55 protein-coding genes (2 of these 55 running past the window's edge) are annotated in these 56,795 nt (G+C 65.3%); 23 read left to right on the top strand and 32 right to left on the bottom strand.

What is annotated here, in order from left to right:
- The 5 genes from BN60_RS02525 to BN60_RS02505 form a co-directional block, all read right to left on the bottom strand.
- Nucleotides 1-1,466, bottom strand: the 5' portion of a protein-coding gene (locus BN60_RS02525) for an acyl-CoA synthetase (RefSeq protein ID WP_020694407.1). The gene continues 388 nt to the left of window position 1, outside the view; the window shows 1,466 of its 1,854 coding nt (coding positions 1-1,466); its start codon is at nt 1,464-1,466; its stop codon lies beyond the left edge, outside the window.
- Between the two features lie 132 nt (nt 1,467-1,598).
- On the bottom strand, nt 1,599-1,946 hold the full coding sequence (locus BN60_RS02520) for a RidA family protein (protein ID WP_020694406.1): 348 nt from the start codon (nt 1,944-1,946) through the stop codon (nt 1,599-1,601).
- A 39-nt stretch (nt 1,947-1,985) separates the two neighbouring features.
- Nucleotides 1,986-2,333 (bottom strand): RidA family protein, encoded by a 348-nt coding sequence (locus tag BN60_RS02515; protein ID WP_043284595.1) that lies wholly within the window; start codon nt 2,331-2,333, stop codon nt 1,986-1,988.
- Complete coding sequence (locus BN60_RS02510; RefSeq protein WP_020694404.1) at nt 2,333-3,952, bottom strand: peptide chain release factor 3; 1,620 nt, start codon at nt 3,950-3,952, stop codon at nt 2,333-2,335. Before BN60_RS02510 ends, BN60_RS02515 begins: the two co-directional genes overlap by 1 nt.
- 52 nt (nt 3,953-4,004) lie before the next feature.
- Nucleotides 4,005-5,819: an ABC-F family ATP-binding cassette domain-containing protein gene (locus BN60_RS02505; protein WP_020694403.1), complete on the bottom strand. Its 1,815-nt coding sequence runs from the start codon at nt 5,817-5,819 to the stop codon at nt 4,005-4,007.
- A 66-nt stretch (nt 5,820-5,885) separates the two neighbouring features.
- Here BN60_RS02505 and BN60_RS02500 point away from each other — a divergent pair, with 66 nt between their 5' ends.
- Complete coding sequence (locus tag BN60_RS02500; RefSeq protein ID WP_020694402.1) at nt 5,886-6,836, top strand: hypothetical protein; 951 nt, start codon at nt 5,886-5,888, stop codon at nt 6,834-6,836.
- On the top strand, nt 6,808-7,179 hold the full coding sequence (locus BN60_RS02495; protein WP_020694401.1) for a DUF1491 family protein: 372 nt from the start codon (nt 6,808-6,810) through the stop codon (nt 7,177-7,179). The genes BN60_RS02500 and BN60_RS02495 overlap by 29 nt, the downstream gene beginning before the upstream one ends.
- Nucleotides 7,180-7,188: 9 nt before the next feature.
- Here the strand turns inward: BN60_RS02495 and BN60_RS02490 are convergent, their stop codons facing one another.
- The 15 genes from BN60_RS02490 to BN60_RS02415 form a co-directional block, all read right to left on the bottom strand.
- Nucleotides 7,189-8,073, bottom strand: coding sequence for a M23 family metallopeptidase (locus BN60_RS02490; RefSeq protein WP_083855921.1), 885 nt, complete (start codon nt 8,071-8,073; stop codon nt 7,189-7,191).
- 62 nt (nt 8,074-8,135) lie between these two features.
- Entirely contained in the window at nt 8,136-8,783 is a 648-nt protein-coding gene (locus tag BN60_RS02485) for a protein-L-isoaspartate(D-aspartate) O-methyltransferase (protein WP_020694399.1), read from the bottom strand.
- Nucleotides 8,784-8,798: 15 nt separating this feature from the next.
- Nucleotides 8,799-9,590, bottom strand: a complete 792-nt coding sequence (gene surE / locus BN60_RS02480; protein ID WP_020694398.1) for a 5'/3'-nucleotidase SurE — start codon at nt 9,588-9,590, stop codon at nt 8,799-8,801.
- Nucleotides 9,587-10,873: a serine--tRNA ligase gene (gene serS, locus BN60_RS02475; protein ID WP_020694397.1), complete on the bottom strand. Its 1,287-nt coding sequence runs from the start codon at nt 10,871-10,873 to the stop codon at nt 9,587-9,589. Before serS ends, surE begins: the two co-directional genes overlap by 4 nt.
- A gap of 2 nt (nt 10,874-10,875) precedes the next feature.
- Nucleotides 10,876-11,673 carry a twin-arginine translocase subunit TatC gene (gene tatC / locus BN60_RS02470; protein WP_245539799.1) on the bottom strand — a complete coding sequence of 266 codons (798 nt, stop codon included), beginning with the start codon at nt 11,671-11,673 and terminating at the stop codon, nt 10,876-10,878.
- A 70-nt stretch (nt 11,674-11,743) separates the two neighbouring features.
- Nucleotides 11,744-12,184, bottom strand: coding sequence for a Sec-independent protein translocase protein TatB (gene tatB / locus BN60_RS02465; RefSeq protein ID WP_020694395.1), 441 nt, complete (start codon nt 12,182-12,184; stop codon nt 11,744-11,746).
- A gap of 52 nt (nt 12,185-12,236) precedes the next feature.
- On the bottom strand, nt 12,237-12,494 hold the full coding sequence (locus BN60_RS28500; protein WP_020694394.1) for a twin-arginine translocase TatA/TatE family subunit: 258 nt from the start codon (nt 12,492-12,494) through the stop codon (nt 12,237-12,239).
- 129 nt (nt 12,495-12,623) lie between these two features.
- Nucleotides 12,624-13,910, bottom strand: a complete 1,287-nt coding sequence (gene scpB, locus BN60_RS29410; protein ID WP_020694393.1) for an SMC-Scp complex subunit ScpB — start codon at nt 13,908-13,910, stop codon at nt 12,624-12,626.
- Nucleotides 13,907-14,866: a segregation and condensation protein A gene (locus tag BN60_RS02445; protein WP_245539798.1), complete on the bottom strand. Its 960-nt coding sequence runs from the start codon at nt 14,864-14,866 to the stop codon at nt 13,907-13,909. Before BN60_RS02445 ends, scpB begins: the two co-directional genes overlap by 4 nt.
- Nucleotides 14,823-15,854 (bottom strand): beta-N-acetylhexosaminidase, encoded by a 1,032-nt coding sequence (gene nagZ / locus BN60_RS02440; protein WP_043283562.1) that lies wholly within the window; start codon nt 15,852-15,854, stop codon nt 14,823-14,825. The genes BN60_RS02445 and nagZ overlap by 44 nt, the downstream gene beginning before the upstream one ends.
- A 10-nt stretch (nt 15,855-15,864) precedes the next feature.
- Nucleotides 15,865-16,635 (bottom strand): SPOR domain-containing protein, encoded by a 771-nt coding sequence (locus BN60_RS02435; RefSeq protein WP_177324744.1) that lies wholly within the window; start codon nt 16,633-16,635, stop codon nt 15,865-15,867.
- A 147-nt stretch (nt 16,636-16,782) separates the two neighbouring features.
- A complete protein-coding gene (gene argS, locus BN60_RS02430) occupies nt 16,783-18,525 on the bottom strand; it encodes an arginine--tRNA ligase (RefSeq protein WP_020694389.1) in 1,743 nt (580 codons plus the stop codon).
- A gap of 53 nt (nt 18,526-18,578) precedes the next feature.
- A complete protein-coding gene (locus tag BN60_RS02425) occupies nt 18,579-19,754 on the bottom strand; it encodes a deoxyguanosinetriphosphate triphosphohydrolase (protein ID WP_020694388.1) in 1,176 nt (391 codons plus the stop codon).
- 66 nt (nt 19,755-19,820) lie between these two features.
- Nucleotides 19,821-20,252, bottom strand: coding sequence for a universal stress protein (locus BN60_RS02420; RefSeq protein ID WP_020694387.1), 432 nt, complete (start codon nt 20,250-20,252; stop codon nt 19,821-19,823).
- Between the two features lie 5 nt (nt 20,253-20,257).
- Nucleotides 20,258-20,983 (bottom strand): TerC family protein, encoded by a 726-nt coding sequence (locus BN60_RS02415; RefSeq protein WP_020694386.1) that lies wholly within the window; start codon nt 20,981-20,983, stop codon nt 20,258-20,260.
- Nucleotides 20,984-21,105: 122 nt separating this feature from the next.
- Here BN60_RS02415 and gpt point away from each other — a divergent pair, with 122 nt between their 5' ends.
- From gpt to BN60_RS02390, 5 genes are read left to right on the top strand one after another with little or no spacing between them, the layout of a single operon-like run.
- Nucleotides 21,106-21,609, top strand: a complete 504-nt coding sequence (gene gpt / locus BN60_RS02410; protein ID WP_020694385.1) for a xanthine phosphoribosyltransferase — start codon at nt 21,106-21,108, stop codon at nt 21,607-21,609.
- A complete protein-coding gene (locus BN60_RS02405) occupies nt 21,606-22,619 on the top strand; it encodes a zinc-dependent alcohol dehydrogenase family protein (protein WP_020694384.1) in 1,014 nt (337 codons plus the stop codon). The genes gpt and BN60_RS02405 overlap by 4 nt, the downstream gene beginning before the upstream one ends.
- Before the next feature lie 15 nt (nt 22,620-22,634).
- Complete coding sequence (locus tag BN60_RS02400) at nt 22,635-23,609, top strand: Bug family tripartite tricarboxylate transporter substrate binding protein (protein ID WP_020694383.1); 975 nt, start codon at nt 22,635-22,637, stop codon at nt 23,607-23,609.
- 9 nt (nt 23,610-23,618) lie between these two features.
- Nucleotides 23,619-25,655, top strand: coding sequence for a bifunctional aldolase/short-chain dehydrogenase (locus BN60_RS02395; protein WP_020694382.1), 2,037 nt, complete (start codon nt 23,619-23,621; stop codon nt 25,653-25,655).
- A 38-nt stretch (nt 25,656-25,693) separates the two neighbouring features.
- The gene (locus BN60_RS02390; RefSeq protein ID WP_020694381.1) at nt 25,694-26,578 is read left to right on the top strand and encodes a TauD/TfdA dioxygenase family protein; all 885 of its coding nucleotides are present in this window, start codon (nt 25,694-25,696) and stop codon (nt 26,576-26,578) included.
- Between the two features lie 6 nt (nt 26,579-26,584).
- Here the strand turns inward: BN60_RS02390 and BN60_RS02385 are convergent, their stop codons facing one another.
- A complete protein-coding gene (locus tag BN60_RS02385) occupies nt 26,585-28,162 on the bottom strand; it encodes an FAD-dependent monooxygenase (protein ID WP_020694380.1) in 1,578 nt (525 codons plus the stop codon).
- A gap of 10 nt (nt 28,163-28,172) precedes the next feature.
- Nucleotides 28,173-28,814: a glutathione S-transferase family protein gene (locus BN60_RS02380; RefSeq protein WP_020694379.1), complete on the bottom strand. Its 642-nt coding sequence runs from the start codon at nt 28,812-28,814 to the stop codon at nt 28,173-28,175.
- A gap of 65 nt (nt 28,815-28,879) precedes the next feature.
- Here BN60_RS02380 and BN60_RS02375 point away from each other — a divergent pair, with 65 nt between their 5' ends.
- Both BN60_RS02375 and BN60_RS02370 read left to right on the top strand, forming a co-directional pair.
- A complete protein-coding gene (locus BN60_RS02375) occupies nt 28,880-29,908 on the top strand; it encodes an aldo/keto reductase (RefSeq protein WP_020694378.1) in 1,029 nt (342 codons plus the stop codon).
- Nucleotides 29,909-29,917: 9 nt separating this feature from the next.
- A complete protein-coding gene (locus tag BN60_RS02370) occupies nt 29,918-30,754 on the top strand; it encodes an amidohydrolase family protein (RefSeq protein ID WP_020694377.1) in 837 nt (278 codons plus the stop codon).
- On the opposite strand, the gene BN60_RS02365 is transcribed toward BN60_RS02370, so the two are convergent.
- The gene (locus tag BN60_RS02365; protein WP_020694376.1) at nt 30,744-31,208 is read right to left on the bottom strand and encodes a CHRD domain-containing protein; all 465 of its coding nucleotides are present in this window, start codon (nt 31,206-31,208) and stop codon (nt 30,744-30,746) included. The genes BN60_RS02370 and BN60_RS02365 overlap by 11 nt on opposite strands.
- Nucleotides 31,209-31,255: 47 nt before the next feature.
- A complete protein-coding gene (locus BN60_RS02360) occupies nt 31,256-33,001 on the bottom strand; it encodes a flavin-containing monooxygenase (protein ID WP_020694375.1) in 1,746 nt (581 codons plus the stop codon).
- A gap of 66 nt (nt 33,002-33,067) precedes the next feature.
- Here BN60_RS02360 and BN60_RS02355 point away from each other — a divergent pair, with 66 nt between their 5' ends.
- The 4 genes from BN60_RS02355 to BN60_RS02340 all read left to right on the top strand — a co-directional run bounded on the left by BN60_RS02355 (nt 33,068) and on the right by BN60_RS02340 (nt 36,653).
- Entirely contained in the window at nt 33,068-34,207 is a 1,140-nt protein-coding gene (locus BN60_RS02355; protein ID WP_020694374.1) for an amidohydrolase family protein, read from the top strand.
- Nucleotide 34,208: 1 nt separating this feature from the next.
- Nucleotides 34,209-35,057: a DMT family transporter gene (locus BN60_RS02350; RefSeq protein ID WP_020694373.1), complete on the top strand. Its 849-nt coding sequence runs from the start codon at nt 34,209-34,211 to the stop codon at nt 35,055-35,057.
- An 11-nt stretch (nt 35,058-35,068) separates the two neighbouring features.
- Nucleotides 35,069-36,271, top strand: coding sequence for a pyridoxal phosphate-dependent aminotransferase (locus tag BN60_RS02345; RefSeq protein ID WP_020694372.1), 1,203 nt, complete (start codon nt 35,069-35,071; stop codon nt 36,269-36,271).
- Between the two features lie 79 nt (nt 36,272-36,350).
- Nucleotides 36,351-36,653 (top strand): hypothetical protein, encoded by a 303-nt coding sequence (locus BN60_RS02340; RefSeq protein ID WP_020694371.1) that lies wholly within the window; start codon nt 36,351-36,353, stop codon nt 36,651-36,653.
- Between the two features lie 9 nt (nt 36,654-36,662).
- Here BN60_RS02340 and BN60_RS02335 read toward each other — a convergent pair whose 3' ends face one another.
- The 3 genes from BN60_RS02335 to puuE all read right to left on the bottom strand — a co-directional run bounded on the left by BN60_RS02335 (nt 36,663) and on the right by puuE (nt 39,808).
- Nucleotides 36,663-37,112, bottom strand: coding sequence for a hypothetical protein (locus BN60_RS02335; RefSeq protein ID WP_020694370.1), 450 nt, complete (start codon nt 37,110-37,112; stop codon nt 36,663-36,665).
- A gap of 150 nt (nt 37,113-37,262) precedes the next feature.
- Entirely contained in the window at nt 37,263-38,828 is a 1,566-nt protein-coding gene (locus BN60_RS02330; RefSeq protein WP_020694369.1) for an AMP-binding protein, read from the bottom strand.
- 65 nt (nt 38,829-38,893) lie between these two features.
- Nucleotides 38,894-39,808: an allantoinase PuuE gene (gene puuE, locus BN60_RS02325; protein WP_020694368.1), complete on the bottom strand. Its 915-nt coding sequence runs from the start codon at nt 39,806-39,808 to the stop codon at nt 38,894-38,896.
- A gap of 79 nt (nt 39,809-39,887) precedes the next feature.
- Here puuE and BN60_RS02320 point away from each other — a divergent pair, with 79 nt between their 5' ends.
- Nucleotides 39,888-41,129: a Zn-dependent hydrolase gene (locus BN60_RS02320; protein ID WP_020694367.1), complete on the top strand. Its 1,242-nt coding sequence runs from the start codon at nt 39,888-39,890 to the stop codon at nt 41,127-41,129.
- 10 nt (nt 41,130-41,139) lie between these two features.
- Nucleotides 41,140-42,294: a M20 family metallopeptidase gene (locus BN60_RS02315; protein ID WP_020694366.1), complete on the top strand. Its 1,155-nt coding sequence runs from the start codon at nt 41,140-41,142 to the stop codon at nt 42,292-42,294.
- Nucleotides 42,295-42,347: 53 nt separating this feature from the next.
- Here the strand turns inward: BN60_RS02315 and BN60_RS28495 are convergent, their stop codons facing one another.
- Nucleotides 42,348-43,517 carry a peptidoglycan-binding domain-containing protein gene (locus BN60_RS28495; RefSeq protein WP_177324743.1) on the bottom strand — a complete coding sequence of 390 codons (1,170 nt, stop codon included), beginning with the start codon at nt 43,515-43,517 and terminating at the stop codon, nt 42,348-42,350.
- Between BN60_RS28495 and BN60_RS02305 the strand changes: the two genes are divergently transcribed.
- Nucleotides 43,482-44,234: an alpha/beta fold hydrolase gene (locus BN60_RS02305; RefSeq protein ID WP_020694364.1), complete on the top strand. Its 753-nt coding sequence runs from the start codon at nt 43,482-43,484 to the stop codon at nt 44,232-44,234. The two genes, BN60_RS28495 and BN60_RS02305, sit on opposite strands and share 36 nt — an antisense overlap.
- A gap of 1 nt (nt 44,235) precedes the next feature.
- Here BN60_RS02305 and BN60_RS02300 read toward each other — a convergent pair whose 3' ends face one another.
- Together BN60_RS02300 and BN60_RS02295 are read right to left on the bottom strand one after the other, a co-directional pair.
- Entirely contained in the window at nt 44,236-45,897 is a 1,662-nt protein-coding gene (locus BN60_RS02300; RefSeq protein WP_020694363.1) for an AMP-binding protein, read from the bottom strand.
- Nucleotides 45,898-45,942: 45 nt separating this feature from the next.
- Nucleotides 45,943-46,800 carry a crotonase/enoyl-CoA hydratase family protein gene (locus BN60_RS02295; RefSeq protein WP_020694362.1) on the bottom strand — a complete coding sequence of 286 codons (858 nt, stop codon included), beginning with the start codon at nt 46,798-46,800 and terminating at the stop codon, nt 45,943-45,945.
- Between the two features lie 67 nt (nt 46,801-46,867).
- Here BN60_RS02295 and BN60_RS02290 point away from each other — a divergent pair, with 67 nt between their 5' ends.
- Nucleotides 46,868-47,776, top strand: coding sequence for a PhzF family phenazine biosynthesis protein (locus BN60_RS02290; RefSeq protein WP_020694361.1), 909 nt, complete (start codon nt 46,868-46,870; stop codon nt 47,774-47,776).
- Here the strand turns inward: BN60_RS02290 and BN60_RS02285 are convergent.
- Both BN60_RS02285 and BN60_RS02280 read right to left on the bottom strand, forming a co-directional pair.
- A complete protein-coding gene (locus BN60_RS02285; protein ID WP_043283560.1) occupies nt 47,773-48,768 on the bottom strand; it encodes a hypothetical protein in 996 nt (331 codons plus the stop codon). The genes BN60_RS02290 and BN60_RS02285 overlap by 4 nt on opposite strands.
- A 47-nt stretch (nt 48,769-48,815) precedes the next feature.
- Entirely contained in the window at nt 48,816-49,289 is a 474-nt protein-coding gene (locus tag BN60_RS02280; RefSeq protein WP_020694359.1) for an Lrp/AsnC family transcriptional regulator, read from the bottom strand.
- A 94-nt stretch (nt 49,290-49,383) separates the two neighbouring features.
- Between BN60_RS02280 and BN60_RS02275 the strand changes: the two genes are divergently transcribed.
- From BN60_RS02275 to BN60_RS02250, 6 genes are all read left to right on the top strand, one after another.
- On the top strand, nt 49,384-51,729 hold the full coding sequence (locus BN60_RS02275; protein ID WP_020694358.1) for a hypothetical protein: 2,346 nt from the start codon (nt 49,384-49,386) through the stop codon (nt 51,727-51,729).
- Between the two features lie 9 nt (nt 51,730-51,738).
- Nucleotides 51,739-52,833 (top strand): S-methyl-5-thioribose-1-phosphate isomerase, encoded by a 1,095-nt coding sequence (gene mtnA / locus BN60_RS02270; RefSeq protein ID WP_043283559.1) that lies wholly within the window; start codon nt 51,739-51,741, stop codon nt 52,831-52,833.
- A gap of 11 nt (nt 52,834-52,844) precedes the next feature.
- On the top strand, nt 52,845-53,630 hold the full coding sequence (locus BN60_RS02265) for an enoyl-CoA hydratase/isomerase family protein (RefSeq protein WP_020694356.1): 786 nt from the start codon (nt 52,845-52,847) through the stop codon (nt 53,628-53,630).
- Nucleotides 53,631-53,810: 180 nt separating this feature from the next.
- On the top strand, nt 53,811-55,064 hold the full coding sequence (locus BN60_RS02260; RefSeq protein WP_020694355.1) for an MgtC/SapB family protein: 1,254 nt from the start codon (nt 53,811-53,813) through the stop codon (nt 55,062-55,064).
- Nucleotides 55,065-55,155: 91 nt separating this feature from the next.
- Nucleotides 55,156-55,848, top strand: coding sequence for an alpha/beta fold hydrolase (locus BN60_RS02255; protein ID WP_020694354.1), 693 nt, complete (start codon nt 55,156-55,158; stop codon nt 55,846-55,848).
- Nucleotides 55,849-55,899: 51 nt separating this feature from the next.
- On the top strand, nt 55,900-56,795 hold the 5' portion of the coding sequence (locus BN60_RS02250; RefSeq protein WP_020694353.1) for an adenylate/guanylate cyclase domain-containing protein. 514 nt of this gene lie beyond the right edge of the window; the window shows 896 of its 1,410 coding nt (coding positions 1-896); its start codon is at nt 55,900-55,902; the stop codon falls past the right edge of the window.

Genomic DNA, 56,795 nt, shown 5'->3' with positions numbered 1-56,795 from the left:
TAGGCGTCCGGCAACCCGACCGCGGCCGCCGTCTCGACGGCCGGATGACGGGTCAGCGCCTCCTCGATCACCACGGGATCAATGTTGTGGCCGCCACGGATGATCAGGTCCTTCGAGCGTCCGGTGAGCCACAGATAGCCATCGGCATCGAGCCGGCCGAGATCGCCCGAGTCGAGCCAGCCGTCCGCCAGCAGGGCGCCCTCGTTGTGGCGCGGATTGAGGTAACCCGGCGTCACCTGCGGCCCCCGCATCAGCACGTGGCCGATCTCGCCCAGGCCGCAGTCGCGATGGATCGAACCGTCTGGACCGACATCGGCCACGCGCACCTCGAGGTACGGCAGCCGCAAACCCACCGACCCGGCACGACGCTCGCCATGCGCCGGATTCATCGTCGAATAGCAGTGCACCTCGGTCATGCCGTAGCCCTCGACCACCGGGATGCCGAACTCCTGCTCGATCCGCCGGATCAGCTCGACCGGCACGGTCGAGCCGCCGCTGACGAAGCCCTTCAATGTACTCAGGTCGTGGCCCTGACGGGTGACATTCATGATGGCGGCCAGTGTCGTTGGCACCGCGCCGCCCAGCGTCACCTTGTGGCGTTCGACGATGCTCCAATAGTCGCGCACCACGTTGGGGTTGCGCGCCCCAAGCGGCGTGGGGACCACGATGGTCCACCCGCTCGCGATCCCCGACAGCGCACCGAAGATCGAACCGCCGACATGGAATTGCGGCAGGGGATTGAGCAGAACCGAGCCCGGGGCCAGACCGAAAGGCAGCGCATTGGTCCACGCCGCCAGCGTCAGCGCGCCGTGGGTATGCTGAGCGAGCTTCGGCAGACCTGTCGTGCCGCCAGTATGGAAGAGCGCTGCAACAGTCTCATGTCCGAGCTTCTTGGGCGCCACCAGCCGATCGCCAGGTTGCTGCGCACAGGCCGCCTCAAACTCGACGACGCCGGACATAGGCGCACTTGCCTGACCACCGACCCGGAAGACTTTCAGATCCGGCAGGGCGGTGCGAATAGCCTCCACCTTCGGCCAGATGTCGGGAAAGATCGAGGCATCGACCGCAATCAGCGCTTTGGAACGCGCTTCCTTCATGATGCCCGCGATCTGCGAAGCGTCGAGGAAGTAGTTCACGGGATTGGCAACGGCGCCCACTTCCGCGCCCCAGAGCGCAAAAAAGGTCTCGGGCACCGACGGCATCAGCAGCGTCACGGTATCGTCGGGACCGATGCCGTGGGCATGCAGGAGGTTCGCCGTCTGCAGCACCGAGGACATCAACTCGCCATACGTGACGTCACGCACCGCATCATCGGGTCCGGTTCCGGCCAGATAGCGGATCGCGACCTGGGGCTTGTATGCCGTTGTCGCGTGCTGCAACAGGTCCAGCATGCTCTCGTGCTTCACACGCTCAGCCACCGGCATCTTCTCGATTTCGACGACATCCGCCTGCGTACGAAACTTCATGGACGTTTCCTGCTTTGATTTATCGTTTGAGCCGATATCAGCAGAGCAGGAAGCCCCTGTCATCAGAGGCACGTTCCAACAAAAAAAAGGGCCGGCGATTGCCGGCCCTTCTTCCTTGACGGTAGCGCAGGCTTACTTGGCGGCCTGCACCATGATCTCGACCTTGAGGCCGGGCGCCGCGAGCTTGGCCTCGACGGTGGCGCGGGCGGGCGCATTGCCGGGCGACACCCAGGCGTCCCACACTTCGTTCATCTGGCTCCAGGTGGAGATGTCCGTCAGCCAGATGTTGGCCGACAGGATCTTCGACTTGTCGGAGCCGGCCTCGGCCAGGAACTTGTCGATCTTGTCGAGGATCTGCTTCGTCTGGCCCTTCACGTCGGCCTTGGCATCGTCGGCGGTGAGGCCGGCGAGATAGACCGTATCGCCGTGGACCACCGCGCTGCTCATGCGCGGGCCAGCATTGATTCGCTTGACGCTCATTTCCTTCTCCTCCGTAAAATCGGCGGCGACCTTAGCAGACTAGATCGCCGCGACGACCATGATTTCTATTTTCATCTTCGGATCAGTCAGCTTGGCCTGAACCGTCGCGCGAGCCGGCGTCTGGCCGGGCACGACCCAGGCATCCCATACGGCATTCATGGCGGCGAAGTCGGAAATGTCAGCCAGCCAGATCACGGCGCTCAGGATCTTCATCTTGTCGCTGCCACCCTTAGCCAGCAACGAATCGATCTCCGCCAGCGTCTGCTCCACCTGACTGGTGATGTCGCGCGACGTGTCTTCAGGGATCATGCCCGAGCAATGGATACGATTGCCTTTGACGACCGCCTCGCTCATGCGCGGGCCGGGATCGATGCGCTTCAGGGTCATCATGAACGCTCGCGAATGTCGGAAAACTTGATCTTGGGGGAGCGCTCGGCGATGTAGCCCAGCTCCCAGGCGTTGCGCGCCAGGAAGACCGGCACACCATCGCGGTCCTCGGACATGCCGCCGCGATTGGCCGACATGAAGGCTTCGAGATCGGCCTTCGTCTCGGCCGAGATCCAGCGCGCCGTCTCAAAGGGCGCCGGTTCGAGATCGATCTTCACCTGGTATTCGGCCTCGACGCGGGTCTTGAGCACGTCGAGCTGCAGCTCGCCCACCACGCCCACGATATGGTCGCCGCCGATCACGCGCCGGAACACCTGGGTCACGCCCTCTTCCGCGAGGTCATCGAGCGCGCGCTTGAGCTGTTTGGACTTCATCGGGTCTTCGAGCCGCACGCGGCGCAGGATTTCCGGCGCGAAGTTCGGGATGCCGACGATCTTGATCGTCTCGCCCTCGGTCAGCGTATCGCCGACGCGCAGCACGCCGTGGTTGGGCACGCCGATGATGTCGCCAGGCCACGCCTCGTCGACGATCTCGCGCTCGCGGGCGAAAAACAGGATTGGCGAATTGACCGACAGCGTCTTGCCCGTGCCCATCTGGGTCAGCTTCATGCCGCGGCGGAACTTGCCGCTGCACAGCCGCAGGAAGGCGATGCGGTCGCGGTGGTTGGGGTCCATGTTGGCCTGGACCTTGAACACGAAGCCCGAGACCTTGGGTTCGGTCGGCTCGATGGGCCGCGGCTCGGCGGGCTGCGGCCGCGGCGGCGGCGCCCAGGCCGCCAGCGCATCGAGCAGCTCGCGCACCCCGAAATTGTTGTAGGCGCTGCCGAAGAACACCGGCGTCAGATGGCCGCCACGATAGGACTCGATGTCGAATGACGGATAGCCGGCACGTACCAGCTCCACGTCTTCGGCGAGCTTGGCGTACAGTTCGGCCGGCAGCGACTTCGCCAGGGCCGGATCTTCGATACCTTTATAGGCAACCGACTGGCCGATGCGCTCGCGATCGGCGGCGTCGAAGATCAGCATACGGTCGTTGGCAAGATCGTAGGTGCCCTTGAAATTCTGGCCGGAACCGGCCGGCCAGCTCATCGGCGTCACGTCGAGCGCCAGGGTCGAGGCGATCTCGTCGAGCAGCTCGATGGGATCCTTGCTCTCGCGATCCATCTTGTTGATGAAGGTCACGATCGGCACGTCGCGCAGGCGGCAGATCTCGAACAGCTTGCGCGTGCGCGCCTCGATGCCCTTGGCCGCGTCGATCACCATGACGGCCGAGTCGACCGCCGTCAGGGTACGATAGGTGTCCTCGCTGAAGTCCTCGTGGCCCGGCGTGTCGAGCAGGTTGAAGACCGCGCCGCCATACTCGAAGTGCATCACCGACGTGGTGACCGAGATGCCGCGCTGCTGCTCGATCTTCATCCAGTCGGAGCGCGCCCGGCGGGCCTCGCCACGCGCCTTGACCGCGCCCGCGACGTGGATGGCGCCGCCGAACAGCAGCAGCTTCTCGGTCAGCGTGGTCTTGCCGGCATCGGGATGGGAGATGATCGCGAACGTGCGCCGCAAGCCGGCAGGGTGGCCGGCAAGGCGGGCGTCGAGATCGTGAGAAACGGCGGAATCGGGCACTTCTGGGGGACCTTCGGGGGGTGCGTGGGGGTACCCGACACCCCCTGCCCCGTCAACCCGCGCTCTTCAGCTCCTCGCGCAGCATTTCCAGCTCCAGCCACTCGGTTTCGGCGGCGTCGAGTTCGGCCTGGGCGGCGCCGAGACGGGCGGTCTTGGCGGCGAAGCCCTTGGGATCGCGCGTGTAGAGCGCAGGATCGGCCAAGGCCTCGCCGAGGGCCGCCATCTCGGCATGCAGCGCGTCCATCTTCTTCGGCAGCTCGGCCAGCGCCCGTTCCCGCTTGTAGCCCAGACGCTGCTTGGCAGGCGTCGCTTCGCGCGGCGCAGAAGTCGCCTTCTCGCGGCGCGGCGGAGGTGCAGCCGTCGGCGTTTCGCGCGGGCCGCGCTGCAGGAGATAGTCGCTGTAGCCGCCGGCATATTCGATGGCGGTGCCGTCGCCTTCCAGAGCGATGGTCGACGTCACCAGCCGGTCGAGGAAGTCGCGGTCGTGGCTCACCAGAAGGACAGTGCCGTCATAGTCCGCCAGCGCCTCCTGCAAGAGGTCGAGCGTGTCGGCGTCGAGGTCGTTCGTGGGCTCGTCGAGGACGATCAGGTTCGAGGGCGCGGCCAGCGCCTTGGCGAGCAGCAGGCGGTTACGCTCGCCACCCGACAGCGTACGCACCGGCTGACGCGCCTGCTCGTCGCGAAACAGATACTCGCGCAGATAGGTCATGACATGCCGTTGCTGGCCGCGCACCAGCACATGGTCGTTGCGATCCGCCAGGATCTCCCAGGGCGTCTTCTCGGGATCGAGCGCGGTGCGGCGCTGATCGATCACCACGGGCATCAAGTTGGCGCCGAGCTTTACGGAGCCGGTGTCGGGCTCCAGCTCGCCGATCAGCATGCGCAGCAGCGTCGTCTTGCCCGCGCCATTGGGACCGATCAGACCAATGCGGTCGCGTCGGAAGATGCGCGTCGAGAACTCGCGCACGACGGTCTTGTCGCCCCAGCTCTTGGAGATGTTGCGCGCCGTGATGGCGAGCGCGCCCGACTGTTCGGCCGCGCCCGTCTCGATGACGGCACGACCGACCGGGCCGATCTGCTGGCGTCGTTGCTTGCGCAGCTCGCCAAGCGCCCGCAGCCGGCCCTCGTTGCGCGTGCGGCGGGCGCGGATGCTCTTGCCGGCCCATTCGGTCTCACGCTCGATCAGACGGTCGAGCTTGTGCCGCTCCGTCGCCTCGCGCTCGAGGATGTCGTTCGACCAGGCTTCGAACTCGGCATAGCCGCGGTCGAGGCGGCGCACGATGCCGCGGTCGAGCCAGAGCACTGCACGCGCCAGGTTGGTGAGGAAGCGCCGGTCATGACTCACCAGCACATAGGCGCCCTTCCAGGCGGCCAACGTGGCTTCGAGCCATTCGATGGTCGGCAGGTCGAGATGGTTGGTCGGCTCGTCGAGCAGCAGCACATCCGGCTCGGCGACCAGCGCACGTGCCAACGCCGCGCGGCGGGCTTCGCCGCCCGACAGTTCGGAGGGAGCACGAGCACCATCGAGCTTGAGCTCGTCGAGCAGCGCAGCCACGCGATAGTCCGAAGGCCCGAGCGAATCGGCGAGCGCCGAGGTCACGTAATCCGCCACGGTCTCGTGGCCGGTGAAATCCGGCTCCTGCGGCAGGGTCGCAACGACGGCGCCCGGCTGGGCGAAACGCGTGCCTGAATCGGCAATCGGCTCGCCCGCCAGGATGCGCAGCAGGGTCGACTTGCCGGCACCGTTGCGGCCGATCAGCGACAGGCGCTCGCCGGGCGCAATCGAAAGCTCGACGCCGTCGAGGATCGTCTGATCGCCCAGCCGGTAACGGATGTCCTGGAGTGCGAGAAGGGGCGGTTCGGCCATGAAGGTCGGTCTCTTGCCGGATGCCGACCGAGTGGGCAAGGGCCAGCGGCAGCGGTAGGATCACGCATGCTGCGGGTCGTGGGGGAGCCAAGACGTATCGACCGCGCCATCAAACGCCTACAAGGCGCGTTGAAAGGCGTCCCTGCGCGCGGCGTGCGCCTCACCTGGCGTGGCGGGGAACTCCGCACCGCCATCCACTGGACCCGCGACGATTCCTTCTGGTGGGCGTTCGAACCACGCCGGGCACGCGACGGCATCTCCGCACGGCATGCGCTGCTTCTCGGCTATGCGCCCAACCCGCCGACCAAACGCGAGAGCATCACCTGCGAGATCAACTTGCCGCGCGCCGGCACCGACCGGAAAGTGGCGGGGATTGTCGTCGCAGACGCCAACGGCGCGCTCTATCTCGCCCATTCCGGCCGCATGGGCGGGGCCCGGTCCGGCCAACGCAAGGCGGGCTTCCGCGACTTTCTCGCCGACGGCGTATGGCGCAAGGTGACCTGGCCCGACGGAGAGGAGTCGGAAGCGTTGATCGTGGCACCTCTCGAAAGCCCGCGGCTGACCCGACTGCTCGGTCAATTCGTCGATTCGGTGCGCCGCTTCAAGGCAGGAGGACCGGCCAGGCCCCGGTCCGGCCTTTGCGTCGAACCGATGCGGGTCGAATCGGCCGTGACGGCCTGTGACCGCAGGCTGGTCGACGCGGCATTGCATGAGGAACTTGCCAAGCGTGGCCTGTTCGGCGGGGCCCACGATCTCTTCTCGCTGCGCGGTGTGCGGCCGCAGCCGCTGTTTGCCCTGGTGGCCGACGGCCGGGCCGACGAGCTCGCGCTCGCCGTGGGCTCGTTATCGCTTGCCTCCGCGCGCAACGGGCCCGATATCAGACCCATCCTGATCGTGCCGGCCTCGCTGGCCGACAGCGATGCAGCCCTCGACGCGCTTCCCTTCGCCTGCGTGCGCTTCCGCTGGCGCGGCGCACGGGCCGTGTTCGATGGATTGGACGACGCGCTGGAAGGATGACGAGCCGATGGCGATGGGCCTCACGACCGGACTTTGGGTCAGCGCGCAGGTGCGGCTGTGCGATCGCGCCTTCATCCCTGCGGCCGTCGTGCGGCGCGGCGATCCCGATGCCGGCACGGTGCTCCTCAAGATCAACCGTTTCGAGGCCGGCGTGACGGTCTACACGCAAGCCAGCACCATGGATGACGAGCCGGCCTGGAGTCGCGGCACCGGGCCGACGCCGGTCTCCGAGCCCGACGCCGACGCCTACATCGCGCGCCAGGTGGCCCGCGATCCCGACCTCTGGGTCCTCGAGATCGAAGACCGCAAAGGCGAGTACAAGATCGACGGAAAGGTCGTCTGAAGCTGCCGCCTACTGCGGCGGCAGCACCGTCGTGGGATCGACCGTCTTGCCGGAACGGCGAACCTCGAAGTGCAACTGCGGCTCGGCCGTACCGCCGGAATTTCCGACCTTGGCGATCGCCTGGCCCTTCTTCACGGTGTCGCCCTTCTTGACCAGCAACGACTCGTTGTTGCCGTAGGCAGTGATGTACCCGCCGGAGTGCTCGACCAGCAGCAGGTTGCCCATCTTGGCGACCTCGTTGCCGGCATAGACGACCTTGCCATTGTCGGCCGCCTTTACCGTCGCGCCCTTCGCCGCGGCGATGTCGATGCCGTCGTTCTTCTGGCCACCCGACGTGCCGTACTTCGAGACGATCTTGCCGTTGACCGGCCAGACCATGCGCGCCGGCGGAGTCGCGGGCACGGTGACGGACCGCGCCGCCGGTGCAAGCGGTGTCGGCTCTCCGGCCGGTGCCGCCGACCGCGGCGCCTCGCTTTGTCCCGGCGCGGCCAAGGCTTCGCGCTTGACCGGGCCCGGCGCGCTGGGATTGGCCGCAGCGGTCTGGGTCGTGGCGGCGGCGGCAGTGCCGACATTGTCGGCCACGAACCGCGCACCCGGCATCTGCAGGGTCTGACCTGCCTTGAGCGTGTAAGGCTGCTTGAGATCGTTGCGGTCGATGATCGTCTGGGTCGACACGCCGTAGCGCTGCGAGAGGCTCTCGACCGTGTCCTTGTCCTTCACGACATAGACCGGAACGGCATTGGGGCCGGCCGCTGAGCCGGGATACTCCATGGTGCCCTCACGGGCGCCCATGACGGTATTGCAAGCGCCGAGCGCGACCGACAGCACCGCCATTGTACCCAGCGTGCGCAACCAGCCGGCCCATCGCGAGGGGAAGCGAGGGGCTCTTTTCATGAATCCATTTTACTGCATCACGATTCCGGCGGGAATCGGGCCAAAGACGATTTTTGGCCGCGTTATCCCTGCCCCAAAACAGGCAAAGGACCCGTGACGAGGGGCACGAAGCGCACCGGCATCAGCGTATCGCGTTGCAGGCCGCGCTCGCTTTTCACGATTCGCTCGACGACCTGGGCGGTGGGATCGCGCCCCACCGGGACGATCAGGATGCCGCCGACGGCGAGCTGGTCGATCAAGGCCTGCGGCCTCTCTTCGGCCGCGGCGGTGACGATGATGCGATCGAACGGCGCCTGGCCGGGCCAACCCTTGCTGCCATCGTTGATATCGACCACGACATTGTAGATGCCGAGATCGAGCAGCAGCCGCTCTGCTTCCTTCGACAGAGGCTTGAAGCGCTCGATCGAATAGACCCGTCGCGCCAGCTTGGCGAGCACGGCGGCCTGATAGCCCGAGCCGGTACCGATCTCGAGGACCTTCATGCGCGGCCCGACCCGCAACGCCTCAGTCATGGCAGCCACCACAAGCGGCTGGCTGATCGTCTGGCCGAAGGCAATGGGCAGCGCCGTATTCTCCCAGGCCCGCTCGGCAAAGGTAGGCGATACGAAACGCTCGCGATTGACCGCGGCGATTGCTGCCAGAACGTTTTCGTCCGAAATGCCGGAGTTGCGCAACTCGGCAATCAGGCGCTGCATGGCCGGGACGTTCACGGCGCCCGTCTCGCCCTAGTCTTCGTTCTCGGCGGCGAACTCGGCGACGAGCTTGCGACGCATCGCCTCGTGGGTGAGGTCGAGTTGGAGCGGCGTCACGGAGATGTAGCCCGCGCGAACGGCGGCGATGTCGCTTGCCTCGTCGATTTCGCGCTCCTGCGGCGTATAGCCGATCCAGTAGTAGGACCCGCCGCGGGGATCGTGGCGCTCGATGATGTAGCCGCCGAACCCGCGATTGCCCTGATGAGTCGCCCGCACGCCTTTGACCGATCCTGCAACGACGTCGGGGAAGTTGATGTTGACCAGCACGTTGCGTGGCCAGTCCATGGCGAGAACGCGCCGCGCCACGGCAGCGCCATGGGCCGTGGCAGTGCCCCACTTCACGGGATGGTCGTGCGTATAGGCCTGGCTGAAGGCAATCGACGGCAGACCGAGCAGGCAGCCTTCCATGGCCGCCGCGATCGTGCCCGAATAGGTCACGTCGTCGGCAATGTTGGTGCCGCGATTGACGCCGGACAGGACGATGTCGGGCTTGCGATCCTTCAGCAGATGCTTGACCGCAAACAGGACGCAATCGGTCGGCGTCCCCTCGATTGCGAACTTGCCTTCGCTCACTTCGCGCGACCGGATCGGCCGCGACAGCGACAGCGAATGGCCGGCGCCGCTCTGGTTGACCTCGGGCGCCACGACCCAGACGTCGCTGGACAGCTGCTCCGCGATCTCGATCAGGGCCTGCAGGCCGGGCGCGTGGATGCCGTCGTCGTTGGTGACGAGGATGCGCGCCTTGGCGAGATTGACCGCGTTCACTTCTTGGCCACGCCGGCGGCGATCGTCTCGACGCCGCGCATGTAGGGACGCAGCGCATCGGGGATCGTCACCGAGCCGTCCTCGTTCTGGTAGTTCTCCAGCACCGCGACCAAGGTGCGACCGACCGCGAGGCCGGAGCCGTTCAGCGTATGCACGAACCGCGTCCCCTTGCCTTCCCTGGGGCGGTAGCGGGCGTTCATGCGGCGAGCCTGGAAATCGCCGCAGTTCGAGCAGCTCGAAATCTCGCGATAGGCGTTCTGGCCGGGCAGCCAGACCTCGAGGTCGTAGGTCTTGCGCGCCGAGAAGCCCATGTCGCCGGTGCACAGCGTCAGGGTGCGATAGGCAAGGCCCAGCCGCTTCAGGACTTCCTCGGCCGACGCCGTCATGCGCTCGTGCTCGGCTTCCGACTGCTCGGGCGCGGTGATGCTGACCAGTTCGACCTTGGGGAACTGATGCTGGCGGATCATGCCGCGCGTGTCCTTGCCGGCAGCGCCCGCCTCGGAGCGGAAGCAGGGCGTGAAGGCCGTGAAGCGCAGCGGCAGGTCCTTCTCGTCCAGCACCATGTCGTTCACCAGGTTGGTGAGCGAGACCTCGGCCGTCGGGATGAGCCAGAAGCCGTTGTCGGTGCGGAACATGTCCTCGGCGAACTTGGGCAACTGGCCGACGCCGTAGACCGCGGCGTCCTTCACCAGCATCGGCGGGTCGATCTCGGTGTAGCCATTCACCTCGGTGTGCAGGTCGAGCATGAACTGTGCGATCGCCCGCTCCAGCCGGGCCAGCCGGTTCTTCAGGAAGACGAAGCGGGAGCCCGAAATCTTGGCAGCCTGCGCGAAATCCATCTCGCCCAGGCCCTCGCCCAGGGCCACATGGTCCTTGGGCTGGAAGCTGAAATTGCGCTGGCTGCCGAAGCGGCGAACCTCGACGTTGGCATGCTCGTCGCTGCCGACCGGCACGTCGTCCGCCGGAATGTTGGGGAGGATCTCGAGATGCCGCCTCAGCTCTTCGTCGAGGCGCTGGGCCTCGGCCTCGCCCTTCTTCAGCCCCTCTTCCAGGCCGGCAACCTCGGCCATCAGCGCGTCGGCGGGCTCGCCCTTGCGCTTGGCGATGCCGATCTGCTGGCTGAGCGTCTTGCGCCGGGCCTGTATCGTCTCGCTCTCCGAAATGGCGGCGCGGCGGCGCTTGTCGATCTCCAGGATACCGGCCGAAGCGGGCACGAGCCCACGGCGCTGCAGACCTTTGTCGAAGGCTTCGGGAGTGTCGCGGACGAAACGTATGTCGTGCATGGCTAGGAGCTGGCCGCCTCGTCGGCTTTCTTCTCGGCTTCCTCGGCAGCCTTATCCTCGCGCTCGCGCTTCCGCTCGATCCAGCCGCCGATCAGGATGCTGATCTCGTAGAAGGCCATCAAGGGGATGGCGAGGGCAATCTGGCTGACCACGTCAGGCGGGGCCAGAACGGCTGCGATGACGAAGGCGATGACGATGGCATATCGGCGCTTGGACTTGAGGCCCTCGCTGGTGGCGATCCCGACCTGGATCAGCAGGGTCAGCAGGACCGGGACTTCGAAGGCAAAGCCGAAAGCGAAGACGAGCTGCAGGATGCGCTCGAGGTAGTCGGACGATCTCAGCGTCTTTTCGATGTCGGCCGGCGCATACTGCGTGAGCATGAAATTGATCACGTAGGGCAGCACGACATAGTACATGAGCGCGCAGCCGGCATAGAACATGAACGGCGTGGCGACCAGGAAAGGCACGAAAGCGCGCTTCTCGTGCCGGTAGAGGCCGGGCGCGACGAACAGCCAGATCTGCACCGCAATCAGCGGGAAGCCGACGATCAGCGCGACGAACGCCGACAGCTTCACGGTGACGAAGAAGAACTCGAAGATATCGAGGACGATGACCTTGTAGCCATCGGCCAGGGCCGGCTGGATCAGGAACGAGAAGATCGGCTTGGCGAAATAGAACGTGACGAAGAAGACGGCAAAAAAGCAGACAAGGGCATAGATCAGGCGTTTGCGCAGCTCGACCAGATGGTCGAGCAGCGGCATCGGCTTGTCGTCTTCAGGTCCGTCGTGTGCCTGGGTCACGGTACGCTTCGCAGCATGGGAGCCGCGTTATGCCGTCCTTTGGCACCCGATTCAAAGCGCTATTTGGCACTCAGCCGGCCGCAACGGCCTTCGCCGGCTTCTCTTCAGCTGCAGGTACGGGAACTGCAGGCACAGGCGGCGCGATGGGCTCGGCCGCGATCTGAGGCGCGGATTCCGGCTCGACCAGCGGGTTGTCGATCTGGGCCTTGGCCTCGGCGAGCGCCTTTTCGCCCTCGGCCATGCCTTCCTGAATGGCGCTCTTGATCTGCTTGGTGGGGTCGAGCGACTGCAGGTCGAGCCCTGGCGCGGACTCGAGCTGCTTCTTGACCTCGTCGAGCTCGGACTGGCGGACCATCTCGTCGACATGGCCGCGGAATTCCGACGCCATGCCGCGCATCTGGGCCATCCACCGGCCCCAGCTCCGCAACAGGTTCGGCAGCTCCTTGGGGCCGATGACGACCAGCGCCACGACGGCGATGACCAGAAGCTCAGGACTGTCGATACCGAACATCGTTGTTCAGATCCCGCCGCAAAAACGCGCCGCGGCTACTCCAGGCGCGTCGTCAGACTTTCGCATCCTGGTGGACCTGACCACCCGGCGGCGTGGTGGTGGCCTGGGCCGAAATCGGCTTGGCGGCGTCGCCCGGCTGCTGATTGGCTTGCGTCGGCGGCGTCTCCTCCTGCCCACCGACGCCCTTCTTGAAGGCCGAGAGGCCCTTTCCGAAGTCGCCCATGAGCTGCGAGATCTTGCCGCGACCGCCGAACAGCAGCAGCACGACGGCCAGCACGATTAGCCAGTGCCAAATGCTGAAGCTACCCATGTGAACATGCTCCCAAGATTTATTCCGATCGGCGTGTCGAATTCACGAGCCCTGATTATGGCACTCGCGTTGAAGGCCCGGCAACCAGTCGAATAAGGTCGTATTGGGGCGTCTGCCCCTCTGGAGGCGTCACCGCCCCGTTTCTTCGGTAGCCAGAGGCTCGGTGGCCTCTTCCTCCGTCGGTTCGAGCGGCAGATCCGGCTCTTCAGGCCGAAATATGGGGGGCTGGGCGCGCTGATCCAAGAGGCCCGCGGCCTTCAGTTCTTCCTGGCCGGGCAGGTCGTCGAGGCTCGGCAGACCGAAATGCTCGAGGAAGAAATCGGTCGTGCCCCAGGTGACGGGTTTGCCGGGCGCACGGCGGCGGCCCATCGGCTTGATCCAGTTCTGCTCGAACAGCAGGTCGAGCGTACCCTTGCTCAGGCCGACGCCACGTACCTGCTCGATCTCTGCACGAGTCACCGGCTGATGATAGGCGATGATGGCCAGCGTCTCGACCGACGCACGCGACAGTTTGCGCGTCACCGGCCGCTCGATCTTGAGCTTCTCGGCCAGGTCCGGCGCCGTACGGAACGCATAGCCGCCCGCGACCTTGACCAGATTCACGCCCCGATTGGCATAAAGCTCCGCGAGATCGGCCAGCAGCCGCGCGACATCGGCGTCGTTGGGCAGGCGCTCGGCCAGATCCTTTTCGTCCAGCGCCTGGGCGCCGGCAAAGACCAGCGCTTCGAGCAGGCGGAGGTGCTGGGCGTGGTCGGGGGGAACCACATCGGTGACCTGGCCTGCCGCCGCGGCCGCCACTGCCGCACCTGCAGCAGCCGCAATGACGGTCTCGGCTTCTGGCGCTTCGACTTCCCGAGGTTCGGCTTCTGAGCCCTCGGCTTCTGAGGTCTCGACTTCAGGCGCTTCGACTTCGGAGGCTTCCTCTACAACGGCCTTTTCGACGTCCTCCTCATGGCCGTCGTCTTCCTCATCGTCGTCGTCCTCTTCGTCATCCTCGTCAGAAGCATCATCCGACTCGTCTTCGTCCGATTCGCCGTCCTCTTCGAAATCGTCGTCATCGTCCGACTCGTCTTCGTCATCCGAGTCATCGTCTTCTTCGTCGGAATCGTCGTCATCATCCGACTCGTCATCGTCCGACTCGCCGTCATCCTCTTCGGAATCGTCGTCGTCGGAATCGTCGTCATCGTCCGACTCGTCTTCGTCGTCATCCGAGTCATCGTCATCTTTATCGTCCGAGTCGTCGTCATCGTCGACGCCCTGCCGGTTCTTGGCGGCAGCCAATTCCTCGTCCTCGGACAGATCGCCGGCGACGGCTTCCGCCTCGGACGCAGGTTCGGCGACGACTGCCTCCTGGTCCTTCGGCTCTTCGACGGCGGTCGCTTTGTTTTCTTGATCTGACATATCGGGAACCGTCACCGTTGCTCGGTACGTTTACGCAAATGAATGGGGCCAAAACGCTCGGTCTGGCGCAGCTCGATCTGGCCGTCCTTGGCCAGCTGGAGGCCTGCCACGAACGTAGACGCGATGGCCGAGCGGCGTTTCGTCGGATCAGTGAGGCCGGCCGGCAGGAATGCCTCCAGCGTCTGCCAATCGATGGCGATGCCCAGCATCCGGCCAAGGCGCTCCGCAGCCTCCTCGACCGAGAAGAACTGCATCGGCGCGATCTGGTAGGTGTCCGCATCCTTGGGCCGCACCTGATGGCCGTACGCCTGCAGCAGGTCGTAAAGCTTCACGTCCCAGACGGCCCGGCGAATGATAACGACGCCCTCGGGCTGGCCGCGCGAGAAGACGTCCTTGCCGAGCTGCGGGCGCGCCATCAAGCGGGCGCCGGCTTCCTGCATCGCCTCCAGGCGGCGCAACTGCCATTGCAGCGCGTCGGCCATCTCCTGGCCCGACGGCTCTTCGCCGGCCGGCGGCTCCGGCAGCAGCAGGCGCGACTTCAGATAGGCGAGCCACGCGGCCATCACGAGGTAGTCGGCGGCGAGTTCCAGCCTGAGGCGGCGGGCCTGGGCGACATGCGCCAGATACTGATCGACCAGCGCCACCATCGAGATGCGCCGCAGATCGACCTTTTGATCGCGCGCCAGGGTGAGGAGCAGGTCGAGCGGGCCTTCGAAGCCCTCGAGATTGACGATCAGCTCGCCCTCGCCCGGCGCGATGACGTCGGGCCCGGCAGCATTGAAGCCGTCGGCGGCCGGTGCCGTTTCGGCGGGCACGGCGGGCGCTTCGGCGACCGGAACGTCTTCGGGGGGCGGGCTTGCGGGCTCGTTCATGTAGCCCCGGTTTAGTCCACTGGGAGCGCCTGCCGCCACTGGATTTGGCCCCGCCTTATCCCCATTCGGGCAGGAGTTCGGTGAGCCTTTTTGCAGCATCGGCGAGGCCGCGGGGGCCGGCCGGGTCCCGATGGCGGCCCAGGAAGGCGCGACCCGCCTCGAAGCGGCGCCAAGCGGCGCCGGTCATCGCCCCAGTGCGGCCGGCAATCTCGACCATTTCTTCCATCCGGCCATTGCAGTGCAGGGCGATGTCGCAGCCCGCCGCCAGCGCGCGGAAGGCCCGATCTCCCAACGAGCCGCCCAGCGCCTGCATGGACAGGTCGTCCGAGAGGAGCAGTCCGTCGAATCCGATATGGTCGCGAACGATCTCCTTCACGCTGCGTGCCGATACCGTGACGCAGTTCTCGGCATCGATCGCCTCGAAGAGGAGGTGTCCGGTCATGGCCCAGGGCAGGTCGGCCAGCAGCTTGAAGGGTACGAAGTCGGTGCGTTCCAGTTCGGCGCGCGATGCCGTCACGGTCGGCAGCGTATCGTGGCTGTCGACTGTGGCGCGGCCGTGCCCCGGAATGTGCTTGATGACCGGCATCACGCCCTCGGCCAGCAGGCCCTCGGCCGCGGCACGCCCCAGCGCCGCCACCGGCTCGGGCCGGTCGGCATAGGCCCGATCGCCGATCACGGCGTGGGTCTCGGGAAAGGCGATATCGAGAACGGGCACGCAGTCGACATCGCAGCCCACCGACGTCACGTCGGCGGCCAGCAGGCGGGAATTGAGTTTGGCGGCTTCCAGCCCGCGCTCTGGATCGCGGGCGTAGAGGGTGCCCAGAAGACGGGCCGGCGGCGCCTTGCGCCAATGCGGCGGGCGCAATCGCGCCACGCGCCCACCTTCCTGATCGATCAGGATCGGGGCGTCGGCCCGTGCCACCGAAGACCGCAGGTCGTCGGCCAATCGACGCGCCCGATCCGGCGTATCGAAGTTGCGGGCAAACAGGATGAAGCCCAGCGGATCGGCGTCGCGGAAGAAGGCGCGCTCGTCCGGCGTCAGGTCGGGACCGGCGCAGCCCAGAATAGCCGCGCGCGGCACTCTCATGGCCAAGATGTCACCGTGCCGGAGGTACCGAGACGCAGTCGGTCCGGCGCGACTTCAGGTTGGCGCAGACGCTGTGGGCCTGCTTCTCGTCGAGCGGCCCTGCCTGGACGCGATACCAGACTCCCCTGTCGCCGAGATCGACCTTCACCGCCTGCATACGCAGGCTGGACAGCACGTCGCCATGAGCGCTTTGCAGACGCGCCCATGTCGACTTGGCAACGTCTTCGCTCTTTACCGAGGCGATCTGTACGCGCCAGCCGCCGGTCGGACCGGACATGTTCTCGATCAGGCTGGCGATGCTGGGTCCACTCTCGCTGCTCGGCGTCGTGGAAGCCGGCTGCACGTTCGGCGGATTGGCCGGCGCCTTGTCGGTCGGCTGCGCCGGGGCGGCCGTCGCCGGAGGATTGGGCTGCAGAGGCGTCGGCGCCTTGGCGACCTCGGCTTCTGGAGGCTTGGGGGCCGCCGGTGTCGGCAAGCCATTGGCCGGCAGGCGAGGCGTCACTGCTACGGGCAACAGCTTTTCAGGCTGCGCGGGCACCGTACCGGGAGAGATGCGATTGAAGACTTCCTTGTCCTGGTTGGGCGGGACGAGGCCGCCGGCATTCTCGGGCTTCATCCGGGCGGGCGTGGTCGGCGCCTGCACGACCAGCGGCTCCAGTCCCCGACCACCTGCCTTGACGTCCTGGTTGTGGGCCCACCACACGACCGAGCCGAAGCTCGCGATGGCGGCCACCGAGACCATGATCGTCAGGATCTGACCGCGTCTTCTGTTGACGCGCATGAGCAGGGAGTCCCGCGGCGGCGGCGGGATTGAATCTGGTTCGTGCGCGACGGGCCGGGGCGGCGGATCGAGCCGCATGGCAACCGACTCACTCGGTCGGTAGATCGTAGGTCCGTCGCCGGAGGGGGACCGGCGGATGTGCATTCGTTATCTCATTTCCTCGACGGGTGTTACGCCGAAGACCTTTAATCCTGATCCTATCACAAATCCGATTCCCTGTACCAAGGCCAGACGCGCCCGGGTGAGGTCCGGATCTCCCTCGACCACGAACCGCAGCCCTGGCTCCTCGCGCCCGCGATTCCAATGGGCATGGAACGCGGCTGCGAGGTCGTAGAGATAAAAGCCGATCCTGTGCGGCTCGTGGGCAATCGCGGCCGCCTCGACCTGTCGGGGCCATTGGGCGATCAAGCGGATCAAGGCCAGTTCACCGACATCGGCCAGACGATCGAGCGGCGCGGCCTCCAGACCATCGACCGAAACACCCGCAGCGCTCGCCTGACGCATGACGGAGCGCGTGCGCGCATGGCCATACTGGACATACCAGACCGGGTTGTCGCGTGACTGTTCCGTGGCCTTGACCAGATCGAAGTCGAACGGCGCGTCGTTCTTGCGCGTGAGCATCGTGAAGCGCACGACGTCGGGGCCGACTTCGTCCAGCAGATCGCGCAGGGTAACGAACGTGCCGGCGCGCTTGGACATGCGCACCAGTTCGCCGTTTCGCATGACGCGCACGAGCTGGCAGAGCTTGACGTCGAGCTCACCCTGTTTCTCCGTGATGGCGCTGACGGCCGCCTTCATGCGCTTGACGTAGCCGCCATGGTCGGCGCCCCACACGTCGATCATGTCGCCGAAACCACGACGGAACTTGTCGTGATGATAGGCGATGTCGTTGGCGAAGTAGGTCCAGCTGCCGTCCGACTTCTTGAGCGGACGGTCGACCTCGTCGCCGAACCGCGTGGCGCGAAAGAGAGTCTGCTCGCGATCTTCCCAATCGTCGGGTTTCTGCCCCTTCGGCGGCTCCAGCCGGCCCTGGTAGATCAGGTCCTGGCGGCTCAACTCCTGGAACGCGCGGTCGACGGCGCCGCTTTCGACCAGAGCGCGCTCCGACGAATAGACGTCGATGCTGACGCCGAGCGTTTCGAGGTCGGCCTTGATCTCCGCCATCAGATAGTCGATCGCGAAGGCACGCATCTCGGGCAGCCAATCGGCTTCCGGCCTGTCGACCCAGCGCGCGCCGTCGCGCTTGGCGATCGCCGCACCGACCTCTTTCAAGTATTCGCCGGGATAGAGCCCCTCGGGAATCGCGGCGATAGACTCACCCAACGCTTCGCGGTAGCGCAGGTAGGTCGACTGGCCGAGCTTGTCGACCTGGGCACCGGCATCGTTGATGTAATATTCCTTGGTGACGGCGTAGCCTGCCTTCTGGAGAAGGTTGGCCAGCGCATCGCCCACCACCGCGCCGCGCGCGTGCGCCACGTGCAGCGGGCCGGTCGGGTTGGCCGAGACGTACTCGACGTTGACCTTCGCCCCCTGCCCCATCGCCGAATCGCCATAGGCGAGACCGGCCGCGAGGCAGTCGCGCAGGCGCTTGCGCCAGAAGCCGTCGACGAGCTTGAGGTTGATGAAGCCGGGCCCGGCCACAGCGCCATCGACCACGTCGGGATTGGCCGTGAGCCGCCCGATCAGCGCCTCGGCGATGTCGCGTGGCTTCCTGCCCGCGGCCTTGGCCAGCACCATGGCGGCATTGGTCGCGATATCGCCGTGGGCGGGGTCGCGTGGCGGCTCGGCCGTGATGGCCGAAAAATCGAGCTTTTCCGGCAATTCGCCGGCAGCCTGCATGGATTTGAGCGCCGCGACGATCTCGCCGATGAAATGACGGTAGGGATTCATGGGGCGGGTATTGCCGATTCGGGCAAACTTGTCATCCCGAAGGCCCGCCGGCCTTACTGATAGAGATCGAACAGCCGGCGGTGCTCGTCCAGGGCGTAGCGGTCCGTCATGCCGGCGATATAGTCGGCGACGACACGGGCCTTTGCCTGGATCGCCCCCCGCTCGGCCTTCTCGCGCCACGGCGACGGCAGGCAATTGGGCTCGGTAAACAGCAGCTCGAACAGATCGACGACGACGCGACGCGCCTTGGAATGCGAACGGTTGAGCTTCCAGTGCTCGTACATGCGCTTGTAGAGGAAGTCCTTCACCGTCTTGTCGGTGGCGACCATCTCGTCCGAGAAGGCGACGACAGGCCGGCCGAGGGCGCGGATATCGGCCACCGACTTCGGTTGCGCCTCCTTCAGGCGCCGGCGCGTCTCCGTCAGCACGTCCTCGACCATGGCGTTGATCACGCGACGCACCGCCTCGTGAACCAGCCGCGTCTGGTCGATGCCGGGATACGTCCGGCCGACGGTCGCGAACATCTCGCCGACCAGCGGCAGGTCGAGCAGGTCCTTGATCTCGAACAGGCCGGCGCGCAGCCCGTCGTCGATATCGTGATTGTTGTAGGCGATGTCGTCGCTCAGGGCGGCAACCTGCGCCTCCGGCCCGGCATGGCCATGAAGCTCGAGATCGTGATCCCGGCAATATTCGACGATGGCGGCGGGCAGTTCCTCGAGCGTGCGTCCCTTCTTTAGCAGGGGGCCGTTGTGCTTCACCGCCCCCTCCAGCGTCTCCCAGGTGAGGTTCAGCCCATTGAACTCGGCGTAGCGGTCCTCGAGCTTGGTGAGAATGCGCAGCGTCTGGGCATTATGGTCGAAGCCGGCATAAGGCTTCATGACGCCGTGCAGAGCCTCCTCGCCGGCATGGCCGAACGGCGTATGGCCGAGGTCGTGCGCCAACGCCACTGCCTCACCGAGATCTTCGTCGAGCCGCAGCACGCGGCAGATCGTCCGCGCGATCTGGGCCACTTCGAGCGAGTGGGTGAGGCGCGTCCGATAGTGGTCGCCCTCGTGATAGACGAAGACCTGGGTCTTGTGCTTCAGCCGCCGAAACGCCGTCGAATGGATGATGCGGTCGCGGTCGCGCTGGAACGGACTGCGGCTGGAGGATTCGGGCTCGGCATGCAGGCGGCCGCGGCTCTGCCACGGCAGGGTCGCATAGGGCGCCAACGCCTCGCGTCGCCACATCTCCTCGCCCACGCTTCGCGACCCTCCCTGTAGGGTCGCGTTCTTACGATGTTCGGGCTCGGATGGCTACTTTACGAGCGTCACCGGCACCTTGGAGTGGGCGATCACATCCTGCGCCACGGAGCCCAGCAGGACGCCGGCGAAGCCGGTGTGGCCGCGGGTGCCGATGACGACCAGGCCCGCACCGAGCTTCTTGGCGAAATCGGCCACGATCTCACCCTGACGGCCGACGCCGATATGGGTCTTGGCCGGGACCGACGCCTTCTTGGCAATGGCAACGGCCGAGGCCAGCGCCTTCTCGCCTTCCTCGCGATGGTGCGCATCGATCTGTTCGCGCGACACGAAGGCCGACACCGCGCCACTCAGCGCCGGCTGGACATTGATCAGGTGCAGCTCGGCCGCGCCGCCCGACCCGACCAGGTCGATCGCGTGCTGCGTGGCGCGGTCGGAGGGCTCGGAGCCGTCAACCGCAACGAGAATTGCTTTCATCTTGGCCATGGTGACTATTCCTTGCTCTTCTCGGTGGCGAGATCGACAGGGTCCTCGTGTCGGCGCTGTCTGGCGCGATACTGCAGGAAATATCCAAGGACGACGACAAGAACAGCGCCGCCGATTTCCAGAATGGTCTTGGCGTGCGGCGTGATCGCGGCGAGCTTGTCGGCATAACCCGGATCTGTCGCCAGCACCTCGCCGGCAATCCAGCCCAGCAGCGCGCCACCGGCCACGACGATGATCGGGAACCTGTTGAGCAGCGCCATGATCAGAGTGGCGCCGAAGATGATGAGCGGAATGCTGATCAGAAGGCCAAGCACGATGAGCGTCGTATCGCCCTTGGCCGCCGCGGCGATGGCGATGGCATTGTCGAGGCTCATGACGGCATCGGCGACGATGATGGTGCGGATCGCACCCCAAACCGAACCGGCACCCTTCACGCCGTCGCCATGCTCGTCCTCGCCCTGCACCAGCTTGACGCCGATCCAGAGCAGCAGGAGGCCGCCGGCCAGTTTGAGGAAGGAAATCTGCAGGAGCTGATCGACGATCAGCACGAAAATGATACGCAGGACGATGGCGCCGGCGCTGCCGATCAGGATGGCCGGCTTCTGATGCTTCTTCTCGAGGTTCCGGCACGCAAGCGCAATGACCAGCGCGTTGTCACCAGACAGGACAATGTTCACCAGGATGATCTGGGTGAGGCCGCTCCAGAAAGCGGGCGTGAGCTCAAATCCCATTGTTCTGCAGTCTCCGTCCCGATTTTCCCTAGGAGGTACGCTTCTACGCGCCGGCCGAAGGTGTTAGTGCAGCGTCTGCCGGGGGGCAAGCCAAACCGGACAGAGCCAAGGGCGAAAATCGTATGGCGAGCAGCACTGGGTACAACAAGATGTTCCCCGTCTCATGGACGGAGCTGCATCGTGACGCACGGGCGCTCGCCTGGCGGCTGGCCGACCTGGGGCCGTTCAAGGGACTGGTCGCCATCACCCGCGGCGGCCTCGTCCCGGCCGCCATCGTGGCCCGCGAGCTCAATCTCCGGCTGATCGATACGGTTTGCTGTTCGACCTATGACCGTATGGAACGCGGTGCCAAGGTCGAGCTGCTGAAGGGGACCTCGGCCGAACAGGACAAGGGCAAGGACTGGCTGATCGTCGACGATCTCGTTGACACCGGCGTCACTGCGCGCGCAGTGCGGGCAATGCTGCCCGAGGCGCATTTTGCCACAGTCTATGCAAAACCCGCCGGCCGGCCGACGGTCGACAGCTTCATCACCGAGGTCAGCCAGGACACCTGGATCCTGTTTCCCTGGGATCAGGAAGCCGTCATGGCGAAAACTATCATCGAGCTGAAAGGCAGTGGCCAGTGAAGTGCTACGTCATTCCCGCCCCCAAGGGCATCGAGTCGCTCACCCTCGTTGACCGGCCCGACCCGGCGCCCGGCCCGCGCCAAGTGCTGGTTCGGGTGCGCGCGACGTCCCTCAACTACCGTGACCTGCTCACCATCGAGGCGCAGTACGCCCGCTCCGCCCCCAAGCCCGACCTTATTCCCCTGTCGGATGGAGCCGGCGAAGTCGTCGCCGTTGGACCCGGCGTGAGCCGCGTGAAGGTGGGTGATCGTGTGGCCGGCTGCTTCATGCAGAAATGGGTCGGCGGCAACATCGACGACGCGGCCATGGCCTCTGCCATGGGCGGCGCCATCGACGGCATGCTGACCGAGCTTGCCGTTCTGGAAGAAGACGGCGTCGTAAAGCTGCCGACCGGCCTGAGCTTCGAGGAAGGCGCCACCCTTCCCTGTGCCGGCCTCACGGCCTGGCATGCGCTGGTCGAGATCGGCAACATCAAGGCTGGCGACATCGTGCAGATCCAGGGCACCGGCGGCGTCTCCATCTTCGCCCTGCAGTTCGCCAGGATGTTCGGCGCACGCGTGATCGGCACGTCGAGCTCGGCCACCAAGGCCGAGCGGCTGAAGAAGATGGGGGCCGAAGCCGTGATCGACTACAAGGCCACGCCCGATTGGGACAAGGAAGCGCTGAAGCTGACCGGCGGCCGCGGCGCCGATATCACTGTCGAGGTTGGCGGCGCCGGCACGCTTCCCCGTTCCTTCATGGCAACGCGGCTCGGCGGCAGGATCGCTGTCATCGGCCTGCTGTCGGGCATGGCGACGCTCGACCCCATGCCGATACTGCGCCGGAACCTGCGGGTGCAGGGCCTCTATGTCGGCAGCAAGCAGATGTTCGAGGCGATGAACCGCGCCATCGAGGCCAATGGTCTCAAGCCTGTCATCGATAAAGTCTTTCCGTTCGCCGAAGCGAAGGCTGCCTACCAGCACCTCAAGAGCCAGAATCACTTCGGCAAGATCGTCATCTCTCACGCCTAGGAAGCGCACGTCACCATGATCAAGCGTCGTCTGTTCAGCGCCGGCCTGCTCGCCGCGCCCTTCGCAAAGCCCGCGTTCGCGCAGACCTGGCAGCCATCTGGCCCCATCAAGATGGTCGTGGCGTATCCGGCCGGCGGCCCGACCGACGTCATCGCCCGCATCGTCGCCGCCGATATCTCCGGCCCGCTGGGCCAGCAGGTCGTGGTCGAGAACATCTCGGGCGGCGCCGGCGCCATTGGCACGCGCAATGTCGCCAAGGCCAAGCCGGACGGACAGACGATCACGTTCGGCAACAACCAGACGCACGGCAACAACATGTTCATGTTGAAGGAGCCGGGCTACGACGCGGTGAAGGACTTCGCGCCGCTGGCCGGCGCCGGCGCCTTCGAGCATGTCTTCGTCGTGCGCAACGACCTGCCGGCCAAGAACATTCAGGACGTGATCGCGCTCGCCAAGGCCAAGCCCGGCGAATTGAACTATGGCTCGACCGGCATCGGCTCCGGCTCGCACCTCTCGACCGAACTTTTCATGGCGCGCACCGGCACCAAGATGACCCACGTGCCCTATCGCGGCGCGGCGCCGCTGGTGCAGGACCTGGTCGGCGGTCGCATCGATCTCTCCAATTCGACGCTGCCGAGCGTGCTGGCCCAGATCAAGGCCGGCCAGATTCGTGCTGTGGCGTTGGGCAGCCCCAAGCGCAACCCGCATCTGCCCGAGGTCGCCACGCTCGAAGAACAGGGCGTGAAGGATGCGAACGCCGCCTCCTGGGCCGCCTTCTTCGCGCCGGCCGGCACGCCCCAGCCGATCCTCGACCGTCTGTCGGCCGAGATCCTGAAGAGCCTCAACAAGCCCGAGACCGCCGAGAAGATCGACAAGCTCGGCTTCACCGTCGAACCGCGTACTCCGGCTCAGTTCAAGCCCTACCAGGCGCAGGAGATCGCGACCTGGGTCAAGATCGCGAAGGATGCCGGCATCCAGCCGGGCGAGTAGGGTTTCGGCATGGAAAACCTCTGGTCAGACGACGACGCAAAGGCTGCGATCGCCCGGCACGCGGCGAAAGGCATCAACGAGGACCTGGCGCTGCGCGTCTACACGACGCGCCTGCTGGGCGGCGAGCCGCGGCTGGTGCTGCACGGCGGCGGCAATACGTCGGTCAAGACCCGTATGGCCGACATCACCGGCGCCCAGGTCGACGTGCTCTGCGTCAAGGGCAGTGGCTGGGACATGGGCACGATCGAAGCGCCCGGCCTGCCGGCGGTGCGGCTCGGCCCGCTCGGCGAACTGAAGGGGCTGCAGGCCCTTTCCGACGAGGACATGGTGAATGTCCAGCGCACCAACCTGCTCGACAGCAAGGCGCCCAATCCGTCGGTCGAGACGCTGCTGCACGCTTTCCTGCCGCACAAGTTCATCGACCACACGCACTCCAACGCCGTGCTGTCGCTGACGGATCAACCCGACGGCGAAGCCCTTGCGGCCGATGTCTTCGGCAAGCGTGCGGCGCTGGTGCCGTACGTCATGCCGGGCTTCGCACTCGCCAAGAAGACCGACGAGATCGCACGTGCGCATCCCGACGCGGAAGGCCTCGTGCTGCTGAAGCACGGCATCTTCTCGATGGGCGCCACGGCCGAAGAGGCCTATGTGCGCATGATCGACCTCGTAACTTTGGCCGAGAAGCGACTGGCCAAGGAAACGCGCAAGATATTCGCGGGCGCGACCCTGCCGAAGGAGATTGCCTCGGTCGCCGAGGTAACGCCGATCCTGCGCGGGCTCCTGTCGCTGCCGGCTAAGGACGGCGGCCGCGAGGCTACACAGCGCTTCGTGTTCGAGTTCCGCACCGGGCCGGAAATCCTGGCCTATGTCGGCGGCAAGGACATCGCCCGCTACAGCCAGCAGGGCCCCGTGACGCCCGACCACGCGATCCGCACCAAGGGCGTGCCGTTGATCGCGCCGGCGCCGGAGGCAGGCAAGCTCGACGTCTTCGCCACGGAAGCAAAGGCGGCGCTCGACGCCTACGTCGCCGACTATCACGCCTACTTCGCGCGCCACAACGCCAAGCAGATGCCGCCGAAGACGGAACTCGATCCGATCCCGCGCGTCGTGCTGGTGCCGGGTCTCGGCCTGTTCGGCATCGGCAACAGCTCGAAGGATGCCAAGATCGCCGCGGACCTCGCGGAGACGACCGTCGCCGTCGTGGCCGATGCCGAGCGGCTCGGCCGCTACGAGTGCATCCCCGAGCCGGACATCTTCGACATCGAGTACTGGTCGCTGGAGCAGGCCAAGCTGGGTGCCGCCGCAGAGAAGCCGCTGGCGCGGCGCATCGTGGTCGTGACGGGCGGCGGCTCGGGCATCGGTGCAGCCACAGCCGCTGCCTTCGCGCGGGAGGGCGCGGAAGTCGTTGTGCTCGACCGCGACGTCTCCAAGGTCAGAGGCTTCGCGATCGCCTGCGACGTGACCGATCCCAAGTCAGTGCGGGCCGCCTTCGACAAGATCGCCGCGACCTATGGCGGCGTCGACATCGTGGTGTCCAATGCCGGTGCCGCCTGGCAGGGCAAGATCGGCGACGTCGACGAGGCGGTCCTGCGCCAGAGCTTCGAGCTCAACTTCTGGGCCCATCAGAGCGTAGCGCAGAACGCGGTTCGCATCATGAAGGCGCAAGGGCTGGGCGGTTGCCTGCTGTTCAACGCCTCCAAGCAGGCAGTCAATCCCGGTGCCGATTTCGGCCCCTATGGGCTGCCGAAGGCCGCGACCCTGTTCCTCAGCCGCCAGTATGCACTCGACTATGGCGCCGAGGGCATCCGCTCCAACGCCGTGAACGCCGATCGCATCCGGTCGGGACTGCTGACCGACGACATGATCGCACAGCGGTCCAAGGCACGTGGCCTCAGCGAAGCCGATTACATGGGCGGCAACCTGCTGGGCCTCGAAGTGACCGCCGACGACGTGGCGCAGGCTTTCGTTTCGCTGGCCAAAGCGGCGAAGACGACGGGCGCTGTCATCACCGTCGACGGTGGTAACATCGCAGCCGCTCTTCGCTGAAGCGGCCCATCGGCGGGGAGCCCGTATGGGAGGCTCCCTTGCCGATCGAAGTACATCCCCTTCAACGCCATATCGGCGCGACGATGACCGGCATCGACGTTCGCCGGCCACAGACGGCCGACGAAGTCGCCGCCATCGAAGCCGGCATGGACAAGCATGCCGTGCTCGTGCTGCCCGGCCAGGATATCGACGACCAGCAGCAGCTCGCCTTCACGCGCAATTTCGGCCCTCTGCAGGAGGGCGCCAACACCACGCTGACGGCGACCACTCTGCGTCTGGGCGCCGCCTTCGCCGACGTCTCCAACCTCGACAAGGACAACCAGCGGCTAGAGCGCAACGACCGCCGCCGCATGGCGGCGCTGGGCAATCGCCTGTGGCACTCCGATGCCACGTTCCGGATCGTTCCCGCGCGCTACTCGCTGCTGAGCGGCCGCATCACCACGACCGCCGGCGGCAACACCGAATTCGCCGACATGCGCGCGGCCTACGACGCGCTCGACCAGGCGACAAAGGACGAGATCGAAAACCTCGTCTGCGAGCATTCTCTGATCTACTCGCGTGGCCAGCTCGGCTTCACCGACTTTACTGATGCGGAACGCCACAGCATGCGGCCGGTGCTGCACCGTCTCGTGCGCACGCATCCCGTCACCGGACGGAAGTCGTTGCTGCTGTCGGCGCATATCGGCGCCATCGTCGGCTGGCCGCGGCCCGAAGCCATGGCCTTCATCCGCGATCTGATGGAACATGCGACGCAACCCGAATTCGTCTATGTCCATCGCTGGACGCGGCACGATCTCGTGATCTGGGACAACCGCACGACCATGCACCGCGTGCGCCGCTTCGACGACCTCAATGTCGTGCGCGACATGCGCCGCACCACCACCATGAGCGAAGGCCCGACAGTGGCGCAGCAGGCGGCGTAACGACCGTCAGCCGGACAGCCGATCGAGGTAGGCGACGAGGCCGGCGTCCGGGAACGGCTTGCCGCGCCAGCCAATGTACCCGTCGGGCCGGATCAGGAAGGCTGTCGCCGCGGAACCATAAGAGTGTGCGACTGAGTTTTCGGCATCGCGATAAAGCGCGATGCCCGCCTGCTCATCCACGCTCTCCTCCTGAACAATGCCTACGATCCTGAGGGGCATGCCGGAACGGCTGAAGAGCTTGCCGGCAAACGCCGCAAGGTCTGGCGCCTCTTCGCGCCCAAGGCGAACGAGGAGAACATGCTCGATGCCGCGCAGGATATCGAACAGGCGGATGGGAAAGCCGACGCCCCGACGCCTCAATCCCGTGACGTCAGGGGCGCGATCGCCGGCAGCCGGACCTTCATCGACGTGGCCGACATCGTCCTGAACCCAGGCGCTGGCGTTGTAGGAAATGCGGACCTGCGTATCGGCGAGCCGGTCCGGCTTGGTCTCGCGGCCAAAGTTCTCACTCGCCGCGCGCGTACGCGCAACGACATCGGCTCCGACGGGGCGACGTTCTGCTTCGTAGCTGTCGAGCAGCTTTTCCGAAGCCGTGCCGCCGAGCACCAGCGCGAGCTTCCAGGCTAGGTTGTAAGCGTCCTGAATGCCGGTGTTCATGCCTTGCCCGCCCGTCGGTGGATGGATGTGCGCCGCATCGCCTGCCAGGAAGACCCGGCCGCGGCGATACTGGGCGGCAAGCCGCATGCTGATGCGGAACATCGATGACCATCGCAAGTCCGACAGCTGAGGCCTGCCGGGGACGAGGCTGTCAGCGACGGCCTGAATGTCTTCGAGTGCAGGACCGCGCGTTTCCGACTGGATGCCGTGATCGGAACCACTGCTTTGCGTCAACTCAGAGGAGGCGATCATCGACACCCGATAACGGCCGGGCTCCGGCAGGGGAATGGCGATGAACATGTCGGGTGCTGCGTCCTCGACGAGTCGCAGTGCGCGCAATGCCATGCCGCGCGGCAGGTCCCACGCAACATGGACGTCGCCCAGCATGAACGTCATCGGCATGGCTTCACCTTCGAAGGCGATGCCAAGCGCATGACGCACCGTGCTATGCGCGCCATCGCAGCCGATCACGTATCGAAAGGTCGCGTCTTCCGTGCCGCCGTCGATGCGCTCGAGCTTCGCCGAGATGCCGCTGTCGTCCTGCTGCAGGGAGTGCAGGCCAGTGCCGCGCTCGACGGCAACGCCGTAGCGGCCAAGATGGCGAGCGAGCAGACGTTCGGTCTCATATTGCGGCAAGCCGAGCTGCGAATAAGGCAGGTCTGACAGATCCTGATGGACGTCGTTCGGCGGCTGGCCATGAATGATCGACCGCAGGCCATCGATCCAGAGTCCGGCGTCGATCATTTCCCGGGCGATGCCCATGCCGTCCCACACTTCGAGCGTACGCGGCGTGACGCCGATGGCGCGGCAAAAGGGCGAGGGCTTTTCGAGACGGTCGACGATACGGCACCGCACGCCGTGCCGCGCAAGCTCGGCCGCCATCGTCAAACCGACCGGCCCGGCGCCGACAACAAGCACATCGACCATGGAGCAGCCCCTATCGCCCGGCGATCTCGGCATCTTTCTTCGGGATGAGATCATAAGGTAGCGCAAAGCCCGGCATCGCCATCAGGCGATCGCGCCAGGCGGCGAGGTTCGGGCGCGCGTCGAGCGCCAGGCCGCCCTCCGCCGCGAACACCATGCGGCCCCAGCAGCCGATATCGGCGATCGAGCAGGCGTCGCCCACCAGCCATTCGCGACCGGCGAGCGACTTGTCGGCAAAGTCGAGCGCAGCCTCGGCCTGGGGCCGGAAGAAGTTCACGATCTCCGACGAGACATCCGGGCGGAAGCGGGCAAAGTGACGGACGCGCGCCACGTTGGTGATCGCGTCGTTCTCCCAGGAAAGCCACTCGCGCGCCTGCCAGCGGTGCTGTTCCGTCTTCGGCTCGAAATGACCTGTGGTGCGCGCGAGATAGTCGAGGATCACGTTCGACATCACGATCGTCAGGCCATGGTGGCGCAGCACCGGCACCTGGCCATAGCGGTTGATCGCGAGATGCGCGGCCTCCTTCTGTACGCCATTCTTGAGGTTGACGGTGCGGAAGGAGAACGGCAGCCCGGACAGCGCCAGGAAAAGCATCGGCTTGTAGCTCGAGCTGGACGTAAAACTGCCGTGCAGAACGAGACGGTCGTCGCTCATGGGGGCTCCTATGGCCTTGCCGGGATGCCTTTCGTACTCTGTCGCGTCTCCCGGAGGAAACGAACATGACAGCGCTCAAGCGCCGCAAGGTCGGACGGACAAACCTGGAAGTGACGGAACTTGGCCTCGGCGGCGCACCCATGGGCGGCTTCCGGGCGACCATATCCGACGCAGAAGCAGTGACGCTCACCGACACGGGCTACGACGCCGGCATCCGCTACTTCGACACCTCACCCTTCTACGGTTATGGCCGCAGCGAGTTGCGCATGGGTGCCGCGCTCCGCGAAAAGCCGCGGCAGAGCTATGTGCTCTCGACCAAGATCGGTCGCATCCTGCACGTCCGCAAACCGGGTGAGACGCTGCCCAAGGAGTTCCGCGAGAGCGGCCTGCCGGGCTTCGTGCCGCAGTTCGACTACACCTACGACGGCGTCATGCGCTCGCTGGAGCATTCGCACCTCCGGCTCGGCATCGACCGCATCGACATCGCACTGGTCCACGATGTCGACTTCTGGACCATCAAGGATCGCGCCATCCTCGACGAGCGCTTCAAGACGGTCATGGATTCCGGCTTCCGTGCCCTCGACGAACTGCGCAAGGCCGGCATCATCTCGGCCATCGGCGTCGGCATCAACGAAGCCGACACCAGCACGCGCTTCATCAAGGCCGGCGACTTCGACTGCATGCTGCTGGCCGGCCGCTACACCCTGCTCGAACAGGGCGCGCTCGAAGAGTTCCTGCCGGAATGCCAGAAGCGCGGCGTCTCCGTGATCCTGGGTGGGCCGTACAATTCCGGCATCCTCACCGGAAACGTGAAGGCGGGCGCCACGCACGACTATGTGGCGGCACCAGCGCATCTCATCGAGAAGGCGCAGAAGATCGAGGCGGTATGCCGGCGCCACAAGGTGCCGCTCGGCGCCGCGGCGATGCAGTTCCCGCTGTTCCACCCCGCCTTTTGTTCGGTGATCCCCGGAGCGCTCAGCGTCGAGGAGGTACAGCAGAACGTGGCGCATATGAGCGTGAAGATTCCAGTCGAGCTGTGGTCGGAATTGAAGCGCGAGAAACTGCTCGACCCCGCCGCCCCCACGCCGAACTGAGAAGCCGCCATGAAGATCGTCGACGCGCAGGTCCATATCTGGTCGCAGACCGTCACGCCGCCGAGCGGTCTGCATCGCAAGGTCTCCAAGTTCACTGCGGAGGAATGCCTCAAGGAGATGGACGAGGCCGGCGTCGATGCCGCGCTGATCCATCCGCCCTACAGTTGGGATCCTGACTCCGGCGCCGTCGCCCTCGCCGCCGCGAAGAAATACCCCGACCGCTTCGCGGTGATGGGTCAGTTCGCACCCGACAAGCCCGAGAATCGCAAGCTGATCCAGGGGTGGCGCAACCAACCCGGCATGATGGGTCTGCGCTGGGCGCTGCTGTCGGACCAGGAGCAGAAGAAGCTGCACGACGGCTCGCTCGACTGGGTCTGGCCGGCCGCCGAAAAGGAAGGCCTGCCCGTCGCCATGCTGGGCGGCCTGCTCCTCGACACCTTCCGCGACATCGCCGAACGCCATCCCAACCTCAAGCTGATCCTCGATCATTGCGGGCTCAACCGGCACGGCCAGGACGAGGCGGCCTTCATTCATCTCGACAAGCTCGTCGCACTGGCCAAGCTGCCCAATGTCGCGATCAAGGCGACGGGCGCGCCGCATTATTCGACCAAGGGCTATCCGTTCCGGAATATTCAGGACGGGCTGCGCCGCATCTTCGACGCCTTCGGCCCGAAACGCTTCTTCTGGGGCACCGACATCACCCGCATGCCGTGCAGCTATCGCCAGTGCGTGACGTTCTTCACCGAAGAACTGCCATGGCTCAAAGGCGGCGACCTGGAAGACGTGATGGGCCGCGGGCTCTGCGACTGGATCGGCTGGAAGCTGGAGACGAGCGCTACTTCTTGAGCGGCACGATCTGCCCGCGGATCTCGCCGTCGGGATATTTCTCCGTCATCACGTTGACGTACCAGAGGCCGGCCAGAACCTCGTCGGCCTGCTGCTTCGTCAACGTCACGCCATCGCTGATCGTCGAACGGTCGGCGTAGAACGGCACGTTGATCGGCGCGACCTGCTGGGCGTTCTGCCCCACCGGCGCCGGGCCGTGGAGATAGGCCATTGTCACTGGCCCACTCAGGCCCGCCACGTTGAGACGATACTCCAGCACCTTGGTCGACGGCCGATAGACTGCCTCGAACCAGCCGCTGCCCCTGGTCTCGACCGGCGGCACTTCGCTTGCCCCGTTCAGGGTCGCGCGAAAATCGGTCCTGGAGACCTTCGGCTCCCCCAGATTGGGAGAGCAGGCCGAAGCGGCGAGCAGGAGGCCCAAGGCCAGAACCGAGCGGCGTAGGGAACGATGCATGCGTCCTCAGTCTACGTCGCTTGCGGCCCGAATATCTCCACCGGAAATCACGCTTTGTGATGGACCGGCGCGCGGCCATAGACCGGCGTCGGCAACCCTTCCAGACGGGCCTTGAGCTGCAGGCCGAGAAAAATCGAGTACAGCCGCGACTGCATCAGGTTGCCGCCATGGAACCAGAGATTTTCCTGCGCCGTCGGCTTCCACATGTTGCGCAGTTCACCTTCCCAGGGTCCGGGGTCCTTGGCCGTCCCCGAGCCGAGGCCCCAGCATTTGCCGACCTTGTCGGCGACTTCCGGCGAGATCAGTTCGGCCGCCCACTGGTTCATCGACCCGTAGCCCGTCGCGTAAACGACGAGATCGGCCGCGAGCGTGCTGCCATCGTTGAGGACGACCGAGTCCTCGGTCATGCGCGCGACCTCGACACCCGACCGGAGCTTGATGCGACCACTGGCGATCAGGTCGGAGGCGCCGACATCGATATAGTATCCAGAGCCGCGGCGGAGATACATCGGCCCGATACCAGTCTCGTCCTCTCCGAAGGTCACCATGAAGCCCGCCGCTTCCAGCCGCGCGTAGAAGTCCGCATCTTCCTTCCGGATCTTCTCGACCGTCGCCTGGGAGAAAGCCGGCAAGGCGCCGTAGGGCACGGACGCCACCGTGAGATCGGCGATCTCCGTCGTGATCCCCGAAGCCAGCGCCTCTTCCGAATAGTAGGGCCGATAGCGCGCCAGGGTCTCGGCGCGCACCACTAGCGTCGGCGAACGCTGCAGGAGCGTCACGTCGGCGCCATGTTCCCAGAGATCGGCGGCAATATCGTGGGCGGAATTGTTCGAGCCTACGACAACGCACTTCTTGCCCTTCCAGCCTTCGCCGCCGGCATGGCGGCTGGAATGATGCTGCGTGCCTCGGAAAGTCTCGCGCCCCGGAAAGTTGGGAACTTCCGCAAAGCCCGACATGCCGGTCGCTATGACCAGATGCTTCGGCCGCAGGGTCACATCCTTGCCGTCGCGATCGACGATGACGGTCCACTCGGCCTTGGCCTCGTCCCACGACGCGCTCCGGCACGGCGCCTTCGACCAGTAATCGAGTTCCATGATCTTGGTGTAGGACTCGAGCCAGTCGCCCATCTTGTCCTTGGGCGTATAGATCGGCCAATGGTCCGGGAACGGCAGGTATGGAAGATGGTCGTACCAGACGGGATCGTGCAGGCAGAGCGATTTGTAGCGGCTACGCCACGCATCGCCCGGCTTCGCGTGGCGATCGACAATGAGCGTCGGCACGCCGAGCCTCTTCAGGCGCGCGCCGAGCCCGATGCCACCCTGTCCACCACCGACGATCAGCACGAAGGGCTGGCGGTCGTAGCCCAGTTCGCTGGCGTCGGCCTGGCGGCGATCCGTCCAGGTCACGCGATTCTGGATGGCGCCGTGCTCGGTCCCGATCTCGCGTGACGGACCGCGCTTCTCCTCGAAGCCCTTCAGCTCGTTCAAGGCGGTGAGCAGCGTCCAGGCCTTGCCGTCTTTCAGCCGCACATGGCCCGTGCCGCGCCCCAGCGCCGTCTCGAAGGTGAACCAGCCGGTCCGCTCGCCGGCTTTGAACGAACCCGGCCGCACATCGGCCAGACGCGCCTTGAGCATGTCAGCAATCGCAGAGCGGCTCTCGAGCGTGGTGATGTTCCAGGTGAAGGCCACGAGATCGCGCCAATAGCACTCCTCGGCGAACAGCAACGCGACGCCTTCGATATCGGAACGCTTCAGCGCGGACGCAAACTCGGCAAGCCACTCGGTCTCGTTCATTGTCTTTCCATTGCAGCGGTTCTGGCGGCGGCGCACTCTAGAACAATCGCCCGGGAGGAACGAACGATGAAGTACGACGTCATTTCCGCCGATGGACATGTCGACCTGATCTGGCTGCCGCCGGATCTCTTCACGAAGAATGCCTCTGCCTCGATGAAGGAACGCATGCCCTACGTCGTCGACGGACCCAAGGGGCCCGAATGGACGAGCATCAAGGGCGCGAAGTTCGGTCTGATGAACGGCATGGGGTCGGCCGGCCGCGAATATGTGCCGGGCGTGATCCATCGTTCCGACCGCATGGCCTCCACCGGCCTCTACGACGACGGCAAGAAGGGCATCCGTCGTCTCACCGACGTGCAGCTTCGGCTGAAGGACCAGGAGCGCGATGGCGTGCAGGCCGAAGTGCTGTACGGCATCCTGGGCGCCAGCGGCCGACTGAACGATCCCGAAGCCGCGACCGAAGTGCTGCGCATCTACAACGACTGGCTGCACGATTTCTGCAGCGCCGCGCCGGATCGCCTGGTCGGCCTGGCCAATATTCCCAATCACGACATGGACGTCGCGGTTGCCGAAGCGAGCCGCAACGCCAAGCGCGGCGTCAAGGGTTTCGACGTCGCCAACAAGCCCGACATGACGCCGCTGTGGGATCCGTTCTGGGAGCCGCTGTGGCAGCTCGCGCACGAGACCGGCATCCCCGTCCATTTCCACACGATCGGCGGCCGCTCGCCCGACACCAGCAAGATGCCGGCGTTCGTGCAACGCCGCGCCTTTGCCGCCCACATCACCAACTTCCAGATGCACATGGGCTACATGCTCATGTCGCTGATCTTCAGCGGTGCCCCCGAGCGTTACCCCAACCTGAAGATCGTGATCGGCGAAGCCGGGCTTGGCTGGATCCCCTATGTATTGCAGCACATGGACCTCGAATGGGAGGACCAGTTCAAGGATCTCGACCTCAAGATGAAGCCCTCGGAATACTGGCATCGCCAGTTCTATGCGACCTATCAGACCGATCCGGTCGGTGTGCGCCTGTTCGACCTGCTGGGCGTCGACAATGTGATGTGGGGGTCGGACTTCCCGCATCCCGATGGCATCTGGCCGGACTCGCAGGAGTTCCTGGACAAGGAGCTGAGCGGCGTCGGCGCCGACGTGCGCCGCAAGGTGACCCGCGACAACGCCATCAAGCTGTACCAGCTGGCGGCTTGAGGTGACGCTTCCGGAAGGAGCGGCGCGCACCGCCCTCCTGACGACGCTGGCGATGCTGGCCTTTGCCGGCAACTCGCTGCTCTGTCGTATCGCCCTGCGCGATACGACGATCGATGCGGCGAGCTTCACGTCAATCCGGCTGGCGTCGGGCGCGTTGATCCTGCTGCTGATCCTGCGCCGTCGTGGCGTGCGGCCGCTCGCCGCCGGCAGCTGGCCGATGGCCGCCGCCCTGTTCGCCTATGCGATCGCCTTCTCCTTTGCCTATCGCGACCTCACCGCAGCGACCGGGGCATTACTCCTCTTCGGCGGCGTGCAGCTCACGATGACGAGCTATGGACTCGCTGCGGGCGAGCGTCTTTCGGGCCTGCGTCTGCTCGGCGTGCTGGTCGCCGTCGCCGGCCTCGTCTGGCTCTTGCTGCCCGGGCTCGCCGCGCCGCCTTATCTCGCGGCTGCCTTGATGCTGGCCGCGGGCGCCGCCTGGGGTGTCTATTCGCTGCTCGGCCGCGGCGCCGGCGATCCGACGACGGCCACCGCCGGCAATTTCGTCCGGGCAGTGCCCTTCGCCGCCGCAATGAGCCTGATGATGGCAGGCCAGGCGACATCCGACCCGCTGGGCATGCTCTATGCCGTGCTGTCCGGCGCAGTCACCTCCGGCCTGGGCTATGTCCTCTGGTACGCCGTATTGCCAGCGCTCTCGGCCACATCGGCGGCGACAATCCAGCTTAGCGTGCCGGCCATTGCCGCCCTGGGCGGGGTGGTGCTACTCGCCGAACCGATCACGTCGCGGCTGTTGCTGGCGTCGGCCGCGATCCTGGGCGGCATTGCCCTCACGATCACCAGGAAGAACTGAAAGCGGGGAACATGTTCGAGGTTGCGGAGCGTCTGAAGAACGTGAAGGTGTCGGCGTCGGCGGCGATGACCCGCAAGGTCCGCGAGCTGCGCGCCCAGGGCGTCAAGATCGTCGGCCTGTCCTCGGGCGAACCGGACTTTCCCACGCCGCCGCATGCTATCGAAGCCGCTCACCAGGCGGCGCTGGCCGGCGACACCAAGTATCCGCCGCAGGATGGCGTGAAGCCCCTGAAGGAGGCGATCCGCGCCAAGTTCAAGCGCGACAACAATCTCGACTATGCGCTGGAGGAGATCATGGTCTCCAACGGCAGCAAGCAGATCATGTACGACGCGCTGATGGCGAGCGTGAACCCCGGCGACGAGGTGATCATTCCGGTCCCCGGCTGGATTTCCTACGCCGACCAGGCCGTTTTGGCGGGCGCCAAGCCGGTCTCGGTATCGTGCCCCGAGAACAATCAGTTCAAGCTGCGCGCCGCCGATCTCGATGCCGTGATCACGGCCAAGACCAGGTGGGTGGTCCTCAACTTCCCCAACAACCCGACGGGCGCCGCCTGCTCGCGCGCCGAGATGCGCCAGATCTGCGACGTGCTGCTGAAGCACAAGCACGTCATGGTAATGGCCGACGATGTCTACGAGCATCTGGTCTACGACGGCTTCGAGTTCTGCACGGTCGCGGAAGTCGAACCGGCGTTGAAGGAACGTACGCTGACGGTGAACGGCGCGTCCAAGGCCTATGCGATGACGGGCTGGCGCGTGGGCTTTGCCGGTGGTCCGCGCGCCATGATCGCGGCCATGACCAACATGCAGGGCCAGATCGGATCCGGCATCTCGACCATCAGCCAGGCCGCAGCCACGGCGGCGCTGAACGGACCGCAGGACCTGTTGAAGGAACGCGCCGCCGACTACCGCAAGCGCCGGGACGAGGTGGTGGGCATGCTGCGCGCCGCGCCGGGGCTTACCTGTCACATGCCGGAAGGCGCCTTCTATGTCTTCCCCAACATCGCAGGCTGCATCGGCAAGACGACCAGGGGCGGACGAAAGATTGCCAGCGATACCGACTTCGTGACGGCGCTTCTCGAGGAGAAGCATGTCGCCACGGTGCAGGGCGCCGCCTATGGGATGAGCCCTTACTTCCGTATCTCCTACGCGACGGACATGGCGAGCCTGCGCGACGGCTGCACCCGCATCCAGGAGTTCTGCGCCGACTTGCGCTGACGGCCATTACAGCCAGCAGCGCAACCGCCATGGAGACACGGCGTTCCTTCGACGAGTGAATCCCCGCCAGGAGGAAGCCATGCCACGCGGCGACAAGTCGAAATACACGCGCAAGCAGGATCGCAAGGCCGATCATATCGCCGAGGGTTACGAGAAGCGCGGCGTCTCGCACAAGGAAGCGGAGCGGCGCGCCTGGGCGACGGTCAACAAGGAAAGCGGCGGCGGCAACAAGAGCGGTTCGGGTCGTGGCCGGAAGGATACCAAGGTCTCCGCGCGCAAGGGCGGCAAGCTGGGTGGTCGCGCCGCAGCAGCTCGTCCGAAGGCTGCACGTTCGGCATCGGCACGCAAAGCCGCGGCGACGCGCAAACGCCGCGCCGCCTGATGCCGACCGTCAGAGTGAGTTGATTTCCTTGACCTTGGCAGGAATGCCAAGCTTGCGCGAGCAGAGCGGCCAATGCCACGCTTCGCCGAGCTCGAAGATCATGAACGAGGCGAGCTTGGCGGCCTTGTTGTAATCCTGCGCAGCGTCGATCGCTTCCCGCGTCGTCAGCACGGTTCCATCATGCCGTTGCTGGTAGGTGATATACGTGCGGGGCGTGAACTGAAACCGGCCGTGATAGGCACCGCGCCCGCCATAGATCGGCTGCGACTGCGGCCCCCAGCTTCCGCTTTCGCAAACCGCGAGCTGCTGCATCACTTGTTCTTTGCGCCAGTCGATATCCTGCTGACGCGGATCGACCGCCGGCGCCGCAGCAGCGACATTGCGTTTGTTGGCGGCGCAGCCACAAGCGCCGAAGGCAGCGGCAAGAAGAATCGAGTAGGTGGCGGCGCGCAAAGTCACAACCGCCCATTGTTCTCACGATTCGACGTCTTGGGTAAACCCCATCTATTGGGTCTCACCATGAAGACACAGCAAGGCCGAAGCGGGAACGCGTCGGGAACTTTTTGAGATCGGTCCTGCGCATCATGCACACCGAAGCGGATGGACGCGCTAACCGACCTGCCGCGACTGTCCGGCCCAGTACCTTGCGCGCAGGATCTTCTTGTCCACTTTTCCAACGGCTGTGAGTGGAAGATCGTCGACGAACTCGATCTGCTTGGGTGCGTGCGTACCGCCTTTGCGGTCTTTCACGAGTTGCGTCAACGCCTCCGGCGTCGGCCGCATTCCTGCTTTGGCGACAATCAATGCTGTGACGGCTTCGCCCCATTTCTCATGTGGCACGCCGATCACCGCGGCCATCGCAACCCCGGGATGCGAGGAAAGCACGTCCTCGACTTCGCGCGGGAAGATGTTGAAGCCGCCGCTCACGATCATGTCCTTCTTGCGATCAACGATGTAGAGGTAGCCGCGCTCGTCGGCGCGTGCGATGTCGCCGGTGTGCAGCCAGCCGCCCTTGAAAGTCTCGGCAGTTTGCTCCGGCCGCTTCCAGTATTGCTCCATCGCGTGCGGCGCGCGCACGCAGATCTCGCCTGCCTCGCCCGGCTTCACTTCCTCGTTGTCGTCGTTGCGCAAGGTGACGCTGCACGAGGAAATAGGAAAGCCGCAGGACGCGAAGAGCTCGGGCCGCGCCGCATCGTGATCGGCCTTGCGCAGCACACTCACCGGATAACATTCGGTCTGGCCATAGAGCTGACTGAACACAGGCCCGATGCGCTCGAGCCCCTCGACCAGCCGCGTCGGCGACATCGGCGAAGCGCCATACAGGATCAGCTCCAGCGAGGAGAGGTCGGTCTTCTCGAGCCTGGGATGATCCAGCATCACATAGATCATCGTCGGCACCATCAGCGTGAAGTTGATCTTCTCCCGCTCGATGGTCGCCAGAAATTTTTCGGGATCGAAACCCTTCAGCAGATGGATCGTGCCGCCCTTCAGCAGCGAGGGCAGCACCTTGGTACCGGATACGTGGGTGATGGGCGCTGCCGCGAGATAGCGCGGCACATCCGGAAATTCGAAGTCGGCAGCGATCGCAATGGCGGAAGCGGCCGTCGAACGGTGGTGGCGGATCGCGCCCTTCGACTTGCCCGTGGTGCCGCCGGTGTAGTTGATGATGGCGTAGTCGTCGGCATCGGTGAGGTCGATGGCGCTCGCTTCCCCGGCCTTCTCCGCTGCGGCCATGACATCCCGGCCGAAATCGGCCCGCCCCATCGTAAGGACGGCGGCCAATCGATCGGCCGCCTTGGCGGCAAGTTCGCCACCGCGTTCGGCATGAGTGCGCGGATCGACGATCAATGCTGTCGCTCCGGAATCCTCGATCACGTCGAGATGATCGGCAAGAGCGCCCAGGGGATGCAACCACGTGACGACGAGGCCCAACCCTTGCGCGGCGACGCCGGCGCACCAGGTTTCCGCGCTGTTGGCACTGAGGAACGCCGCCGTCTGCCCTTTGACGAGACCCGCCGCGGCCATGGCGGCCTGCAGCCTGCCGATGAGCGACAGGGCAGCGCGATAGGTGAGGCTGCCGCCATCCCAGACAAAGGCCATGCGGTCGGGGAAACGCGCCAGCGCGCGCAAAGTCATCGTGGTGGCAGTCGGCGCCTGGGCGATGTTGTCGTTCACTTGGCATTCCCTCGCGATTCTCGGCCGAATTTTTAACGGCTCTTCGGCGGCCGTAGCCGCCGCCTCTACCCCCTCTTGGCGGGATGCACATTGATCCAGTGGCGTGCAATCTCTTCGCGCGTCGCCACCCAGACCTTTGGTTTCGAGGCGACATAGTCGAGGAAGCGCGCCAAGGTCGCCGCGCGGCTCGGCCGGCCGGCAAGCCGGCAATGTAGGCCGACCGACATCATCTTGGGACTCGTCGCGCCCTCGGCGTAGAGCACGTCGAAACTGTCCTTCATCGCCTGCAGCCAGCCGTCGCCCGAACTGAAGCCCGGCGCCACGCTGAACTTCATGTCGTTGACTTCGAGTGTATAGGGAATGACGAGGTGAGGCGTTTTGCCGACGCTCACCCAATAGGGCAGGTCGTCGGCATAGGAATCGCTCGAATAAAGGAATCCGCCATGCTTGATGACGGCGGCGAGCGTGTGCATGCCGAAGCGGCCCGTGTACCAGCCGACCGGCGCCTTGCCGGCCGAAGCGGCGATCGCCTTCACGGCTTTCCTCATGTGGTCGAGTTCCTGCTCAAGCGTGAAATCCTTGTAGTTGATCCAGCGCCAGCCGTGGCTCGCGACCTCGTGGCCCGCCTCGGCCATCGCCTTGCCGGCCGCCGGATTGAGTTCAAGGGCACGGCCGACCGCCCAGGACGTGAAGCGCATGTTGCGTTCGCGGAAGAGCCGCAGGATGCGCCAGAAGCCGGCCCGGCTGCCATATTCGTACATCGACTCGGTCGAGAGATCGCGGGCACCCACAAACGACGTGCCTCCCGGCGTCTCGGTCAGGAAGACCTCCGAGCCGGCATCGCCGTTCAAGACTGTGTTCTCCCCGCCCTCCTCGTAGTTCAGCACGAAGCTCACGGCGATGCGGGCGTCGCCCGGCCACTGGGCATGTGGCGGGTTGGGGCCATAGCCGATCAGGTTACGCTCGAGGTGATTGTGCATGGGGGTCCCGGGGAATGCCGACGATTGAAGCTCGACTATGGCGCGGCTATAGCTCGCGCGACAAGCTTGAGGAGGCGAGATGAGCGCAGCAGGCGCAGTGCGCGAAGACCGTCTGTGGCAACGGCACGTCGATATGGCGAAGCTGGGCGGCACGCCCAAGGGCGGCGTGAACCGTCAGGCCCTGTCGCCGGAAGACGCGGCCGCCCGCAACCTGCTCGCTTCCTGGGCAAAGGCACGCGGCTTCTCGATCTCGACCGATGCGATCGGCAATCTCTTCGTGCGCCGTGAAGGGAGCGATCCCAAGGCGCTGCCCGTGATGAGCGGGTCGCACATGGACAGCCAGCCGACCGGCGGCCGGTTCGATGGCATGTACGGCGTGCTGGCGGCGTTCGAGGCGCTGGAAGCCCTGGAAGATGCCGGCGTTAAGACCAGGCGGCCGGTGCTGGCGGTGGCCTGGACCAACGAGGAAGGCTCGCGCTTTCAGCCCGGCGCCATGGGGTCGGCGGTCTTCGCCGGCCACAATGACCTCGACGAGATGCTCGCGGTGAAGGACTGGAAGGGCGTCATGCTGAAGGACGCCCTGGCCGAGACCCTGAAGACCGCGCCGGCGCCGATGCGCGACGGCAAGCCCGGCTTCCCGCTCGACGGCTATGTCGAAGCCCATATCGAGCAGGGTCCGCGTCTCGAGAACGAGAAGAAGACGATCGGCGTCGTCACCGCCATCCAGGGCAGCCGTCGTTACATCGTCGAGACGCTGGGCGAAGAGGCGCATGCGGGCACCACGCCGCGCGCCGCGCGCAAGGACGCCTTTGCCGCCGCCCTTCGGATCGCCCAGGCGATGTACGAAGCGACCACCGACAAGGACGACACCTTGCGCTTTACCATCGGCCGGGTCGATGTCAGCCCCGGCTCGCCCAACACCGTGCCGGGCAAGACAAGCTTCACCATCGACATGCGCCATCCCGCCGATGCCGTGCTCGACGGCTACGAGAAGGAACTCCGCGAGATCGTGGCGACCAAGGCGGCGCCCTGCCCCGCGACCATCGAGCGCGTGATGGTGGTACCGCCGACAGACTTCGCTCCCGTGGTGATCGATCTGGTGCGGGCCAAGACCAATGCGCTCGGCTTCTCCAACATGGATATGCCGTCGGGCGCTGGCCATGATGCCATGCACATCGCAAGCCTCTGCCCGACCGGCATGATCTTCGTACCCTGCGAGCGCGGCATCAGCCACAACGAGATCGAGAACGCGACCGCCTCCGACCTCGCCGCCGGCGCCCGCGTGCTGGTCGAGGTATTGACCGAACTGGCCAACCGCTAAGGAACATTCGATGTCGAAGAAGATGCAGTCCGAGCTCGTCGCGATCCTGTCCGATCTGATCGCCTTGCCGAGCCCCTACCCGCCCGGCACGTCGGTCGAAATCTGCGCCTACACCGCTAAGCGCCTGAAGAAGGCGGGCTATAAGGTCGAAATCGTCACCAAGGCCAAGGGTGTCGACAATGTCGTGGCGCGCATGAAAGGCAAAGGCAAAGGCCCGGTCATCGCCTTCAACGCCCATGTCGATACGGTGGGCGTCGGCGAACGCGCCAACTGGAAGAGCGATCCCTATAAGGCGCTGGTCAAGGGCGGCCTCGTCTACGGTCTGGGCGCGGGCAACTGCAAGGGTAGCATGGCGGTCCAGATCTGGCTGGCCGAGGAGATCGCGCGGCGCGGCGGCCCGGCCAAGGGTGAGTTGATTTTCACCTTCGTGGCTGACGAGGAGAATCTCGGCCCCAACGGCATGGAGCATCTGCGCAAGAGCGGCAAGGTGCGGCCCGACGCGCTGATCCTGGGCGCGCAGACCGAGAACAACCTGATCGTCGCCGAACGCGGCGTGATGTGGGCCAAGATCACGACCAAGGGCCGCGCCGCCCATGCCGGCAACCCGGCGGCGGGCGACAACGCCATCCTGCGCATGATGCGTCTGGTCGGCGCTCTGCAATCCTACTACGACAAGGCCCTGGCGCGGCGTGTCTCGGGCGCCATGAAGTCGACCGTGAACATCGGCATGTTCCATGGCGGCCACAATACCAACGTCGTGCCCTCGGCCTGCACGGTCGAAATCGACCGCCGCCTGCTGCCAGACGAAAAGGTGAAAGACGCCTTCAAGGAACTGAAGCGCGTCATCGACGGCGTGGGCGAGCCGAAGGCGATGTACCAGGTCGAGTTCCTGACCGGCACCAACGGCTTCTTCGCGCCCGAGAATGGCGCAGCCGTCGGCGCCTTCGAAGCCGCCGTGAAGGCCCATAGCCGCCGCAAGGTGAAGTTCCTTAATGCTACCGGCGTCAGCGACGGTCGCTACTATGCAGACGACGGCATCGAGATCATCAACTTCGGTCCGGGCTCGGGTGCCCAGGGGCATGCTGCCAACGAGAGCGTGCCCATCGCCGAAATGGTCGATGCAGCCGAGATCCAGATGGGCGTCGTGCAGCGCCTTCTGGGCTGACGCCCGCAACTTACGGTCAATCGCGAGAAAGACGTTCGCAATTGAGAAGTCTTTCACCGCCCCAGCGACTGCAGCCAATGCTCGAAATCCTGGGCTGCATTACGCAGGGGCTCGAAGGGATCCGACGACCGGGAGGCGTTTGACGGGCGAGCAACCCGCACCGGACGCTGGGCCGTCTGAGGCGGCGCGACGATCTGGGGCGCGGGATCCTGGCGAAGCTGCTCCAGAAACTGGCGGTCGATCATGCCTGTTTGCAGCAGCTCCCGGTTCTGCTGGTAGTGCATGACGGCAGCCTGAGTTGCAGGCCCTGCGATGCCATCAAGGGGCCCCGGATTGAAGCCGAAAGCGCGCAACCTCGTCTGGATGTCCCTGACTTCGTCTCTCCGCAACGGCGCCTCTTCCAGGCCGCTCGGCTCGGGTAAGTCCTTTGCGATTTCCGGCATTGGGGCTTGGCTGGGCGCCGCCGGATCGGGGCTGACCTGGGGAGCCACGGGCGCGGGCGGTACGATCGCTGAGGACGCTTCCTTTGCCGGTTCCGGTATCGGCACCACCTTTGCCGGTTCCGGCATCGGCGCCACGGCCGCCACCTCGACAGGCTTCGCGGGCGCCGGCGTCCCGCGCGGCGGTGGCGCCCGATCAAACGGCGAAGCGATGAGTACGACCGCTCCGGTGATGCTTATCGTGAGAACGACGCCACCGACCGCTTTCAGGATTGTCTTCAGCTTCTGGGCGCGTTCGAGATCGTACGCATGGAGCGCAGCCTTGCGGGCTTCCGCGATCGCACGCGGATCGTTCGCCGATTGTCCAGCCACCCGCTCGCCCAGTCGCCGCGACAGGCCTGCAAGCGATTGCTTGAAATCCTCGTCGACCGGGCCGTCCAGCTCCTTGAGCAGCTTGCGGGCAGACCGCCGAGGTCGCTCCGGGTCGGGCGGCGTCTTCCCCGTTTCTTCGGGCTTGCCGTTCTGCTTCTGGTCACCCGTCATCTCGCCACCCCGCGACGCAACCCTCTTCCCACTTCGAGGGCGCGACTGTTGCCTGAACAACGGTGCAACAGTGCGAACGGTGCCGTGACCAATCGGAGACTTCTTGCGGAAGACTGCGGTCGCTCGCCGCACGACCCGCCCTTTCGGTCCCGAGTTGAGGCGTAAGCGCCTGCATGGCACGGTACCGGCCAGGGAGAGTTTGCCATGCCGTTCTATGAAAAGGGTGATGTCCGCATTCACTATGAGGAAGCGGGCACGGGCTTCCCCTTGCTGATCATTCCGGGCGGCGGCCTGAACTCGACGATCGCAGGCCTCGCTGCCACCCATCCGTTCAATGCCCTGGAGGAGTTCAAAGGCGAATACCGCTGCATCGCGGCAGACCTGCGCAATGCCGGCGATGGCCAGTCCTCGGGGCCGCTCGAAATCGGCCGTCCCTGGGACTCCTACGCGGACGATCACCTGGGCCTGATGGATCACCTCGGCATCGGGAAGTTCATGGTGCTGGGCTACTGCATCGGCGGTCCGTTCATCTGGAACCTGCTGAAGCGGGCGCCCGATCGGATCGTTGCAGGGGTGTTGACCCAACCCTCAGGTCATCGGCCGGAATTACCCGATCAATTCTTCACCAACAACATGAACGCCTGGGGACCGGCTCTCAGTGCCCGCCGCCCTGACATCACGATGGCGATGGTCGAGTCGTTTCTCGCGAAGATGTACCGCGCCAACCCCGATTTCGTTTTCACCGTGACCCGGGACTTCGCGCGCGCCTGCCAGACGCCGCTGTTGATCCTGCCGGACGACATCCCGCCGCATCCCTATGCCGTCGCGATGGAGTCGGCGATGCTTGCGCCCAACGCGCAGGTCAGCCTCTATCCGTGGAAGGATACGAAGGAGAAGATTCCGCTGGCGGTGCGACACATCAGGACGTTCCTGAAGGCGAATCGACCGTCGGCATAGGCTACGCCGTCTTCTGCGCCGTCAGCCCGAGCTTGCTGATGGTCTGCTCGCGCATCACGAACTTCTGGATCTTGCCGGTGATCGTCATCGGAAACTCAGGCACGAACTCGATGTAGCGCGGAATCTTGTAGTGGGCGATCTGGCCCTTGCAGAACTCGCGGATATCCTCGGCCGTCGCCGTCTCGCCATCGCGCAACTTGATCCAGGCGCAGACTTCCTCGCCGTACTTCTGGTCGGGCACGCCGATCACCTGCACGTCCTGCACCTTGGGATGGCGATAGAGGAACTCCTCGATCTCGCGCGGATAGACGTTCTCGCCGCCGCGGATCACCATGTCCTTGAGGCGGCCGACGATATTGACGTAGCCTTGCTCGTCCATGATGGCGAGATCGCCGGTATGCATCCATCCGGCGTCGTCGACGGCCTCCTTGGTCTTGGCCTCGTCGTTCCAGTAGCCCTTCATGACCGAATAGCCACGGGTGCAGAACTCGCCCGTCTCGCCGCGCGGCACAGCCTTGCCCTCGCTATCGACGATCTTGATCTCGATGTGCGGCAGGACCTGCCCCACGGTCGAGACGCGCCGCTCGACCGGATCGTCGGTGGCGCACTGGGTCGACACCGGCGAGGTCTCGGTCATCCCGTAGGCGATCGTGACCTCGCCCATGTTCATCTGGCTCTGCACGCGCTTCATCACTTCGATGGGACAGGGCGAGCCCGCCATGATGCCCGTGCGCAGGCTCTTGAGATCGAACCTGGCGAACTCCGGATGATCGAGCTGGGCAATGAACATCGTGGGCACGCCGTAGAGCGCGGTGCAGCGTTCCTCGGAAACCGCCTGCAGGGTCGCCAACGGATCGAAAGCCTCGGCCGGATAGATCATCGTCGAGCCGTGCGTCAGACAGCCCAGATTGCCCATCACCATGCCGAAGCAGTGGTAGAGCGGCACCGGGATGCAGAGCCGGTCTTCGGGCGTGAGTTTCAGCCCCTCGCCCACGAAGTAGCCGTTGTTCAGGATATTGTGGTGGCTGAGCGTGGCGCCCTTGGGATAGCCGGTGGTGCCCGACGTGAACTGGATGTTGATCGCATCGTCGAACTGCAGCTTGGGCGCGAGATCGGCGATCCTGGCCTTCTCGGCATTGCCTCCGGCCTTCGCGACATCGTCGAAATTCAGCATGCCCGGCGTCTTCTCCGTCCCCAGCCGGACGATGTGCTTGAGGTGCGGAAGCTTTCTGTCTTTCACGAGATCCTGGACGATCTCGAGATAGTTCGAGGTCTTCAGCGCCGGCGCCAGGATCAGCGCTTTGCACTCGACCTTGTTCATCGCGTATTCGAGTTCGGCGCGCCGGTAGGCCGGATTGACGTTGACCAGCACCAGCCCCGCCTTGGCCGTGGCGAACTGCGCCAGGGTCCACTCCGACGTGTTGGGCGACCAGATGCCGACCCGGTCGCCGCGCTCCAGGCCGAGCGTCAGCAGGCCAGCGGCGAGATCGTCGACCCGCCGCCCCAGCTCTCCCCAGCTCCAGCGCACGTTCTGGTGGCGAACCACCAGCGCTTCCCGGTCGCGATAGGTCTCGACGGTACGATCGAAGTAGGAGCCGATGGTCTCGCCGATCAGCTTCTTGTCGGAAACGCCGTGGTCGTAGGAAATCTGGGTCATGTTCATGGCTCGAACCTTAAACAGGCTCGGCTCTGCTCTCAATTGTAGCCGTCAATTGTTTCGCGGCGGCTTGCTGCCGGGGATCGGATCGCCGCTGTCGCGTTCCTGCACCGCCTGATGAAAACCCTTTTCCTCGGCACGCTGCTTGAACCAGATGCCTTCCGGCGAATGGCGCGTCATGCCGTCGAACAGGGTCGCCAAAGTCTGGGTCGTCCGCATCCCCATGTTCTCGAAGGCGCTGTTGATGGCGGTTTTCTGCATCCAGAGCTGATTCTTCGGCACGCCCTTCATCCGGTCCGCAATCTTTTGCACCGCAGCATCGAGTTCGCCGGCCGGCACGGCCTGGGTGATGAGGCCGATCCGCTCCGCTTCGCAGCCGTCGATCAGATCGCCCGTAAAGAGCAGGCGCTTGGCCCGCTCCGCCCCGACCCGATAGACCCACATCATCGTCGTCGGACAGCCCCAGACACGGGCGGGCGGGTAGCCGATCTTCGCATCCTCGGCCATCACCACCAGATCGCAGGACAGCGCGATGTCGCTGCCGCCGGCGACGGCATAGCCATGGATCTTGCAGATCGTGGGCTTGTAGCTGCGCCACAGGGACTGAAAGCACTGCGTGTTGTGGTCCATGAGCTGGAAGTCGATGAACGGATCCCAGGGCATCTCCTGGCTGCCGCCGGTGCCGCGCGGACGCTCGGCGGCATTCTTCAGGTCGTAGCCGGCGCAGAAGGCGCGGCCCGCGCCCTGCAGGACGACGACATGGACGAGATCGTCGCGATTGGCTTCCTCGACCGCGGCCCGAATCTCGTCGGGCATCTCGCGGGTGATCGCATTCAGCCGATCCGGCCGATTGAGGGTGATGGTGGCGACACGATCGTCGCGACTGTAGCTGAGCGTCTGATAGGCCAAGGCTTTCTCCTTCTGCACCCAATTAATCTCGCGCAAGCGCCGCCGGGCAAGCCGCTAGGCTCGACCCATGAAACTCGAATTCACCACCGTCGACGTCTTCACCGATCGCCAGTTCGGCGGCAATCCGCTGGCCGTGGTCACCAATGCGCAGGGGCTGTCGACCGAACGCATGCAGGCCATCGCTGCCGAATTCAACCTCGCGGAGACGACCTTCGTGCTGCCGCCGAAGGACCCCCGGCATACGGCAGAGGTGCGCATCTTTACCCCTAAGGCGGAGATGCCGTTTGCCGGCCATCCCAATGTCGGCACAGCCTTCGTGCTGTCCCGCGCCGGCGCGAGCTACGGCAAGCCTGTCGTCGGCGATCGCCTGGTGTTCGAGGAGAAGGCCGGCCTGGTGAACATGGATATCCGGCGCGATGGCGGCGCTGTCGTAGCGACCCGGCTCGCCGCGCCGGTACCGCTGAGCTTCGGCGAGGAGATTGCACCCGAGATCGTCCAGCGCGCCTGCTCGCTCGACGCGACGGCGCTCAAGCTCGATGTCCATCGTCCCATCGTCGCTTCGTGCGGAGCGCCGCTGCTCTTCGTCGAGCTTGCGTCGCGCGAGGCACTGCGTTCGGCGGCGCCGCGGCCCGAAGTCTTCGCCCGCGAGCTGCCACGCGAGCGCATCGTCGGCATCCATCTCTACGTCCAGGCACCCGATGGGCCGATCGACGTGCAGACCCGCATGTTCGCGCCCGAGCACGGCATCCCCGAGGATCCCGCCACCGGCGCCGCCAATGTGGCGTTGATCGGCCTGCTCGCGCACCACCGGCCGGAAGCCGATCTCACCTTCGCGCGGACGATCGGCCAGGGTTTCGACATGGGCCGTCCGAGCGTGCTCGAAGCTTCTGCCGAAAAGAAGAGCGGCAAGGTCGTCGCAACCTACATCGGCGGCCGCTGCGTGCCGATGATGAGCGGAACGATCGACCTCGCCTAGGGACGTCTGCCTAGCGCCGTCAGCCGATCGGCAAGCTCAGCCATCCGTTCGGAATCGGAGACACTGCGCACCCGGTTCGCAGCGTCACCTAAGGGTCCGGACAGATCGCATCCGTTGCCCGTTAGCCATTCGATATTGGGCAACTGCCACTCGAGGTCGATTGCGACACTGATGTAATCGGACCTCGTCTTTGTAATCTTCGCCGCTTCTGCCTGGAGCGCCTCGCGATAGGCCGCGCATACCGCGGAGGGCTCGATGTCGAGTGCCCAGAGTTGCGACAGATCGCCAAGCCTGTCCTGTCCGAGCAACTGAACGGCATCGGCAGTCCGCGTCTTGACCAGCCTCGCCCCAGCCAGAGCCTGGCGATGGTGCATGGCGCCGAGGGGCAAATCTTCGAGATAGTCGCCGAGATGCGAGTCTGGGCCGAGTTTGGCGAAGCGCGCGGCGTCAGCTGCGTCGGCTTCCGCCACGCGCTTCTTCTCGTCCTCTTCCCATCTCCTGCGCTCGGCGGCCTGCGCGGCCTCCCGTTCCGGATTGGGCATGTATTCGATGGTGGTCAGCACCAGCGGCATGATCGTCAGAACGACGATGGCACCTCCCAGGATCGCGGTCGTCGGCACTGGCGGCAGCGTGTCGTGCCAGCCGACCATTCGTGCCCAGAATGCATAGAGCGCCAGCAGCAACGGCAACAACGCCGGGACGACGGCCAGCCAGTCGCCATAACGATCATTGTAGAGACCCATGGCTGAGGCTGCGGCAATTGCCGACAGCGGCAGGAACACGATGGCGGCCGCTGTAGCGTAGGACGGCATTGCGCCGCGCAGGATTGCCACCGCGAACATCGAGGCCAGCACGATCCACAGCACGAGCCCCTGGATCACGGCGAACCCCAGGGACATGCCGCGGCCGGCCGCGTCGCTACTGCGCGCGGTCAATATGTTGGTGATGAAGGGGCCGTAGAGCAGGACCGCCAGGACAAACAGGATCGTCATGCCCCAGGGGAACCCCGGGGAAGTGGTCGGAGTGGCCATTGCCCTTCTTAGCGGCCCGAGACCGAGAGAGGCAATGCCGTGCCCTGCTTCACCGGACGTAAGGCGAAGGAGCTGCGGATCTGGGCGATGCCGGCGATCTTGGTGAAGTCCATCACGAAGCGCTCATAGGCTTCGAGGTCGGGTACCACGACCCGCAGCAGGTAGTCGCTGTCGCCGGTCATCAGGTAGCACTCCATCACCTCGGGCCGCTCCGCAGCCGCCCGCTCGAAGTCTTTCAGCGCCTTTTCGACCTGGGTGGAGAGCGACACACTCATGAAGACATTGACCGAGAGGCCGACCGACTTGGCGTCGAGCTGTGCGGCATACCCCTTGATGACACCCGCCTCCTCGAGCGCCTTGACCCGCCGCCAGCACGGCGACGACGAGAGGCCGACCTGCTCGGCGAGGTCGGCATTGCTCAGCCGGCCATCGTGTTGCAGCCGTTCGAGAATGCGCCGGTCGATAGCATCCAAGGAGATCATTGCTCTAAATGCCGAATTCTAGGAAGATCCTGCCCTATACAGCCTGTTTCGCGATCCGAACGCAAGGACCTTCCAGCGTACAAGGCGTATGCCGATGGGCATGACCACCCTCGCCCCCATCCAGCGTCTTCGCCTGCTTCGCGAACTGGAACGCAAGGTGCTGTGGCTCAGCGCCTGGACGATCCATCACGCCAACCATCTGCGGCCCAATCGCGACGGACTGAAGGTCGGCGGCCACCAGGCGTCGTGTGCGTCGCTGGCGACGGTCATGACGGCTCTCTACTTCTCGGTACTGCGGCCCGAGGATCGCGTGGCGGTGAAGCCGCACGCCTCGCCCGTGTTTCACGCCATCCAGTATCTGTTCGGCCATCAGACCCGCGAGAAGCTGGAACGCTTCCGGGCGCTGGGCGGCGCGCAATCCTATCCTTCCCGCACCAAGGATATCGACGACGTCGACTTCTCGACCGGCTCGGTCGGGCTGGGCGTCGCCATGACGCTCTTCTCCTCGATCGTGCAGGACTATGTGCGGCTGAAGAATCTCGGCGACGGAGAGCGGCCGACCGGGCGCATGGTCGCCCTGGTGGGAGATGCCGAGCTCGACGAGGGCAACGTCTTCGAGGCCCTGCTCGAAGGCTGGAAGCACGACGTCCGCAATCTCTGGTGGGTGATCGACTATAACCGCCAGAGCCTCGACGGCGTGGTGAACGACCGTTTGTTCGGCCGCATCGGCGAGATGTTCGAGCTGGTGGGCTGGCGCGTCGTCACCTTGAAGTATGGCAAGCTGCTGGAGACGGCCTTTACCCAGCCGGATGGCGAGCAGCTCCGTCAGTGGATCGACGACTGCCCCAACTCGCTCTATTCGGCGCTGGTCTTCAAGGGTGGCGCCGGCTGGCGCGAAGCGCTGACGCGCGACCTCAATCAGTATCCCGGCGTCAGGCGCATTCTGGATCAGCACGACGATGCGGCACTGCATCGCCTGATGACGAACCTCGCCGGCAACGACATGCAGGCCGTGCTCGACGCCTTCGAAGGGGTGAACGACGACACGCCGACCTGCTTCATCGCCTACACCATCAAGGGCCAAGGCCTGCCGTTCGCCGGCCACAAGGACAATCACTCCGGCCTCATGACGCTCGACCAGATGGCCGGCTTCAAGCAGGGCATGGGCATTGCCGACGGCCAGGAATGGGACAAGTTCGCGGGCCTCACCGCGACACCCGCCGAACTCCAGCCCTTCCTCGATGCCGCGCCGTTCAACGCCCAGGGCAAGCGGCGCACAACCGCGCCGCAGGTTGCCATCCCGGCCGCCCTGCCACGTCCCACCGACAAGAAGTCGAGCACCCAGGAAGGCTTCGGCAAGATCCTGAACGCCATCGCCGCCGGAGACAGCGAACTCGCGCGGCGCATCGTCACCACCTCGCCCGACGTCACTGTCTCGACCAACCTCGGCGCCTGGGTGAACCGGCGCGGCCTGTGGGCTCATACCGAGGCCGAAGACGTGTTCCGCGAACTCAAGGTCGTGTCGGCGCAGCTCTGGCGCAAGACACCGCGCGGACAGCATATCGAGCTGGGCATCGCAGAGAACAACCTCTTCCTGCAGCTCGCGGCGATGGGACTCAGCCATCAGATCTTCGGCGCCCGCCTGCTGCCGATCGGCACGCTCTATGATCCGTTCATCGCGCGCGGCCTCGATGCGCTGAATTACGCCTGCTACCAGGATTCACGCTTCATGCTGGTGGCCACGCCGTCGGGCGTGACGCTTGCCCCGGAAGGTGGCGCCCATCAGAGCATCCACACGCCGTTGATCGGTATCGGCCAGCCCGGCCTGCTCTCCTACGAGCCGACCTATGTCGACGAACTCGCGATCCTGATGCGGCATGGCTTCGACTACATGCAGCAGGACAAGGGCGGGTCGATCTACCTGCGCCTCTCGACGCGCAGCCTGCCCCAGCCGGAACGCACCCTGTCCGCCGAACAGGAAGCCGACATCGTGAATGGCGCCTACTGGTATGCCGCGCCCGAAGCCGGGGCGGACATTGCGGTGGTCGCCATGGGCGCCGTCACGCCGGAAGCGATTGCGGCGCATGAGAGCATCGTGCGCGATTTCGCCGGCGCCGGCCTGTTGGTGCTGACCTCGCCGGACCGGCTGCATGCCGATTGGCTGGCCGCGCAACGCAACCGCGGCCGTACAATCGGCCTCGTCGATCGCGGCGCGAGCCCCATCGAACGGCTGCTGGCACCGCTGTCACGCGATGCACGCATCGTGACAGTACTGGACGGCCACCCCTTGGCGCTTTCGTGGCTCGGGTCGGTGCGCGGCCAGAGGGTCGTGCCGCTGGGAATCGAGCATTTCGGCCAGTCCGGCGACATCCCCGACCTCTACCGGACCTACAAACTCGACAGTGCGGCAATAATCGACGCGGTGGCGCGCGCCCTCTAAAATGGCGGCGTGAAAGTAGACGGCACCCCTTACCGAACCATCTGGCTCGGCGCCGACGGCATGGCCGTCCAGGTGATCGACCAGACCCTGCTGCCCCACCATTTCGTGGTGCGCGAACTCAAGACGATGGAGGACGCCGAAAAGGCGATCCGCACCATGATCGTGCGCGGCGCCCCGCTGATCGGCGCCGCCGCGGCCTATGGCATGGCGCTGGCCATGGCGACGGATTCCTCGGACGCCATGCTGGCCCGCGCCTATACCGTGCTGATGGAATCGCGGCCGACCGCCGTGAACCTGCGCTGGGCGCTCGACGATCTGCGCGCCCTGCTGGCCCCGCTGCCTGCCGCCAAGCGGCGCGAGACCGCCTATCGGCGCGCGGCCGAAATCTGCGACGAGGACGTCGAGATCTGCCGGCGCATCGGCGAGAACGGCCTCGGTCTGATCCGACGACTGAAGCCCAAAAGCGACCGCATCAATGCGCTGACCCATTGCAATGCCGGCTGGCTGGCCACGGTGGACTGGGGGACGGCCCTGGCGCCGATCTATCAAGCGCACAATGCCGGCATCCCGATCCATGTCTGGGTCGACGAAACGCGGCCGCGCAACCAGGGCGCCAGCCTGACGGCCTGGGAACTCGGCAAGCATGGCGTGCCGCATACAGTCATCGCCGACAATGCCGGCGGCCACTTGATGCAACATGGTCAAGTCGATTTCGTCATCACCGGCACCGACCGCACGACGCGACGCGGCGATGTCTGCAACAAGATCGGCACCTACCTGAAGGCGCTGGCGGCACACGACAACGGCGTGCCGTTCTATGTCGGCCTGCCCTATCCCACGATCGACTGGACGATCGAGGACGGCGTGCGCGAAATCCCGATCGAGGAACGCAATGCGCGCGAGGTCTCCCACATCGCCGGTCGTAGCGAGACCAGCGACCGCGCGACCGTGCAGCTCCTGCCCGATGGCAGCCCCGCCGCCAATCCGGCGTTCGACGTCACGCCGGCGCGGCTGGTGACGGCGCTAATCACCGAACGCGGGGTCTGTCCCGCGAGCGAAGCCGGGCTGCTCTCGCTCTATCCCGAGCAGTCGCGCGCCGCATAGGCAACCATCCGATGGTCGAGGCTCCCTCTTTTATTCGCGCCTCGACCGTCCGCAACGTCGGTTGGCTCGACTTCAACCGGCCGCCGGTCAATGCCTTCAACCGCCAGATGGTCGAGGAAACCCGCGACGCCATCGCGGCCGCCCTTGCCGAGCCCGACATACGGGTGATCGTGCTGGGAAGTGCCGTCGACAGCTATTTCAGCGCCGGCGCCGATCTGAAGGTCTTCAAGGGGATGACGGGCGTCGGCATGCGCAACTGGGCGCTCCTCACGCACGAAATCGTTCGGCTGCTGCGCTCTTCACCCAAACCCTTGCTGGCGGCAATCCACGGTACGGCGGTCGGCGGCGGGCTGGAGATGACGCTTCATTGCGATCTTCGATTTGCCGCGGCCGATGCCAAGCTCGGCCAGCCCGAGATCCGCATCGGTTTCATCCCGCCGATCGCCACCACCCAGGCACTGGTTCGCCTGATCGGCCGGCCGAACGCCATCCGCTATCTCTACGATGGCGGCCTGATATCGGCTGAGCAGGCGCAGCGCTGGGGCCTGATCGACGAGCTTGTCGCCCCGCAGGATCTGCGGACACGGGTGCAGACCTACGGCGAAGAACTGGCCGCCAAGTCGCCTACGGCCCTTGCGGCCATCAGGCGGACCGTCACCCTGGGGGGCGGCATGAGCTTCGACGAGGGCATGGCCTACGAACTCGAAGCCGTCGTCGATCTTGCCGACGGTCCTGACTTCGCCGAAGGCGTCGACGCGTTCCTCGGCAAACGTCCGCCGATCTGGCACCGCGACTGACCAGAAGCCTCAGCCATCGACGCAAGCGAACAGTTGAGAAAGATGGGCGATCGGCGGGAACGCCATCGCCCGCAGGTTTCAACAACCATCCATCGGTGCCATCGATCGCGGGTGCGATAGACGCAGAGCCGAGGAGGGTGCGAACCGCAGCGTGGTGGAACGTGTTATAATTTAAGGCTGATGATCCCATTCTTCGACCCTCTCGTTCTCGGCTTCCTCGTCGCCCTCGGCATTGGTCTGCTGATCGGCATTGATCGCGAGCGCAAGAAAGGTGAAGGCCCGACGCGCGGCGCCGCTGGCCTCAGGACCTTCACCCTGGCTTCGCTGGCGGGCGCTACGGGCATCGCCGTTGGCGGAGAAATCCTGATGGCGACGGTAGTGTTGGGCGTGACTGCCTTCGCGGGCCTTTCCTACTGGCGTGCCCAGGACAGCGATCCGGGCCTCACGACCGAGATAGCCCTCGTACTGACGGCTCTGCTGGGCGGGCTAGCGGTCCGCGAACCGGCCTATGCCGCGGGTATCGGCGTGGTCACGGCGGCTCTGCTCAATGCCCGCGTCGAGCTGCATCGATTCGTCCGGTCGGTCCTGACGGCTTCTGAGATTCGCGATCTTCTGGTCTTCGCCAGCGCGACTCTCGTTGTGCTGCCCTTGCTGCCCGACCATCCTATCGGGCCTTACGGCGCCTTCGATCTTCGCACGGTATGGATCGTGGTGATCCTGGTGATGGCCGTGGGGGCACTGGGCTATGTCGCCGTTCGCGCGGTCGGGTCTCGTTTCGGCCTTCCCCTGGCAGGCCTTGCCTCGGGCTTCATCTCGAGCAGCGCCACGATCGGGGCGATGGGTGCGCGGGCCGCCAAAGAGCCGGAACTCATGAAGCCCGCCGTAGCCGGCGCCATACTGTCGTCGGTCGCCACCGTCGTGCAGCTTGCCGTTCTGGTTGCCGTCACAAGCCTGCCGACCCTCGAGGCCTTCGCCGTTCCATTGGCGCTATCTGGCGTGGCAGCAATTCTCTACGGCGGCATCTTCACGCTCTGGGCCTTGAAGCAACCAGGCGAATCGCAAGAGACGCCAGGGAGTGCCTTCAGCCTCAAAACCGCCCTGACCTTTGCCGTCATTCTCGCGGCGGTACTTGTCCTTGCGGCAGCGCTGCAGGACTGGTTCGGAGAGACCGGCGTTATCCTTGCAGCCGGCGCTGGCGGCTTCGCCGACGCTCACTCCGCTGCCATCTCCGTAGCATCCTTGGTGGCAGATGGCCGCCTGGAACCACCGGCCGCCATCGTGCCCATCCTGGTCGCGCTCACGACCAATACTGTGACCAAGATGATCTTTGCTTTTTCGGCTGGCGGCCGTGCATTCGCGCTTTACGTCATTCCTGGCCTGATCCTGATGGTGATCGCAGGCTGGGCGGGCGCGCTCTTCGTGCCGCAGAGCTGACAGGCTGCCACAGGTCGAAATCGGGAAGATCTATGATCCGCGCCGTTCGCAGGTAGGCAGCACCGGAAAGCCGCGGTACAGTTCGGCTCTCTTGCGTTCCTTTGTTCTTCTTCCCGGCTTCATGTGCGACTCGGATCTCTGGACCGACATGGTCCTCGATCTCGAAGCGCTGGGCTCACTCCACTACGGCAACGTCTACGAGGACTCGTCGCTCGAAGGCATGGCTCAGCGCGTCCTCGCCGACGCGCCGGATCGCTTCGTGCTCGTAGGCTTCTCGATGGGCGGCTTCGTGGCGCGTGTACTTACGCTGATGGCGCCCGAACGCGTGACAGGTGTGGCGTTCATCGCCTCCTCCGCGCGCGGTTACTCCGACGAAGAGCGCGCGCGGCGCCAGGCCGGCTATCGTCCTGGCGATCGGCCACCGCCTGCTGCCGGCACGGTGACGACGGCAATGGGGCTGCATCCCGACCGGGAAGCCGATCCCGTACTGCTCGACCGGCTGCGCAACATGCAACGCCGTCTGGGACCGGAAGTCCGCAAGCGGCAGGCGGCGCTCATCCGCCGTGACGGCTACGCCGATCTGGAACGGATCACGTGCCCCTCGCTGGTGGTGGCCTGCCGGCAGGACCGTCTGCGGACCTTTGCCGAGACCGAGCGCATGGCGCAGCACCTGCCCCGCTCCAGCTTCGCCATCCTCGAGGATTGCGGCCACATGGCTCCCCTGGAAAAGCCCAAGGAACTCACGGCGCTGCTTGCAGCCTGGCTGCACCGCACCGGGCTCTAGAAACGGGCCAGCTGTAAGGACTCAGGCGCCCGCTCGGTGTAGCCTTAATCCATGAGTGATGGGCAAGCCCTGTTCGCAGTCCTGCGGCAGTCGGCGGATGCCGACACCGTAGCTGCCATGGAGCGGCTGATCGGGACAGCTCCCGACGCCGACCTTTGCCGCGTCAACGTTTTCGACTTCGCCCGTCGCCATAATGTCGGAGAGGACGAGACGATCGCCGCCTTCCTGCATGCTGCTCGCATCGGATTGTTCGAGATGTCCTGGAACGTGCTCTGCCCCGGTTGCGGCGGCGTGCTCGACTCGAACGCCTCCCTGAAGAGCGTGCGCTGCGAGGAATATGTCTGTGCGCTCTGCGCTGCAGGCTACGAGCCTACGCTCGACGAAATGGTCGAAGTGACCTTCACCGTAAATCCGAGGATACGCCGTATCGCGGCGCACGATCCGGACAGCATGCCGATGTGGGACTATGCTCGGCAGATCTTCTGGGGATCGGGGATCGACCTTCCCACGGACAATTTCGACGAGCTGATCGACGAAATCACGCTCGATGCCGTCGAGCTCCCACCGGGCGGCAGGGCGATCTTGTCGCTGCAGCTTCCCTCCGACTTTGTCATCGTCTTCGAACCCGTCACGCACGCGGCGCGCTTCATCGACGTCAAGGGCGAGCCGACGCGGGAGCGCCAGAACCTGTCGTTGGTGTTCAACAATCTTCGCTCGCCGACGGGGACGATGGAGCTGCGACCAGGGCCGCTCCGGCTGCAACTGGAGAATCAAACATCACGCCGTACGCTGCCCGGCATCTGGATCGCCAACGATAGGATGCATGACCTGCTCGGTCGCCGTAAACGCTTCCTGACGGCCAAGCGGCTCCTCTCCAACCAGACCTTCCGCGATATCTACCGGACCGACACGCTCGACATCGACCAGCGGCTGAAGATCACCAGCCT

It is taken from the genome of Reyranella massiliensis 521, assembly GCF_000312425.1.
Classification (GTDB): domain Bacteria; phylum Pseudomonadota; class Alphaproteobacteria; order Reyranellales; family Reyranellaceae; genus Reyranella; species Reyranella massiliensis.
The sequence above is the reverse complement of the archived record's forward strand: the minus strand, read 5'-3'. Positions and strand labels throughout refer to the sequence as shown.

Coding starts and splice junctions, on each gene's coding strand:
- argS (WP_020694389.1), bottom strand. CDS start 18,525: ATGAATCCCTACCGTCATTTCATCGGCGAGATCGTCGCGGCGCTCAAA.
- BN60_RS02280 (WP_020694359.1), bottom strand. CDS start 49,289: ATGATCTCCTTGGATGCTATCGACCGGCGCATTCTCGAACGGCTGCAA.
- BN60_RS02315 (WP_020694366.1), top strand. CDS start 41,140: ATGTCGAAGAAGATGCAGTCCGAGCTCGTCGCGATCCTGTCCGATCTG.
- serS (WP_020694397.1), bottom strand. CDS start 10,873: ATGCACGACATACGTTTCGTCCGCGACACTCCCGAAGCCTTCGACAAA.
- BN60_RS02370 (WP_020694377.1), top strand. CDS start 29,918: ATGAAGATCGTCGACGCGCAGGTCCATATCTGGTCGCAGACCGTCACG.
- BN60_RS02300 (WP_020694363.1), bottom strand. CDS start 45,897: ATGAACATGACCCAGATTTCCTACGACCACGGCGTTTCCGACAAGAAG.
- BN60_RS02285 (WP_043283560.1), bottom strand. CDS start 48,768: ATGACGATCCTGTTTGTCCTGGCGGTCCTGCTCTACGGCCCCTTCATC.
- BN60_RS02290 (WP_020694361.1), top strand. CDS start 46,868: ATGAAACTCGAATTCACCACCGTCGACGTCTTCACCGATCGCCAGTTC.
- BN60_RS02415 (WP_020694386.1), bottom strand. CDS start 20,983: ATGGGATTTGAGCTCACGCCCGCTTTCTGGAGCGGCCTCACCCAGATC.
- gpt (WP_020694385.1), top strand. CDS start 21,106: ATGGCGAGCAGCACTGGGTACAACAAGATGTTCCCCGTCTCATGGACG.
- BN60_RS02385 (WP_020694380.1), bottom strand. CDS start 28,162: ATGGTCGATGTGCTTGTTGTCGGCGCCGGGCCGGTCGGTTTGACGATG.
- BN60_RS02445 (WP_245539798.1), bottom strand. CDS start 14,866: ATGCTGCAAAAAGGCTCACCGAACTCCTGCCCGAATGGGGATAAGGCG.
- BN60_RS02490 (WP_083855921.1), bottom strand. CDS start 8,073: ATGAAAAGAGCCCCTCGCTTCCCCTCGCGATGGGCCGGCTGGTTGCGC.
- BN60_RS02340 (WP_020694371.1), top strand. CDS start 36,351: ATGCCACGCGGCGACAAGTCGAAATACACGCGCAAGCAGGATCGCAAG.
- BN60_RS02305 (WP_020694364.1), top strand. CDS start 43,482: ATGCCGTTCTATGAAAAGGGTGATGTCCGCATTCACTATGAGGAAGCG.
- BN60_RS02400 (WP_020694383.1), top strand. CDS start 22,635: ATGATCAAGCGTCGTCTGTTCAGCGCCGGCCTGCTCGCCGCGCCCTTC.
- BN60_RS02355 (WP_020694374.1), top strand. CDS start 33,068: ATGAAGTACGACGTCATTTCCGCCGATGGACATGTCGACCTGATCTGG.
- tatB (WP_020694395.1), bottom strand. CDS start 12,184: ATGTTCGGTATCGACAGTCCTGAGCTTCTGGTCATCGCCGTCGTGGCG.
- BN60_RS02360 (WP_020694375.1), bottom strand. CDS start 33,001: ATGAACGAGACCGAGTGGCTTGCCGAGTTTGCGTCCGCGCTGAAGCGT.
- BN60_RS02435 (WP_177324744.1), bottom strand. CDS start 16,635: ATGCGCGTCAACAGAAGACGCGGTCAGATCCTGACGATCATGGTCTCG.
- BN60_RS02500 (WP_020694402.1), top strand. CDS start 5,886: ATGCTGCGGGTCGTGGGGGAGCCAAGACGTATCGACCGCGCCATCAAA.
- BN60_RS28500 (WP_020694394.1), bottom strand. CDS start 12,494: ATGGGTAGCTTCAGCATTTGGCACTGGCTAATCGTGCTGGCCGTCGTG.
- puuE (WP_020694368.1), bottom strand. CDS start 39,808: ATGCACAATCACCTCGAGCGTAACCTGATCGGCTATGGCCCCAACCCG.
- BN60_RS02320 (WP_020694367.1), top strand. CDS start 39,888: ATGAGCGCAGCAGGCGCAGTGCGCGAAGACCGTCTGTGGCAACGGCAC.
- BN60_RS02395 (WP_020694382.1), top strand. CDS start 23,619: ATGGAAAACCTCTGGTCAGACGACGACGCAAAGGCTGCGATCGCCCGG.
- BN60_RS02520 (WP_020694406.1), bottom strand. CDS start 1,946: ATGAGCGTCAAGCGAATCAATGCTGGCCCGCGCATGAGCAGCGCGGTG.
- BN60_RS02495 (WP_020694401.1), top strand. CDS start 6,808: ATGGATTGGACGACGCGCTGGAAGGATGACGAGCCGATGGCGATGGGC.
- BN60_RS02505 (WP_020694403.1), bottom strand. CDS start 5,819: ATGGCCGAACCGCCCCTTCTCGCACTCCAGGACATCCGTTACCGGCTG.
- nagZ (WP_043283562.1), bottom strand. CDS start 15,854: ATGAGAGTGCCGCGCGCGGCTATTCTGGGCTGCGCCGGTCCCGACCTG.
- BN60_RS02420 (WP_020694387.1), bottom strand. CDS start 20,252: ATGGCCAAGATGAAAGCAATTCTCGTTGCGGTTGACGGCTCCGAGCCC.
- BN60_RS02265 (WP_020694356.1), top strand. CDS start 52,845: ATGGTCGAGGCTCCCTCTTTTATTCGCGCCTCGACCGTCCGCAACGTC.
- BN60_RS02260 (WP_020694355.1), top strand. CDS start 53,811: ATGATCCCATTCTTCGACCCTCTCGTTCTCGGCTTCCTCGTCGCCCTC.
- BN60_RS02425 (WP_020694388.1), bottom strand. CDS start 19,754: ATGTGGCGACGCGAGGCGTTGGCGCCCTATGCGACCCTGCCGTGGCAG.
- BN60_RS02365 (WP_020694376.1), bottom strand. CDS start 31,208: ATGCATCGTTCCCTACGCCGCTCGGTTCTGGCCTTGGGCCTCCTGCTC.
- BN60_RS02345 (WP_020694372.1), top strand. CDS start 35,069: ATGTTCGAGGTTGCGGAGCGTCTGAAGAACGTGAAGGTGTCGGCGTCG.
- BN60_RS02380 (WP_020694379.1), bottom strand. CDS start 28,814: ATGAGCGACGACCGTCTCGTTCTGCACGGCAGTTTTACGTCCAGCTCG.
- BN60_RS02275 (WP_020694358.1), top strand. CDS start 49,384: ATGGGCATGACCACCCTCGCCCCCATCCAGCGTCTTCGCCTGCTTCGC.
- BN60_RS02515 (WP_043284595.1), bottom strand. CDS start 2,333: ATGACCCTGAAGCGCATCGATCCCGGCCCGCGCATGAGCGAGGCGGTC.
- BN60_RS02375 (WP_020694378.1), top strand. CDS start 28,880: ATGACAGCGCTCAAGCGCCGCAAGGTCGGACGGACAAACCTGGAAGTG.